At 67.8% G+C, this 57,671-nt stretch carries 42 protein-coding genes (1 of these 42 only partly in view); 23 read left to right on the plus strand and 19 right to left on the minus strand.

Annotated elements, in window-relative coordinates:
• Positions 1 to 108, plus strand: partial view of a UvrD-helicase domain-containing protein gene (locus LQD00_RS18205; RefSeq protein WP_232718542.1) — the 3' portion only. Its footprint begins 3,135 nt before the window's first position; only the last 108 of its 3,243 coding nucleotides appear in the window; the start codon falls outside the window, past its left edge; its stop codon occupies positions 106 to 108.
• Between the two features lie 38 nt (positions 109 to 146).
• Positions 147 to 1,445, plus strand: coding sequence for a hypothetical protein (locus tag LQD00_RS18210; RefSeq protein ID WP_232718544.1), 1,299 nt, complete (start codon positions 147 to 149; stop codon positions 1,443 to 1,445).
• 233 nt (positions 1,446 to 1,678) lie between these two features.
• Here the strand turns inward: LQD00_RS18210 and LQD00_RS18215 are convergent, their stop codons facing one another.
• From LQD00_RS18215 to LQD00_RS18230, 4 genes are all read right to left on the minus strand, one after another.
• A complete protein-coding gene (locus LQD00_RS18215; protein ID WP_232718545.1) occupies positions 1,679 to 3,373 on the minus strand; it encodes an HNH endonuclease signature motif containing protein in 1,695 nt (564 codons plus the stop codon).
• Between the two features lie 94 nt (positions 3,374 to 3,467).
• Positions 3,468 to 4,898 carry a plasmid pRiA4b ORF-3 family protein gene (locus tag LQD00_RS18220; RefSeq protein WP_232718547.1) on the minus strand — a complete coding sequence of 477 codons (1,431 nt, stop codon included), beginning with the start codon at positions 4,896 to 4,898 and terminating at the stop codon, positions 3,468 to 3,470.
• A 119-nt stretch (positions 4,899 to 5,017) separates the two neighbouring features.
• Positions 5,018 to 5,620: a YdcF family protein gene (locus LQD00_RS18225; RefSeq protein WP_232718549.1), complete on the minus strand. Its 603-nt coding sequence runs from the start codon at positions 5,618 to 5,620 to the stop codon at positions 5,018 to 5,020.
• A gap of 126 nt (positions 5,621 to 5,746) precedes the next feature.
• Positions 5,747 to 7,231: an NAD-dependent succinate-semialdehyde dehydrogenase gene (locus LQD00_RS18230; protein ID WP_232718551.1), complete on the minus strand. Its 1,485-nt coding sequence runs from the start codon at positions 7,229 to 7,231 to the stop codon at positions 5,747 to 5,749.
• 116 nt (positions 7,232 to 7,347) lie between these two features.
• Here LQD00_RS18230 and LQD00_RS18235 point away from each other — a divergent pair, with 116 nt between their 5' ends.
• The 7 genes from LQD00_RS18235 to ccsB all read left to right on the plus strand — a co-directional run bounded on the left by LQD00_RS18235 (position 7,348) and on the right by ccsB (position 14,569).
• On the plus strand, positions 7,348 to 8,262 hold the full coding sequence (locus tag LQD00_RS18235; protein WP_232718553.1) for an SGNH/GDSL hydrolase family protein: 915 nt from the start codon (positions 7,348 to 7,350) through the stop codon (positions 8,260 to 8,262).
• Between the two features lie 97 nt (positions 8,263 to 8,359).
• Positions 8,360 to 9,709, plus strand: coding sequence for a glutamate-1-semialdehyde 2,1-aminomutase (hemL, locus tag LQD00_RS18240; protein WP_232718555.1), 1,350 nt, complete (start codon positions 8,360 to 8,362; stop codon positions 9,707 to 9,709).
• Complete coding sequence (locus tag LQD00_RS18245; protein WP_006865272.1) at positions 9,709 to 10,335, plus strand: histidine phosphatase family protein; 627 nt, start codon at positions 9,709 to 9,711, stop codon at positions 10,333 to 10,335. Before hemL ends, LQD00_RS18245 begins: the two co-directional genes overlap by 1 nt.
• Before the next feature lie 19 nt (positions 10,336 to 10,354).
• The gene (locus tag LQD00_RS18250) at positions 10,355 to 10,948 is read left to right on the plus strand and encodes a TlpA family protein disulfide reductase (RefSeq protein ID WP_006865271.1); all 594 of its coding nucleotides are present in this window, start codon (positions 10,355 to 10,357) and stop codon (positions 10,946 to 10,948) included.
• Positions 10,948 to 11,778 carry a cytochrome c biogenesis CcdA family protein gene (locus LQD00_RS18255; protein ID WP_232718556.1) on the plus strand — a complete coding sequence of 277 codons (831 nt, stop codon included), beginning with the start codon at positions 10,948 to 10,950 and terminating at the stop codon, positions 11,776 to 11,778. The genes LQD00_RS18250 and LQD00_RS18255 overlap by 1 nt, the downstream gene beginning before the upstream one ends.
• Positions 11,779 to 11,791: 13 nt before the next feature.
• The gene (gene resB, locus LQD00_RS18260; protein ID WP_232718558.1) at positions 11,792 to 13,522 is read left to right on the plus strand and encodes a cytochrome c biogenesis protein ResB; all 1,731 of its coding nucleotides are present in this window, start codon (positions 11,792 to 11,794) and stop codon (positions 13,520 to 13,522) included.
• A gap of 21 nt (positions 13,523 to 13,543) precedes the next feature.
• Positions 13,544 to 14,569, plus strand: a complete 1,026-nt coding sequence (ccsB, locus tag LQD00_RS18265; protein WP_232718560.1) for a c-type cytochrome biogenesis protein CcsB — start codon at positions 13,544 to 13,546, stop codon at positions 14,567 to 14,569.
• A 12-nt stretch (positions 14,570 to 14,581) separates the two neighbouring features.
• Here the strand turns inward: ccsB and LQD00_RS18270 are convergent, their stop codons facing one another.
• From LQD00_RS18270 to LQD00_RS18280, 3 genes are all read right to left on the minus strand, one after another.
• Entirely contained in the window at positions 14,582 to 15,073 is a 492-nt protein-coding gene (locus tag LQD00_RS18270; protein WP_232718613.1) for a helix-turn-helix domain-containing protein, read from the minus strand.
• Between the two features lie 137 nt (positions 15,074 to 15,210).
• Positions 15,211 to 15,429: a hypothetical protein gene (locus LQD00_RS18275; RefSeq protein ID WP_006865266.1), complete on the minus strand. Its 219-nt coding sequence runs from the start codon at positions 15,427 to 15,429 to the stop codon at positions 15,211 to 15,213.
• A 73-nt stretch (positions 15,430 to 15,502) separates the two neighbouring features.
• On the minus strand, positions 15,503 to 15,724 hold the full coding sequence (locus LQD00_RS18280) for a BldC family transcriptional regulator (protein ID WP_006435233.1): 222 nt from the start codon (positions 15,722 to 15,724) through the stop codon (positions 15,503 to 15,505).
• A 188-nt stretch (positions 15,725 to 15,912) separates the two neighbouring features.
• Here LQD00_RS18280 and LQD00_RS18285 point away from each other — a divergent pair, with 188 nt between their 5' ends.
• From LQD00_RS18285 to LQD00_RS18300, 4 genes are all read left to right on the plus strand, one after another.
• Positions 15,913 to 16,239 (plus strand): DUF4229 domain-containing protein, encoded by a 327-nt coding sequence (locus tag LQD00_RS18285; protein WP_006865265.1) that lies wholly within the window; start codon positions 15,913 to 15,915, stop codon positions 16,237 to 16,239.
• 25 nt (positions 16,240 to 16,264) lie between these two features.
• Positions 16,265 to 17,386 (plus strand): L-cysteine desulfhydrase Cds1, encoded by a 1,122-nt coding sequence (locus LQD00_RS18290; protein ID WP_232718562.1) that lies wholly within the window; start codon positions 16,265 to 16,267, stop codon positions 17,384 to 17,386.
• Between the two features lie 40 nt (positions 17,387 to 17,426).
• Positions 17,427 to 18,119 (plus strand): ABC transporter ATP-binding protein, encoded by a 693-nt coding sequence (locus LQD00_RS18295; RefSeq protein ID WP_232718563.1) that lies wholly within the window; start codon positions 17,427 to 17,429, stop codon positions 18,117 to 18,119.
• A 98-nt stretch (positions 18,120 to 18,217) separates the two neighbouring features.
• Positions 18,218 to 20,740 carry an ABC transporter permease gene (locus LQD00_RS18300; protein ID WP_232718615.1) on the plus strand — a complete coding sequence of 841 codons (2,523 nt, stop codon included), beginning with the start codon at positions 18,218 to 18,220 and terminating at the stop codon, positions 20,738 to 20,740.
• Positions 20,741 to 20,954: 214 nt separating this feature from the next.
• Here LQD00_RS18300 and LQD00_RS18305 read toward each other — a convergent pair whose 3' ends face one another.
• The 3 genes from LQD00_RS18305 to LQD00_RS18315 form a co-directional block, all read right to left on the minus strand.
• Positions 20,955 to 21,227: a hypothetical protein gene (locus tag LQD00_RS18305; protein ID WP_232718565.1), complete on the minus strand. Its 273-nt coding sequence runs from the start codon at positions 21,225 to 21,227 to the stop codon at positions 20,955 to 20,957.
• A gap of 738 nt (positions 21,228 to 21,965) precedes the next feature.
• Positions 21,966 to 24,386, minus strand: a complete 2,421-nt coding sequence (locus LQD00_RS18310; RefSeq protein WP_232718566.1) for a TPR repeat region-containing protein — start codon at positions 24,384 to 24,386, stop codon at positions 21,966 to 21,968.
• The gene (locus LQD00_RS18315; protein ID WP_232718568.1) at positions 24,386 to 24,727 is read right to left on the minus strand and encodes a type VII secretion target; all 342 of its coding nucleotides are present in this window, start codon (positions 24,725 to 24,727) and stop codon (positions 24,386 to 24,388) included. The genes LQD00_RS18310 and LQD00_RS18315 overlap by 1 nt, the downstream gene beginning before the upstream one ends.
• A gap of 123 nt (positions 24,728 to 24,850) precedes the next feature.
• Here LQD00_RS18315 and LQD00_RS18320 point away from each other — a divergent pair, with 123 nt between their 5' ends.
• Together LQD00_RS18320 and LQD00_RS18325 are read left to right on the plus strand one after the other, a co-directional pair.
• On the plus strand, positions 24,851 to 25,132 hold the full coding sequence (locus tag LQD00_RS18320) for a helix-turn-helix domain-containing protein (protein WP_232718570.1): 282 nt from the start codon (positions 24,851 to 24,853) through the stop codon (positions 25,130 to 25,132).
• Entirely contained in the window at positions 25,125 to 25,997 is an 873-nt protein-coding gene (locus LQD00_RS18325; RefSeq protein WP_232718572.1) for a Clp protease N-terminal domain-containing protein, read from the plus strand. The genes LQD00_RS18320 and LQD00_RS18325 overlap by 8 nt, the downstream gene beginning before the upstream one ends.
• 60 nt (positions 25,998 to 26,057) lie before the next feature.
• Here LQD00_RS18325 and LQD00_RS18330 read toward each other — a convergent pair whose 3' ends face one another.
• Positions 26,058 to 26,930: a 1,4-dihydroxy-2-naphthoate polyprenyltransferase gene (locus LQD00_RS18330; RefSeq protein WP_232718574.1), complete on the minus strand. Its 873-nt coding sequence runs from the start codon at positions 26,928 to 26,930 to the stop codon at positions 26,058 to 26,060.
• 145 nt (positions 26,931 to 27,075) lie between these two features.
• On the opposite strand from LQD00_RS18330, the gene LQD00_RS18335 reads away from it, so the two are divergent.
• Complete coding sequence (locus LQD00_RS18335) at positions 27,076 to 27,951, plus strand: type IV toxin-antitoxin system AbiEi family antitoxin domain-containing protein (RefSeq protein WP_232718575.1); 876 nt, start codon at positions 27,076 to 27,078, stop codon at positions 27,949 to 27,951.
• Positions 27,952 to 27,998: 47 nt separating this feature from the next.
• Here LQD00_RS18335 and menE read toward each other — a convergent pair whose 3' ends face one another.
• From menE to LQD00_RS18360, 5 genes are all read right to left on the minus strand, one after another.
• Positions 27,999 to 29,114 carry an o-succinylbenzoate--CoA ligase gene (gene menE, locus LQD00_RS18340; protein WP_232718578.1) on the minus strand — a complete coding sequence of 372 codons (1,116 nt, stop codon included), beginning with the start codon at positions 29,112 to 29,114 and terminating at the stop codon, positions 27,999 to 28,001.
• A gap of 41 nt (positions 29,115 to 29,155) precedes the next feature.
• The gene (locus tag LQD00_RS18345) at positions 29,156 to 29,488 is read right to left on the minus strand and encodes a DUF3349 domain-containing protein (RefSeq protein WP_232718580.1); all 333 of its coding nucleotides are present in this window, start codon (positions 29,486 to 29,488) and stop codon (positions 29,156 to 29,158) included.
• A 130-nt stretch (positions 29,489 to 29,618) separates the two neighbouring features.
• Positions 29,619 to 29,927, minus strand: a complete 309-nt coding sequence (locus tag LQD00_RS18350; RefSeq protein WP_154884238.1) for a DUF3349 domain-containing protein — start codon at positions 29,925 to 29,927, stop codon at positions 29,619 to 29,621.
• A 57-nt stretch (positions 29,928 to 29,984) separates the two neighbouring features.
• Positions 29,985 to 30,263: a hypothetical protein gene (locus LQD00_RS18355; protein WP_232718582.1), complete on the minus strand. Its 279-nt coding sequence runs from the start codon at positions 30,261 to 30,263 to the stop codon at positions 29,985 to 29,987.
• Positions 30,264 to 30,309: 46 nt separating this feature from the next.
• Positions 30,310 to 31,542, minus strand: a complete 1,233-nt coding sequence (locus LQD00_RS18360; RefSeq protein ID WP_232718584.1) for an inorganic phosphate transporter — start codon at positions 31,540 to 31,542, stop codon at positions 30,310 to 30,312.
• Positions 31,543 to 31,737: 195 nt separating this feature from the next.
• Between LQD00_RS18360 and LQD00_RS18365 the strand changes: the two genes are divergently transcribed.
• The 4 genes from LQD00_RS18365 (at position 31,738) to LQD00_RS18380 (ending at position 51,108) form a co-directional block, all read left to right on the plus strand.
• Positions 31,738 to 32,802: an LLM class F420-dependent oxidoreductase gene (locus tag LQD00_RS18365; RefSeq protein ID WP_232718585.1), complete on the plus strand. Its 1,065-nt coding sequence runs from the start codon at positions 31,738 to 31,740 to the stop codon at positions 32,800 to 32,802.
• A 1,160-nt stretch (positions 32,803 to 33,962) separates the two neighbouring features.
• Positions 33,963 to 48,740: a non-ribosomal peptide synthetase gene (locus tag LQD00_RS18370; RefSeq protein WP_232718593.1), complete on the plus strand. Its 14,778-nt coding sequence runs from the start codon at positions 33,963 to 33,965 to the stop codon at positions 48,738 to 48,740.
• A complete protein-coding gene (locus LQD00_RS18375) occupies positions 48,734 to 49,345 on the plus strand; it encodes a low molecular weight protein-tyrosine-phosphatase (RefSeq protein WP_232718595.1) in 612 nt (203 codons plus the stop codon). The genes LQD00_RS18370 and LQD00_RS18375 overlap by 7 nt, the downstream gene beginning before the upstream one ends.
• Positions 49,342 to 51,108, plus strand: a complete 1,767-nt coding sequence (locus LQD00_RS18380; RefSeq protein ID WP_232718597.1) for a DUF4012 domain-containing protein — start codon at positions 49,342 to 49,344, stop codon at positions 51,106 to 51,108. Before LQD00_RS18375 ends, LQD00_RS18380 begins: the two co-directional genes overlap by 4 nt.
• A 51-nt stretch (positions 51,109 to 51,159) precedes the next feature.
• Here the strand turns inward: LQD00_RS18380 and LQD00_RS18385 are convergent, their stop codons facing one another.
• On the minus strand, positions 51,160 to 52,131 hold the full coding sequence (locus tag LQD00_RS18385; protein WP_232718599.1) for a 1,4-dihydroxy-2-naphthoyl-CoA synthase: 972 nt from the start codon (positions 52,129 to 52,131) through the stop codon (positions 51,160 to 51,162).
• 162 nt (positions 52,132 to 52,293) lie between these two features.
• Here LQD00_RS18385 and LQD00_RS18390 point away from each other — a divergent pair, with 162 nt between their 5' ends.
• The gene (locus LQD00_RS18390; protein ID WP_232718600.1) at positions 52,294 to 52,545 is read left to right on the plus strand and encodes a hypothetical protein; all 252 of its coding nucleotides are present in this window, start codon (positions 52,294 to 52,296) and stop codon (positions 52,543 to 52,545) included.
• 25 nt (positions 52,546 to 52,570) lie between these two features.
• Positions 52,571 to 53,221, plus strand: coding sequence for a PaaI family thioesterase (locus LQD00_RS18395; protein WP_232718602.1), 651 nt, complete (start codon positions 52,571 to 52,573; stop codon positions 53,219 to 53,221).
• Positions 53,222 to 53,242: 21 nt separating this feature from the next.
• Here the strand turns inward: LQD00_RS18395 and LQD00_RS18400 are convergent, their stop codons facing one another.
• Positions 53,243 to 55,345: an Rv1355c family protein gene (locus tag LQD00_RS18400; protein ID WP_232718604.1), complete on the minus strand. Its 2,103-nt coding sequence runs from the start codon at positions 55,343 to 55,345 to the stop codon at positions 53,243 to 53,245.
• 172 nt (positions 55,346 to 55,517) lie between these two features.
• On the opposite strand from LQD00_RS18400, the gene LQD00_RS18405 reads away from it, so the two are divergent.
• Entirely contained in the window at positions 55,518 to 56,279 is a 762-nt protein-coding gene (locus LQD00_RS18405; RefSeq protein ID WP_232718606.1) for a hypothetical protein, read from the plus strand.
• Here the strand turns inward: LQD00_RS18405 and LQD00_RS18410 are convergent.
• Positions 56,225 to 57,385 carry a GGDEF domain-containing protein gene (locus LQD00_RS18410; protein WP_232718608.1) on the minus strand — a complete coding sequence of 387 codons (1,161 nt, stop codon included), beginning with the start codon at positions 57,383 to 57,385 and terminating at the stop codon, positions 56,225 to 56,227. The two genes, LQD00_RS18405 and LQD00_RS18410, sit on opposite strands and share 55 nt — an antisense overlap.
• Positions 57,386 to 57,671 lie beyond the last annotated feature (286 nt).

Raw genomic sequence — 57,671 nt, forward strand, 5'->3', positions numbered from 1 at the left:
CTACTGCGAAATGCGACTGGGGAGAGAGTGTCTCGGCTGGAGCTGGTGTTCTGTCGGCCCCGGCAGGCGACCGTCGTCGAACGCGCTGTGCGGAGTACGAAGAGGTAGAGGACGAGGACGAGGCAAGTCCGAAGCAAGGAGACCTGATGGAGAACGACGACTGGGACGCACTTCGAGAGAGTGCGTCAAGTCTGGTCGGCGAGGTGTTGGGCGCGGCCGGATGCGCAGGGAGCGCTTCGGTCGAATGGTTCCAGATCGGCTCGGAATATGAGGCCGCCGGTCCGTACCGAATTGACCAGTCCACGAGAGTAATTGGCCTCAACTGCGACATGGTGATGGAATGGCTCCGCGGCCTGTCCTGGAAGGAGGCTGAAGAACGCTTCGCGGCACTCGCACTGCGCGCGGCCGCTGCCTTGCAGTTCGGCCCGCCGGCATACGAGTGGCGGGAAGCTGCCGAGCTGCACGTCCGTTCCGAACAGGAGCAGGGGCTCGACGAGGATTATGCTCGGGCCTTCGCTGCGGCGAACCAGATCCTCGAAAACCACCGGTTGGATCAGCGTGTCCGCGATCTGGTTCCCGGCGCCGGTACTCGCCTGGCGGAGCTTGTCCAGTTCGACCTCGAGTCGCATCCGACATTCGACCTGTACCCGCGAGCCGCGATCGTCATTGGTCGACCGGACCTTCCGAACGAACTCTCCCAGCCTGCGATCGACGAGTTCGTCGACCGATTCGGCGTTGACGAGGCCCATCAGTTGGCGTCGATTCTCGCCGAGTATGTCGCGCTCGAACCCGATGCAGTGGACGAGATGGTGGACACAACGGCGAGGCTGGTGTTTCAGGCGTTTCCTGAAGCGATGGGCCTCACGATGGCTGACGCGGACGTGGAGTCCGATGACCTCTGGCCTCTTCAAGGCACGCTTTCAGAGGGCGGCGGAATCGACTGGAACGACTTCGAAATGTTCGTTGTGTTGTCACTCGCACGATTCAGCGGCGAGGCCGGACTCGACTACGGGGACGCTCTCCTGATCGGGTTGGACGGGAACCCCTTGATCGGCCGACGCATCGGCGCATGGGCTCGATCCGGTGAGATCGACCTCGACTTCACCCAGACGGGCTTCGATGATGACGCTGTTCGAAAGCTCTTGGCACGCGGCTGGGAACAATTCGAGAACGCGCCCGAAAGCTTCCACAAGACCGTCACAGTTGGCGACGCGGCAAAGGTCGCCGCTGAGTTCAACTGGCTGCTCCGTGACCTTGTCGGGCTTCCGAGTACGAGCGGACTGGAATTGTGGGGACGCGAGTCCGCGTTCGCCGCCGCCGCTACGTTCGGCTGGACGTCCGACACTGACGATCCTGCCCCGGCCCCTGCGTCTCCTGCTGAGCAACGCGACGGGCCGGAGGGCGAGCCTCCTGAACGAGCGCCGCGCGGACGGGAGTTGCCTTAACCTCGACGCCCGCATCAAACGCGACCCGGCGCTGGTGGTTGCACACGGCGGGGAACCCGACGCCGGTGTCATCGATCTGCTCGAACAGCGCTGGTCCGGCGACAACGCCTACAGACTTGACGAAGCCATCCGTGCCAGCGGAGTCGAATACCGCTTCGTGAATTACCCCTGAGCGGATTCATTACTTCGGCGTTCGGAAGCCGGCCTTCAGCCGCCCACTCACTTGTTCTGTGTCAGAACGGTGGTGGGTTGTTGGTGTCCCATTCGGCTTGTTGCCGACGATGGGTGTCGGTGCGGTGTGCGCGCTCGTCGGTGAGTCGTTGCCGCGCCGGATGATCGGGTGGCTGGGTCTTCAGCGACGCGAACAGGTCTCGCCCGGTGTACGGGTTGCCCAGGTAGGTGTGGCCGGTGGGGGCTTCGAACCACACGGCGAGGTACTCGTCCTGGGAGTCGCGCCACCTGCCGAAGGTTTTGATGCGGTGGTGGAACCGGCACAACGGTTTGAGGTTGTGTTGGAGGGTCTTTCCGCCGCGGTCGGGGTGGCGGTGGTCGTATGGGTGGGTGTGGTCGAGGTCGACGGTCCACACCGGTTGGTTGCAGCCGGGGAAGGTGCAGCACAGCTCGCCGGCCCGCACGAGAGCTTGCAGTTTCTTGCTCGGCACGTAGGTGCTGGCGGCTGCCGCGGCCCGGGCGTCGGCGTCTGCCGGGTCTGTGCGCGCCCCGGTGGGGATGAAGGTGTGGACCGCGTCGGCGAAGAGTCGGCGCATGGTGTGGGCGTCGATCAGCCCGTGGCCGTCGAGCATGCCGGGATCGTTGTCGAACCCGACCAGCGTCGTCAGGTTGCCCACGATGTGATAGGTCGGTCGGGGTGCGCGGCAACTGGTGCAGGTGCATGTGCAGTCGCCGGTCGGCTCCGGGACCGGCGCGTTGTCGTCGGGTTCGGTTGCGGTGGTGTCGGTTACGCCCGGTACAGCAACGGGGGTGGGCTGGGGTTCGGGTGTTGCCGCGTCGGCGGGTTCGGGGGTGTCGAGGTTCTGCTCGGCCGGCGGGGGTGCACAGTCGGGGCACTGGCAGTCCAGGGTTTGCTTGCCGTGGGCGAGGGCGAGTAGGGCGTCGGCACGGCGCTGGGGCATGGTGCGCGGGTCGCCGGTGTGCACGCCGGTGGCCATGGCGGTCAGCTGGGCGTTGAGGGCGGCGGCATCGGTGTGGGGGAAGTGTCCGGTGATGCGCGACTGGCCGGGCTGGTGGCGGTCGGGTCGGATGTTGACTCCGCGGTCCCGGGTAGCCTGGTCGTTGCGGCGCTTGACCGCTTCCGGTGCCTGCCTGTGCACGATCTGGTCGACCAGTGCGGTGAACCGGGTGGTGGACATGGGGTCGCGCGCCAGGATTGCCTCGGCCAACGCGGCGTCCACCATGGGCATGGTGGCGTCGTCGACGAAGTCGGTGCGATTGAGTGCGATCATGAACCGGCGCAGATCGATCCGTCCGCATGCCAGGGTGGTGCCGGTCAGCGGAAGCCGGTACCGCATGGCGTCCCCGGTGCGGATGAGGCCGCGGGCTTCCGCAGCGGTGATGGTCAGCGCGGCACCGAGTTCGGCGGTGGCTTGTTCGAACCCGTTGGGCCCGAACTGTTCATACGGGTCCGTACCGGCAACCACCTGGGCTGTCTTGTCGAGGAGGTCGTCGACGGATCGTGCTTGTCCGGAGTGGATCTCACTGCGGCGCAGTAGGTATTCTTCTTCGCGCTGTTCGTGCAGCAGGCTGGCGGCGATCAGCGTGCGGCAGGTGTTGGCGGCGTTCATCGACGCTGAGTACGCAGCCGTGCTGACCAGAGCTTCGGCCGAGAGTCCGTCCAGGGGTTTGAACACGTCGAAGCCCGCGTCGGGGAGATCCCCGCCGGGGTCGATGGTGCCGAACTCGAAAGCCATGAAAACACCATACGAAAGGGGTCTGACAAAACCTGTCGGCACTACTCCCGCGGATCGTCAGGCGCGAGAACTACTTTCGGTAGTAGACGCTGGGTCAGCGATGGTGGATTGCGCGTCGCGCGATCTCGATGGCCGTCGGGCTCATTGTCAACCCTCGGAATCCCCGTTCCGGGGGCGAGACGGCTTCGAAGAACTCGTAGATTCCGTTGTCGAGGTCATAAAGGTCGTACTTCTGGATCGGGCGCCCGTCCGTGCCCTGCCAGCGATACGCGGTGAGCAGCGCGCCGATCGTCTCGAGTGGCATCTCGTCGCCGGGTTCGGAGGCCGCGGCGAAGAAGAGCATCAGCAGGCTCGCGTCCTCGGTGAACCGATCCATCTTCTGGTTCAGCAGCCGATCGGCGAGATGATCGGCCAGTGCCTGCGGATCGTCGGCGAGCCTCTTGCCGACTCGCGTCGGCAAGAGGTGGCCTTTGTGCTTGCGTAACAACCCCATCCGAAGCAGGGACTCACGAAAAAGCAGCACCGGCGCGCTCTGGACTTCTCGATTCTTGGCACCGAAGAAGTACTTCATGGTCGGCAACACCTTCGACGCCGCGACCACGTCGGCCGGCTTCAGGTAGCCGGCGGAGGTGAGCGTGAAGCCTTCATCACGTGCTCGGCGCAGGAACCACAGGTAGGGGAGCAGGTCGGCTTCGAGCTGGTCGCCCGTCGCAATAGTCGATGAGGCCAACCGCGTTGCGCTCGCCGTCAGGGCTCCGGACCCGTCGAGCGGTTGAACCCGGTACAGCAGGTCGCCGAGCCGTGCATCGACTCCGGTATCGACAAGCGAGAGAACGGGATCGCTGAGTGCGGCGTTCACCTCGTCGATGTCGAAATGTGCGGGGTCGTCGACAACCCCGGCGAGTGACTCCGCGTCGGTGATCCCGCCGCAGTCCTCCGGCGGTGCAGCTCGCCGACCGTCGACGCAGCGGGCCCACGGTGTGTCCTCCGACATCTCGTGGACGCTTTCGACCTGCAGGGTCAATTCCCAGCTGTCGCCGTAGTCGTAGACGTAGCGCAGGACGTCGCCTTGATCGTGGAGCGTCTCGTCGAGCCGGACCTCGGCGACCGGTGTGCCCACCTCCTCGCCTTCCTGCGCGTCGAACGGGCAGAGGAACAGTTCACTCCTGCGGTCGAATGGGCTGCCGCCCAGGGCAAACCGATAGAGGTGGTAGTCCAGCCAACCGAACGCCGCTTGAATGATCCGGTGCAGGTCCTCCAGGGAGACATCCGAGCGGACGTCGAGGCGGCGCCAGATGGGAGGTCGCGCCTCGTCGAGATCCACGCGGATGCGGAACACGACGGTCTCGGCGAGCGGTTCCTTGCGATGACGAACCGACGGAGGCCGCTCGAACCTGTCCGCGGCAGTTCTGCTGAGCTGGTTCAGCAGCGCGGGCAGTTCGTTCGGTTGCAGGCCCGAGAGCATCGACTCGAACTGGCGACGCAGTTCGTCGGCATCGGGCGATTCGTGGCCAGGATCGTGCATGCTGCCCAGCGTAGGGCAGACCCCAGTTCCCGCGGTGTCCATTTCCCTCCCGCTTATTGAGCTCAATAAGCGGGAGGGAAACGGGTGGGTGGGAGGGGGACCGCCTCTGAGGGGAAGTGTCATGCGTACGCCGCCCGGAACGTGAGCCGGGCATTCTGGGCCTTGGCGGCGTCGCGGAAGTTCTTCATGGCGCGTTCCATGTGGAAGCCGTTGGTGACGATGAGCGCGCCGGAGGCGCCCATGCCCTTGAGCATCCGCACGGTGTTCTGGGCGTTCTGCACGGTCGAGGTGGAGGCGCCCTCGTTGACCATCTGCCACATGGGGATTCCGCGGCGGATCAGGCCGAGGTTCATGAACTGGGCCTCGGTGATCGGCAGCCAATGGGTGTCGCCCCCGGAGACGATGACGCGGTTGAACGGGTGTTGCTTGGCCAGCTTGGCGGCGACGTTGAGCCGCTGGGTCATGATCTGAGGGGTCTGCCCGAACTGGCCGAACTTCGCACCCAGGACGACGATGTAGCGGGCTGCCGGGTTCTCCCACAGGAACACACTGTTCGGCGTGCCCAATTCGGAGCTGCCGAAGTCGACGCTGCCGAAATCCAAACTGGTGGCGGCTGATTCGATCTTCGCAGTGCTCGTGTCCCCGGTGGTGGTGACGGCGACACCGGCCATCGTCACCGCCGCGGCGACGGCGATCGCGGGCATCATTCTTCTCAGACGCATGCCCTCGGAGTGTACGGATGAGCACGGCCGTGCAGGTTTCAACCCGATAACATCTGCATCACCAGTCACATACGTAACAGAGCAAATCGGCGTCGAACGACCGTTGGACCGCCAGGTCGCTCGGGGTCAGGTGAGCGCGATGTACTTCACCGAGAGGTATTCGTCGATGCCCTCGATGCCGCCTTCGCGGCCGATGCCGGACTGCTTGATCCCGCCGAATGGTGCTGCTGCGTCGGAGATCACGCCGCGGTTCACCCCGACCATGCCCGAGTCGAGGCGGCTCGCGACGCGCATGCAGCGTTCCAGGTCGCGGCTGTAGAAGTATGCGGCCAGGCCGTACTCGGTGGAGTTCGCGGCGGCGATGGCGTCGTCCTCGTCGTCGAAGGTGCTGATCACCGCGACCGGGCCGAAGATCTCCTCGCGCGTGACCGGGGCATACGGGTCGACGTTGTCGAGAACCGTTGCCGGGTAAAAGAATCCACGACCTCCGGGGCGTTCACCGCCGAGTCGCAGTCGCGCGCCGTCGCTCACGGCCTGTTCGACGGCATCTGCGACCTTGTCCCGCTGATCGGCGTTGACCAGCGGCCCGAGGGTCACGCCGTCCTTGTAGCCCGGTCCCATCACGACGTCGGACATCTTCTCCACCAGCTTGGTGGTGAACTCCTCGGCCACACCCGATTGCACGAGGAAACGGTTGGCCGCGGTGCAGGCCTCGCCGCCGTTGCGCATCTTGGCTGCGAAGGCGCCTTCGACCGCGGCGTCGACGTCGGCGTCGTCGAAGACCAGGAACGGTGCGTTGCCGCCGAGTTCCATCGACGTGCGCTGCACGCGTTCGGCGGCCTGACCCAGCAGGTTGCGACCGACCGGGGTCGAGCCGGTGAAGCTGATCTTGCGAATCCGGTCGTCGGTGATCAGCGCAGTCGACACCTCACCGCTCGAACTGGTGGGCAACACCGACAGCACGCCGGGTGGCAGCCCCGCCTCGGCGAAGGCCTCGGCCAGCGCCAACATCGTCAGCGGTGTCTCCCGCGGCGGTTTGACGATCATGACGTTGCCGGCGGCCAGCGCCGGCGCGATCTTGCGCGTACCCATCGCGAGCGGGAAGTTCCACGGCGTGATCGCCAGGCACGGGCCAACGGGTTGATGGGCGACGAGAATTCGTCCGTTGCCCGCGGGGGCCTGGGTGAAGCGGCCGCCGATGCGGACCGCCTCCTCGGCGAACCAGCGCAGGAACTCGTTGCCGTATTTGGTCTCCGCGCGGCTGTCGGGGAGTGCGCGGCCGAGTTCGAGCGTCATCAGCAGGGCGATGTCGTCGGCGCGGTCGGTGAGCAACTCGAAGGTCCGACGCAGGATCTCGCCGCGTTCGCGGGCGGGCGTCGCGGCCCACTCCTCGGACATGGCGACCGCGTGGTCGAGCGCGGAGCGGGCGTCGGCGACCCCCGCGTCGGCAACCGAGGTCAGCGACTCTTCCGTGGCCGGGTCGTACACCTCGAAGGTGGAGCCGTCGGCGGCCGGCGTCGAACGGCCGTTGATCCACAGGCCGGTCGGGACCCCGTCGAGAACCGCCTGGGGGTCGATCACATCCCTGCCACTGACATCGCTGGAGCTCATGCGGTCTCACATCCTCGTCTGTTCGGGTTGCAGCCTCGGCATTCACACGCCGTTTTCAACGCTACCGGCCGGAGAGGTGGTTGCCGACCGCCTTCGCGCGGACGCACGATGACTGTGTGGACGTACAGAACCGATGCCGGTGGCCCAGCGCAGCGCTACGCGGTCTCGGGTTGCTCGCGGTGGCCGCGACCCTCGCGACGGGATGCTCGACCGACGACGCCGCGGGCAGCACCACCACCGCGTCGACCCCAGCCGCCACGCAGGACGAGGACCGCACCGAGTACGTCAACCTCGGCGACAGCTTCAGCGCGGGGACCGGCGTCCAACCGCTGGTGGAGGACTCGCCGATCCTGTGTCTGCGCTCGTCGAAGAACTTCGCGCACATCGTCGCCGCGGAGGAGGGCTTCGCGCTCACCGATGTCAGCTGCGGTGGGGCCGAGACCGCGGATTTCCGGAAGGCGCAGCACCAGGGGGTGCCGCCGCAGCTCGACGCCGTGACCACGGACGCCGACGTCGTGACCGTGATGATCGGCGGCAACGACAAGGAGACCTACGGGCGGACCATCGAGTTGTGCAGTCGCGCCGCGGACACCGATCCGCTCGGCTCGCCGTGCACCGACCGGTACGGACGGTCCCTGATCGAGCCGGTGGCCACCGATATCTACCCGGCGATCCGTGAGGCGTTGCGCGATGTGAAGGCCAAGGCGCCGGACGCGAAGGTGCTGCTCGTCGGCTATCCATGGCTGATGCCGCCGACCGTCGGCTGCTACCCCGAGATGAAGCTCGCCGTCGGCGACGTCCCGATGATCCGTGACCTCCAGACGTCGCTCAACGACTACGGCCGACGCGCCGCCGAAGACGAAGGGGTCCGGTTCGTCGACATGCTGCCGGCCTCGGTCGGGCATGACGCCTGCGCCGGACCACAGCGATGGATCGAACCGATGACCGCGCAGGGGCCCGCCCGCGTCCACCCGAACGAACGGGGCCAGGAGGCCATCGCCGAACAGGTCCGCAAGGCGCTCGCGAACTGATCGCCTTCGCGCCCGTCTGACACCCTCGGGTGACCCGGAGCACCCTCTCACCAGCGGCGATTTGGGTCACTCGGTGCCATTTGGAACACTGTAGGCCGTGACCCCTTCCGTTGACGGCCCCATCGTCGAGCATTCCGACAACTCCGCCGCGCTGTTCGCCCGCGCCGCTCAGGCCATCCCGGGTGGCGTCAACTCTCCGGTCCGCGCGTTCTCCGCGGTCGGCGGGACCCCGCGCTTCATCACCAGCGCCCAGGGCTGCCGCCTGACCGACGCCGACGGCAACACCTACGTCGACCTCGTCAGCTCGTGGGGCCCGATGATCCTCGGCCACGCGCATCCGGCCGTCGTCGACGCCGTGCAGCGTGCAGCCTCCGGCGGCCTGTCGTTCGGTGCGCCGACCGAGCCGGAGATCGAACTGGCCGAGGAGATCATCGGCCGCGTCGACCCGGTTCAGCGTGTGCGCCTGGTGAATTCGGGTACCGAGGCCACCATGTCGGCGATCCGGCTCGCCCGCGGCTTCACCGGCCGTTCCAAGGTCATCAAGTTCGCCGGCTGTTACCACGGTCACGTCGATGCCTTGCTTGCCGCCGCCGGTTCGGGTTTGGCGACGCTCGGTCTGCCGACGAGCCCCGGCGTCACCGGTGCGTCGGCCCACGACACCCTGGTCCTCCCGTACAACGACCTCGAGGCAGTCGGGAAGGCGTTCGCCGAGCACGGCGACGACATAGCCGCGGTCATCACCGAGGCCGCCGCCGGCAACATGGGCGCCATCGCCCCGGTCGACGGCTTCAACGCCGGTCTCCGCGAGATCACCCGCCGTCACGGCGCGCTGCTGATCATGGACGAGGTCATGACGGGTTTCCGCGTGAGCCCGAGCGGCTGGTACGGCCTCGAAGGTGTCGCGGGCGACCTCTACACCTTCGGCAAGGTCATGAGCGGCGGCCTGCCCGCCGCGGCCTTCGGTGGTCGCGCCGACGTCATGGAACGCCTCGCACCGACCGGCCCGGTCTACCAGGCGGGCACCCTGTCGGGGAACCCCGTCGCGGTGGCCGCCGGCCTGGCGACCCTGCGCAACGCCGACCACGAGGTCTACAACAAGCTCGACGCCAACGCCGACCGTCTCGCCGGCCTGCTCACCGAGGCGCTCACCGCCGCCGGTGTCGGCCATCGGGTGCAGAAGGCGGGCAACCTGCTCAGTGTGTTCTTCACTACCGCCCCGGAGATCCCGGTCTTCGACTACGCGGGAGTGAACGCCACCGAGACCTGGCGATTCGCCCCGTTCTTCCACGCTCTGCTCGAACGTGGCGTGTACGCCCCGCCGAGTGCCTTCGAGGCGTGGTTTGTGTCCGCCGCACTCGACGAGGATGCTTTCTCGCAGATCGCCGACGCGCTGCCCGCGGCAGCGCAGGCAGCCGCTACCGCAGCCACCCCGGGGGACAACGCCTGATGCACACGATCGTCCATATGATGCGCCACGGAGAGGTCGACAACCCGGAGGGCATCCTCTACGGTCGCCTCCCCGGTTTCCGGCTCTCCGGCACCGGCCGTTCGCAGGCGCAGACGGTCGCCGACGCCCTCGCCGACCACGACGTCAAGGCCGTCTTCGCCTCGCCGCTGCAGCGCGCGCAGGAGACCGCGACCCCGATCGCGGCGGCCCACGGCCTGTCCATCCAGACCAACGACGACCTCATCGAGGCCGACAACGTCTTCGAGGGCCTCAAGGTCTCCGTCGGCGACGGCGCGCTGAGCAAGCCGCGGCACTGGCCCAAGCTGCGTGACCCGTTCACCCCGTCGTGGGGCGAACCGTACATCCAGCTGGCGCATCGCATGCTGGCCGCGGCCAACAAGGCCCGCGACGCCGCCCGCGGCCACGAGGCCGTGTGCGTCAGCCACCAGCTGCCCGTCTACACGCTGCGTCGTTTCCTCGAAGGCCAGCGCCTCTGGCACGACCCGCGTCGGCGGCAGTGCTCGCTGGCCTCGCTGACCAGCCTCATCTACGACGACGACGCCCTCGTCGACATCATCTACTCCGAGCCGGCCGGTGCCTCCGACCCGCTGGCCACCGGTGCGTGAAGCCAGAGGTAGAGAAGTAGTGCGCAAGTTCCTCCTGCCGGCAGTGCTGTCGGCCCTGATCCTGCTGATCAGCGGCTGCAGCACCGGTGACGACGCGGTCGCGCAGGGGAACACCTTCCAGTTCGTCTCGCCCGGCGGGCAGACGGTCATCACCTACCAGCCGGCCGATCGCAAGCCGATCGCCGGCCTCGAGGGCGAGGACCTCGTCAGCGGTCAGCCGCTGTCGCTGTCCGATCCCCGGTTCGCCGACAAGGTCGTGGTCATCAACGTCTGGGGTTCGTGGTGCGGACCCTGCCGCGGTGAGGCCGACGACCTCGAGCGCGTCTACGAGGCCAACCGCGACGACGGCGTCGAGTTCCTGGGTATCAACCTGCGCGATGACCGGAATTCCGCGAAGGACTTCGTGATCGACCGCAACGTCGGGTTCCCGTCCATCTACGACTTCCCGGGCCTGTCCCTGGCGGCGCTGACCACCCCGACGTCGGTGGTCCCGACGACGATCGTCCTCGACCGTCAGCACCGGCCGGCCGCGGTCTTCCTGAAGGCCGTGTCCGACAAGGAACTCGACGAGGTCGTCAAGCGGGTCGCCGCGGAACCCACGGGCGCCGCCTGATGTCCGAACCCACCACGTCCGACCTGACGACGACGGTCCTCGCCTCGTCGATCGGCGACACCTTCGCCGAGACGGTGACCTCCGGACCGCTTCTGCTCGCCCTCGCGGCATGTCTGCTGGCCGGTCTGGTCTCGTTCGCGTCGCCGTGCGTGGTTCCGCTCGTCCCCGGTTATCTCTCGTATCTCGCGGGCCTCGTCGGCGCCGAGGCGCCCGCGGTGAAGGTGGGGGAGGGCGCCAAGAGCGGCCGGTCGCGTGTCGCCCTCGCCGCCGGTCTCTTCGTCCTCGGTTTCACCGTCGTCTTCGTCGCGGCCACCGCGACGGTCCTCGGCGTCACCAGCACCTTCGTCCTGAATCGGGAACTGCTGCAACGCATCGGCGGCGTGGTCACCATCGCGATGGGCCTGGTGTTCATCGGTCTGATCCCGGCTCTGCAGCGTGAGGTCCGCTTCGAGCCGGTGCGCGTCTCCAACATCGTCGGCGCCCCGCTCCTCGGCGCGGTCTTCGCACTCGGCTGGACGCCGTGCCTCGGGCCGACCCTGGCCTCGGTGATCGCGACCGTCAGCGGCACCGAGGGGGCGACCGCGGCCAAGGGCGTGACCCTGATCGTCGCCTACTGCCTGGGCCTCGGCCTGCCGTTCGTCGTGCTGGCGTTCTCCTCGGCGTGGGCGCTGCGCAGCCTCGGCTGGTTGCGACGGAACGCCCGCACCATCCAGGTCATCGGCGGCATCCTCCTCATCGGGGTGGGCGTCGCACTGCTGACCGGCTGGTGGGACCAGTTCATCGTGTGGGTCCAGGTCCACTTCGTCACCGACACCGAACTACCGATCTGAGCGTGTTGCCCTCATGACCGATGTCACCGACCGTCCCCAGGTGGACACCCCCGAACCCGGGACGCCCAAGGCGCACTGGGCCCGACGCCGGGTCCTCTGGCCGCTGCGCAACCTGTGGCGGTCCCTGACCTCGATGCGCACCGCGCTGCTGCTGCTCTTCCTGCTGGCGCTCGCCGCGATCCCCGGCGCGCTCCTGCCGCAGCGCGACCTCAACGAGACCAAGACGCTCGAATACATCTCCGAGCGCGGAACGCTCGGCACCTGGATGGACCGCCTGCAGCTGTTCGACGTCTTCTCCAGCGTCTGGTTCACCGCCATCTACGTGCTGCTGTTCGTCTCGCTCGTCGGCTGCCTGACGCCGCGCATGATCGAGCACTTCCACAGCCTGCGCGCCAAACCCGTTGCCACGCCACGCAATCTTTCGCGCCTGCCCCGGCACGTCACGCACACCGTCGACGGCACCCCCGACGAGATCGCCGACCGCATCAACGGCCGGCTGCGCGGCTGGCGGCGCGAGGTCGTCGTCCGCGAACCGTCCAAGACCTACCCCGACGGCTGCGTCGAGGTATCCGCGGAGAAGGGTTACCTGCGCGAGTTCGGCAACCTGGTCTTCCACTTCGCGCTGCTCGCGCTGCTGGTGTCGATCGCGGCGGGCAAGATGTTCGGCTACGAGGGCACGCGAATCCTCGTCGCCGACGGTGAGCAGGGCATGTGCAACACCTCGACCGCCGTCTACGACTCCTTCCGCGCCGGCAACCTCGTCGACGGCACCGACCTGTCGCCGTTCTGCTTCCGCGTCGACGACTTCTCGGCGACCTTCCTGCCCAGCGGCCAGCCGGACATGTACGACGCGACGATCCGCTACGCGGAGGGAACCAAGGTCGGCTCCCCGGACACCTGGAAGAGCACCTCGGTGCGCGTGAACGAACCGCTGCGCGTCGCCGGTGACCGCGTCTACGTGCTGGGCAACGGTTTCGCCCCGACGTTCACCGTCACCTTCCCGAACGGGGAGAAGCGCACCCAGACCACCCCGTTCGTCCCCGACGAACTGCAGACGATGTTGTCGTCGGGTGCGGTGCGCTACGACACCCCGGCCGGGCTGTACCCCGACGCCGACGAGCGCCGGAAGAACCAGATCGCACTCGAGGGCCTGTTCGCGCCGACCGCGCTCTACCACGGGACCCTGCTGACGTCGCTGTCGCCGGAACCCGACGACCCGGCCGTCGCGATCCGGGTCTACAAGGGCGACACCGGTCTCGACACCGGTAAACCGCAGAACGTCTACTCCCTTGACCAGGACCTCGTCGAGCAGGGCCGACTCCAGCGGCAGGCGCAGGTGAACCTGAGCGTCGGCCAGAGCCACACCATCGCCGACGGCACCACCGTCACCTTCGACGGCTACAAGCGGTGGGTGTCGGTGCAGGTCTCCCACGACCCGGCGCAGATCTGGGTGCTGGTCAGCGCGGTCGTGATGCTCGGCGGCCTGCTGGTCTCGCTGCTGATCCGCCGCCGTCGGATCTGGGCGCGGCTCGTCCCGGCGCCCGTCACGACGGGGCATGACGGCAGCCGGGACCCGGCCGGCCCGGAACCGCTCGATGGAAAACGACGTACTGTAGTAGAGATTGCCGGTCTGGCCCGTACCGATCAGGCCGGCTGGGGTGAAGGGTTCGAGGACCAGGCGGCGGCACTCGTCGCCGACGACCCGGACGCATCCACCTCGCGGCGCACGACCCGGCGACTCTAGACGCCGGCGAAAGGAACTCTGATGAACAACGGCACCGTCCAGGTGGACGAGACGCTGGCTCGCTACTCCGACCTGCTGTTCGGCACCGCGATGGCCGTGTACGTGGTCGCCGCGTTCCTGTTCTTCGGTGCGCTCGCGGCGGTCCGCGGCCGCAAGCTCGAGGAGCGCGAACTCGTCGCCGCCGGTGCCACGTCGGCCTCGGCCGGTTCCGACGATGTCCGCGTGCCGGGGCGCGTCGCAGGCCCGCAGAAGCGGACATTCGGGGACAAGCTCGGCAACATGGGCCTGCCGGTCGTGGTGGTCGGGCTCGTCGCGCACCTCGCGTCGATCGTGCTGCGCGCCATGGCGACCGACCGTGTGCCGTGGGGCAACATGTACGAGTTCGTCTCGATGACCTGTGCCGCCGGCGTGATCGCCGCGTTGGTCATCCTGCGCAAGCCCGAGCATCGTCCGCTGCTCTCGTTCGTGCTGCTGCCGGTCGTCCTGCTGATGTTCATCGCCGGCCGCTGGCTCTACACCCAGGCCGCTCCCGTTGTACCCGCCCTCAAGTCGTACTGGCTGGCCGTGCACGTCTCGATCATCTCGGTGTCGTCGGGCATCCTCATGGTCTCCGGCGTTGCCAGCATCCTGTACCTGATGAAGATGCGCTGGGCGTCGAACCCCGACGACGACGCGACCTCCACCGCTCGCCCGGGGATGGGTGGCGCACTGCGTCGCATCCTCGACCACATCCCGGCCGCCGAGAACCTGGACCGCCTCGCCTACAAGACCGTCGTCGTCGGCTTCCCGCTCTTCGGTCTCGGCGTGATCTGCGGTGCCATCTGGGCCGAGGCCGCGTGGGGCCGATTCTGGGGCTGGGACCCCAAGGAGACGGTGTCGTTCATCGCCTGGGTGATCTACGCGGCATACCTGCACGCCCGCGCCACCGCCGGATGGCGCAACACCGCCGCCGCCTGGATCAACGTCGCCGGCTTCGTGGCGATGCTGTTCAACCTGTTCATCATCAACCTGGTCGTCTCGGGCCTGCACTCGTACGCGGGTCTCTGACGCCGGTCCGGCTCAGAAGCCGGTCTCCGGGGCGTCTTCCCGACCGGGTGAGGGCTCCTCGGACCGCTTCGCCTGCGCCTGTGCCTTGACCAGCTTCAGCAGGTCGATGAGGGCGTCGATCGTCTCCGGGCAGAGGGCGCCGAGGTCGATGCCGGCCAGGTGGCTGCCGGTGACCTCGAGCATCTCGACATAGTTCTGCTGCTGTTTGACGCGCTCGAGATCCTCGTCGGGGTTGGAGAGGAAATAGGTGACGCTGACGTCGAAGGCTCGGGAGATGGCCTCGACGGTGCGGAACGAGGGTGTACGCGCCTTGCCGGTGCGGAGCTGCGAGATGTACGCGTCCGACAGCGAGTACCCCAACCGGTTCGCCTTCTCGGCGATCTTCTTACCGGTGTAGCGGACCCCGTTCTCGTCACGGCTGTGCTCGAAGAGGTGGCCGATCTTGTCGGCGAAACTCAGGTCGTCATCGGTCGACGCCCCGTGCGGAGATCGTCCCGGGTTCAACGGCGCCTTCTCTCGGATCTTCCAACGTGGAGTCGATGATGAGAAGGACATTACCCTACCCTCGGGTATGTTCCGGTGTGACTTCTGAACCGAGTCTCAGGTTTTCGTATACGACACGACCCGGGACTGGCGGAACCTCAGAGTTCGTCGGCCTCGCCACCCTTGGGCCCACGGGTGCGGTTGTCCAGGTCACGGAGGAAATCGGGGTCGTCATCGGGGCCCACCGGACCGCGTGAGCGGCGGCGACGGCCGCCGGGCGAGGGGGCGTCGCCGCCGCCGTCCGATTGCGGTCCGAATGCACGCCACATCAGGAAACCGATGGCGAGCAGACCGAGAACGGCGAACAGATAAGTCATGGCAACCTCCCGTCAACCAGCGTACGTCAGTTCGTCTGGCAGCCGGTTGAGGTCGCTCGATGGGCCGACCCGCCTAGTGGGTACGACGGTTCAGCAGCGCGACCACGTCTTCTTCGCGGAAGCGTCGATGGCCGCCCGGGGTGCGGATCGACCCGAGGATGCCGGAGCTGGCCCAGCGGGCGACGGTCTTGGGATTCACGTTGAACATTGCCGCCACCTGACCGGGGGTCAGGGTGTGCTGGCTGGCGAGTCCCGGGGTGATGTAGGTGGACGCGGTGGTTTCGATACTGGTCACGTTTCCCCCTGAAACGATGGTGCCCTGTCGGTGCGCCGCGGTTTGGCGAATCGGCCCGGCACTTGATGGACGCGTTCTACATGAATACACGCAAATCGCCCAGGTACTCGAACCTTCAGCGGCAGGTAAAGAGCGGGCAAAGGCCCACGACCTGCAGGTCCTTCGAAGGAGGCAAGTACCCTGAGAGGGTGAGTGAAGCGCATGACCCTGCCCCCGGTACACCTCCGCCCAGCGGCCGCCCCGCGACCCTGGCGCTCGCCTTGTTCGGCTACACCGTCGCGCGCATGCTGCTCGTCGTCGTCATCGCCGCCGTCATCCTGTTCGGCGGCAAGCTCGTGGGCGTCGACGTGCCGTTCCTCGTCGCCGCCGTCTTCGGCGTGCTGATCGCGCTCCCGCTGGGCATGTACCTGTTCAAGTCGCTCCGGCTGAAGGTCAACGGCGAGATCGCCGCGATCGAGGCCGATCGTCGGGCCCGCCACGACGACCTCCAGTCGCGCCTGCGCGGGGACAAGTGAGGTCGTTCCGGATGGGACGTCCCGCATGAGGCCGACGCGGGTCGTCGACCATCGGGAAGACCGTGCCTGGGCGCAGAACGCGGTACGTCTGATCGAGGCCGACGCCCGACGCAGTGCCGATACGCACCTGCTGCGCGTTCCGCTGCCCGCGTGGTCGCGGTGGTCCGGTCCCGACGGTGACGCCGGCGTCGACCTGTACCTGAAAGACGAGTCGACGCATCCGACCGGATCGCTCAAGCACCGCCTGGCGCGGTCGTTGTTCCTCTACGCGATCTGCAACGGCTGGGTCACCGAGGGAACGCCCGTCATCGAGGCGTCGTCGGGTTCGACGGCCGTCAGCGAGGCCTACTTCGCCGAGCTCATCGGCGTGCCGTTCATCGCCGTGATGACGTCGAGTACGTCGCCGGCGAAGACCGCGCTGATCGAACGCCATGGCGGCCGTTGCCATTTCGTCGAACATCCCGGAGAGGTCTACACCGAGGCGTTGCGCCTCGAGGCCGAGTTGGGTGGCCACTTCATCGACCAGTTCACGATGGCCGAGCGGGCCACCGACTGGCGTGGCAACAACAACATCGCCGAGTCGATCTTCGCGCAGATGGCCGACGAGGAGCATCCGATCCCGACGTGGATCGTGGTGGGCGCAGGCACCGGTGGCACGTCGGCGACGCTCGGTCGTTACGTGCGGTACCGGCGGCACGACACCTGGCTCGCCGTCGTCGACCCGGAGAACTCGGTGTTCCTGCCGGCCTACGAGACCGCCGACGGAACGCTCACCGGTGAGGTCGGTTCGCGCATCGAGGGAATCGGCCGGCCGCGGGTCGAGCCGTCGTTCATCTCCCAGGTGATCGACCGGATGATCGGCGTTCCCGACGAGGCCTCGATCGCCACCACGCACCGGGTGTCGGAGATGCTGGGGCGCCGCGTCGGCGGGTCGACCGGCACCAACATGTGGGGTGCGTTCTCACTCGTCGCGGAAATGGTCGCCGATCGCCGGGCGGGCAGCATCGTGACGCTCCTGTGCGATCCGGGTGATCGCTACGCCGGCACCTACTTCGACGAGAAGTGGATCGGCGCACAGTCTTTCGATCTGGCCCCGGCGAACGCGATCCTCGACGAGTTCCTCGCGTCGGGACGCTGGACGGCTTGAGCTCCGGGTGGCGCCTACCCGGTGGGCTACCATCCGGGGGGTGCCGACCGAAACCGTGCGTCCACTCGTCGAGGCCGTCGACCTGGTGCGTGAGTACCAGATGGGTGAGGAGCGCGTCCGCGCCCTCGACGGACTGAACCTGAACATCGACGGGGGACAGTTCGCGTCGATCGTCGGGCCCTCCGGCGCCGGAAAGTCCACGCTGCTGCACATCCTCGGCGCCCTCGACACCCCGACATCCGGCCGGATCTCCATCGACGGAGTCGATCTCGGCGCGCTCGACGACGCTGCTGCGTCCGCCTTCCGGCGTCATCGCGTCGGCTTCGTCTTCCAGTTCTTCAATCTCGTCCCGACCATGTCGGCATGGGAGAACGTCGCGCTGCCACGGTTGCTCGACAACCAATCACTGCGCAAGGCCAAGCCACGCGCCGTCGAACTCCTCGAACAGGTCGGGCTCGGCGACCGCGTCGACCACCGGCCGTCGGAACTGTCCGGCGGACAGATGCAGCGCGTCGCCATCGCGCGTTCGCTCATCATGAACCCGACGATCCTGCTCGCCGACGAACCCACCGGCAACCTCGACTCCAGGACCGGGGAATCCGTGCTGGAGTTGCTTGCCGACGTCGCGCACGCCGCGCCGGATCGGCTGGTGGTGATGGTGACCCACGATCCGAAGGCGGCGGCGTTCGCCGACACCACGATCACAGTGCGCGACGGGAAGATCGCGGAGTGAGCGACACCCCGCCGGCTGAGCAGCCGACGAGCGGAGCGGGACGTGTCCCCCCGCCGGTTGAGCAGCCGACGAGCGGAGCGAGGAGGCGTGTCGAAGCCCTGTTCGCCGGCTTCACCCGCATCCGGCTGCTCAACATCCGGGAGATCCGCACCCACCGGCTGCGTCTGTTCACCTCGCTGGCGGTGGTGATCGTCTCGTCGGCGCTGCTCATCGCGGTCCTGGGAACCTTCGGTTCGACGTCGGAGTCGGTGCGCGCGTTCAACAATGCGATCTCCGGTTCGGCCGATTTGGAGGTCGCGGCGATCGCCGACAGCGGCGTCGATCAGTCGTTGGCCGGGCAGATCCGCCGCGACGTCGACGGTGCGAAAGCCGTGGTGCCGATGATCCGCGGGTCGGTCGTCGTCGACGGGTCGGCGATCCCGCTCATCGGCTCGGACCAACGTGTCACCTCCCTGTCGGGGAGTCTGCGATCCGCGGTCCAATCGGAGAGCTCCGGGTCGATCGACTTCGACCGACTGCGCAACGGTGTCTTCGTAGGTCCGGGCCTCGGCCTCGACGTGGGGCAGAAGCTGACGGTCAACGGCATCGACGTCGAAGTGCTGGAGGTCGTCGACAACGAGCAGGCCGCCGGACTCAACAACGGCCGCTTCCTGTTCGCCTACCTCGATCTCGCGCAGCGACTCGTCGGGTTGGAAGGGCGGCTCGATTCGATCCTCATCGTCACCGAACCCGGCGTCGACGTCGGGTCGGTGCGCAAGCAGATCGAAGGGATCGTCGACGGTCGTGCGGTGGTCGTCGACCCGGACTTCCGCGCCAAACAGGCCGAGGTCGCGAGTTCGGTGACGCGTGATGCGACGCTGCTCGTCTCGCTGGTGTCCCTGGTGATCGCGGCGTTCCTGGTCTTCAACACGATGAACATGGCGGTGGCGTCGCGGCGCGGTTCCCTCGCCATGATCCGGGCGTTGGGCGCCAGACGATCCCACCTCGTCGGCGACATGCTGGGCGAGGCCGCACTGATGGGTCTGGTCGGCGGCGTGATCGGAATCCCGCTCGGAATCCTCGCCGGCCGGGCGGTGATCGCGAGTCTGCCCGACCCGCCGCCCGACACGGTGGGCACGGTCATCAACTATCACCTGCCGGGGTACGCGCCGGTGGTCGCGGTGCTCGCGTGTGTGATCGCCTGTGTCGCCGCGACGTCGTTGGCCGCGCGGTCGGTGTTCTCGGTGTCGCCGGTGGAGGCGATGGCTCCCGTCGAGGTGTCCGACGCGTCGAAGCGCCGCGGGCCGGTTGTCGTGATCGCCGGGATCGTGGGGGCCGCCGGGTTGATCGCGTCGTGGGTGATCGTCGCGACGGTGCCCGGTCGACCCGCGATCCTGGCCGGCGTCGTCTATCTCGTGGGCGCCCTGCTGGTGTGCTTCGCGTTGTCGAACCCGTTGACGTGGCTGGTCGTTCGGGTTGCCCGCTGGTTCCGCGGACCGGGTCAGCTCGCGTCGGTCAACACCGAGCGCGCGCCGCGTCGGGCGTGGGCGACACTCATGACCGTGGCCGTCGCGATCGCGGTGGGCATGGGAACGTCGGGCGCGCTGGACAACCTGGTGTCGTCGATGTCGAAGTCGCTGGACGGACTGGGCGACCCGGACTTCTACGTTTCGTCGTCCTCGGCGGCGAGCCTGCCGCTGGGCCCGATCCTGCCGCCGTCGATCCGCGGCGAGGCCGCGAAGGTGCCCGGCGTGACCGAGGTCGTCGGCGGTCAGTGGGCCGCGGTCAACATCGGCGAGAGCCGGGCGAATGTGCAGGGCCTGGAACCGGGTTCGCGCGCACCGTTCATGCGGAAGGCGACGCCGGAGTCGGTCGAGCAGGTGCTCGCCGGGAACGGCATCCTGTTGTCGAATGTGCTTGCGCGCGTGCTCGATGTGGGTGTCGGGGACACGGTGACGCTGGCGACGCCGACCGGCCCGCACGACGTCGTCGTCCGCGACACCGTCGACTACGTGTCCGTGGACTCCGGTGTCGCCGCGTTGTCGCAGAAGCAGTTGGGGGAGTGGTTCGGACGTGAGGGTGACACCTACCTGCAGGTGATCACCGCCCCCGACGCCGATCCCGAACTGGTGCAGCAGGCACTCGAGACCCTGGTCGCGGATGTCCCGACCACCGGCAACAAACCCATCAGCGTCTACACCGGTGCAGACGCGCTGGCCGCCACGCAGGCAACCGTCCAGCAGGCGGGTTCGTTCACGGTGGCCATCCAGTGGATCGTGGCCGGCGCCGCGGCCATCGCGCTGCTGAACACCCTGCTGCTCTCGGTGATCGAGCGCCGTCGTGAGTTGGGTGTGCTCCGTGCGATGGGAGCGTCCCGAAAGTTCATCTCTCGCATGGTGCTTGCCGAGGCCGCCGCGGTCGCCGTCGTCGGCGCCCTGGTCGGGGTGACCCTCGGCGCGATGATGCACCTGCTGAGCGACCGAATCCTGAGCGTCACAACCTCGTTGACCGTGATCTACTCGCCACGGCCGTCCGCGGCGATGTTCGTCGCGATCGCGGTGGCGTTGTGCCTGGTGGGCGCGTTCCTGCCGGCTGTGCGCGCCGCGCGGATGAACATCAGTGAGTCGATCCTGAACGAGTAGGACTGCTTGCTTCAGTATGACGTTGTGCCCGGATCCCGGGCACAACGTCATACAGATCAATTTGTCACGCTCCGATCAGGACTCGGGCCGTGAAGAGCATGGCAGTCCGTCGCCGAAGACCGCTGTCCACGACGGCAGGTTGCTCATCGAGCTCCGCGCCGACGGACAAGGAACTGACCGCCGTGGACCATTCGCGTTGGACGCGTGTCAGGGGTTACGAGAGCCGTCCCGAGCGGATTTGGTACTCCATCTCGTGCCGGATCTGCTCGGCGATTTCCTGCGCCACCTCGTAGGGAGCCTGCTTCCACCCGTTGGAGTGCTGCCAGTCGAAGATCGCGTCGTTATAGCGATTTCGAAACTCCTCTTCGAACCGTTCCTCGCGGTCGAGTTCGGGGAAGAGACCGGCTAGGTCCTCCAGCGTCGTGCCGGGTGGCGACTTGAGAGCGGCGACGATGCGCGGTTTCAACCGTTTGAGTTCGTCAGTCATTTTGCCTCAGTTATCCTCGCCGCTACTGCGACGCGTTCGGCCAACCGGGATTCGGTTTCGTTCCGGCCTTGCTACTCGGTCGAGGTATTCCAGCCGCGGCGCACGCTTCACTCTGTTCCTTGGTGGGGATGATGTAGTCGGTTAGTCGCCAATCGCCGAATACGTCGATAGCGGGTTGGTTCAGTGGCCCGCGTTGATTCGTAGGCGGCGTTTTGCCTGATTTCTCGTACTGGAAAAACGCGCGTGGCTCAAATCCGAACCTGGCGGGGTTTACTGAGTAACAGATTGCCGCGCGGCCTATTTCTGAGGAAGCTCGTGGTGCGGAAGACGCTGAATTCTTCGTGAAGGACTCTGGGAACGGAACCGCCACAAGATAGATTGGTTTTGGTGAGACTTCAGGCTGTCTATCGTTGCTGTATATCTTGAAGACTGGGCGGACATCATTTACTGCTTTCAGATATCCAGGCGGAATGATGCTGTGATTATGCGTGGCGAGGAGGAGATCGTCGGTTTCTGCGATGCCTCGGACGAAGGTGCCGTCGGTGCTATCGAGGTCTATCACGCCCGAATCAACCCATTGAATAGGGCGGTCCTCCGGACGTAAACCGGTGGCCGAACTATCAGACGTAGACTGGTGGGTGGTTGCAGGTTCCCGATCACCAGAACCTTGTGAGCAGGCAGTCCCGGCGAGAAAGAGGGACACTACGAGCAACAGGAGATGAACGCTCCGAACTCGTTTCACGAGGGTCCTCCTTGACCGGGGATAGAAAGGATGGGGCTGTCATCGAGCGCCCCTTCGGGAGGCTGGCCGGGTTCGTCGGGCTCGTTGACTCCGCTGTCGTGGTGGCGGTCCCAGTCACTGTAATGGCCGGAACTTTCCATGAAACTCCGCCATGCTGCGAGTAGGCTCTCTCGGTCTTCGGACTGGCGCTCGTACTCTTCCCGTTCAGCGGGCGTCATCGAAGAGCGCTCGCTCAATGTGCGTTCGTTCTCCGAATGCCCATGAATCGCTTCCCAACTCGGGTTGCCGTCCTCGTCGAACCATTCGGGGTGTTCATTGCGGATCTCCGGGTCGGAGGCAGCCATTCCCGCGAACATGGCGAACTTTGTAACGTCCGGGTCGGTGAGCGTTTCCGACCGCAACGCAACAAGGCGATCGATCTCTTCGGTCGTCATAGAGTCGTAGTCGGGTGCCGGGCCGTACAGAAGATCCTCCACGGTTCCGACTGGCAACATCGCGTTGAGTGGAGCGCCAACTTGGGGGATCGCGGCAAGTATGTTGCGTCCGGCGGCCGCTGCTCGCATCTTCTCCGAATAGTCGTCGATTCCCTCCTTCTTGAGGTAGTCGATCTCTGCGTCCAATCCGTCCTTCATTGCGTCTTGGAGAACGCCGGCGGCGTGACCGAGTGAAGCTGCTCCTGGGTCCATGCCTGCCATCTGTGCCATATAGAACTGCCATTCAGCTCCGGCGCGATTGATGACACCGGCGGCTGTCGGGTCGGAATCGAGAGTTGTCAGAAGATTCTTCAGTTCGCCCGGAGTGAGTTTCTCTGCGCCGAACAAGGGAAATTCATGATCCGATCCAGGTTGGTGGGCTCCGGCGAAATCGGCCAAGAACGGTGCGAGCGAGTGTGCCAGAGTCTGGGTGAGCTGTGGACTCGTCCGGCCGAGATCGCGGCCGATTTCAAGGTTTGAGGTGTCTCCGAAGTATTGGCCGAGGGCGCTCGCGGTGTCCGCTGCTTTATAGGCTGCAAAGGGATTGCCAGAATCTCCCGCGTTGTCTTTGAGCCACTTGTACATGTCGCTGATTCCATCATCAGAGCCACGCCACTGGTAGTCGAAGAGGGCGTCAAGGTGACGGTCAGCGTTGTAAGGGCGACCGTCCGCATATGTGACGTTCATTGTGTCGGCGCCGACGGTGAAGTCCCGGACCGCCGTGGTGTCGTCTGATGTCAGCGCGAGCGCACGGTTGAGCAGGCCATGGGTGTCGAGCAACTCTTCTCCGGGACCGGCGATCCTGCCGGAACGCGAGGCTTCGGCGATTTCGCTTGCCTGCTTGAGTATTCCCCTGTCGATGTCGGTGCCCATGCGTAGCTGGGAGTCGCCTGTCTCGAGGAGGCGCACGAGGTTATCGAACTCGTCGACACGAGGAACGTGGGGATACTCAATAGTGGAATGGTTGTCGAAGTCTCGCTTCTTGGTCGTCCCCGTGGTCAGCTTCTCCGTGAGGAGAGTTCGAACATTTGCGGGGAGGGTGGCCATCCCGCCCTTGTCCCCGGCGCCGGTGGATACCGACGGGTTGCTCATGATCTGCATCCCGTTGGACAAAAGGTTGCGAACCGCTGCGCCGTTTTCCCCGGTTCCTCCAAGCTTTGTGATCTCGTCGATAGACTCGTCGTCCAAGCCCTCGAAGAGAGTTCGGAGGAAGTCGTACTGTCCCTGCGGGATGTTCACGGGCAGTCCCGCGTGTAGCGCTTGAATCTGTTCTGGACTCAGGTTTCCTGCGGCCGCCAGGGCGTACATCTGCTCGGTCGTCAGTCCGCGGCCCGCATCCCAGTTGTCCTCGATGGCTTTCGCGCTCCCTGCACTTAAACCAGCTGCGGGAGGAGCCAATTGATCGAGCGCGCCGTTCGCACTACGAATCGCAGACGCGGTGTCGGTGTCAGCCGTGTCGAAATCCCTTGCGACACGCTCCATCCACAGTGTCGCATTCTCGGCTATACGGGCACGCGTGTTCTTCAGCGTCGCCAGTTCCGCGAGCTGGTGGTCGTCGCCGGCAGCGGCGGACTCCGCCAATGCATAGTTGTATGCGTCGGTGACCTTCCAGGCGTCGGACACTGCGTAGTTGTTGTCCTCGTACGCTGTAGCAGTCGATTTAAGGCTGTTCGCCAGGGACGACATATCGGCGTGCCCGCTGGTGATGGCGTTGGCGAGCGAGGCGAAGGTTTGTGAGACGCGCATCAACTGGTCGTACTCGCTGTTGGCGCGACCGACTGCAGCGTCCTTTGCGACTCCAGACCAGTCAAGGCCAGTGATCGTGTCTCGAGTGGTTCGGGCGTCGGCAGCGGTGTACTCGGCGTAGTCGATCAGGTCGTCTGCCAGTTTCGGCATGTTGTCGAAGTTGAGCTTTTCGACGACCGTGCGGGTGGGGTAGACCATCAGCGGCGATTACCGGGGAGTGGCTGATTCAGGTCACCGAGTCCTTCGAGACGTCTTGCTGCCGTGAGATCAGTGTTCTCGTAGTCATCGGCCGATGTCGTGAGGATGGACTCCCACGCCGCCTTCCGCCCGGCGAGCGTTGCCAGCGCCGAGGATAAGGACTTTGTCGTCTCAGTGAGAGCGCCGGAGGTTTCGAGCCCGTCCAATCCGCTCGCTGCAAGACTTACGGCCATTCCGACCGCTCCGGAGGCGGGTGGCCAGACGGGTTGCATTGCCACGACAGGCTTGAAGTTGGAGGACGCCTCCCGCAACTCGTTCGGATCGACCTTTGCCGTCGCCATCGCAAACTCCCCCCGTCGTTTGTCGAATGCTAACCCGTCCTGCAGGAGCGGGCCGCACCCTGTTCCACAGATCGTCTGTCAACGATTCTTGACAACATGCAAACGTCAACATAACCTGACAACATGCACGACGACCAGAAGACCGAAACGCCGGACGACGCCCAGGGTGCTGACCTCGCAGGAGATGCCGCGAGCAGCGACCCAGCGAAGGGCCTGGCAGCGGTTCGGGCGCTGCGCACGCTGGCCGACCGACTCGAAGAAGTACAGGTCGCCAACGCTCGCGCCAATGGCTGGAGCTGGCAATCGATCGCAGAAGTACTGCAGATCAGCCGGCAGGCCGTGCATCAGAAGCACTCACAACGTGAGGTCCGCGAGGGCGGATCCGAAGGAGACAAAGATGTTTGAACGAATCACTCGTGATGACAAGATGCTGCTGGCCTTCGCCACGCAGGAGGCCGCCGACCTCGGACATTGGCAACTGGGAAACGATCATCTGATCCTGGGCATGCTCTGCAACGCCCGGAGCCCGCTGTTCTCGATCCTGGCCGATCAGGGGCTGACCCTCGCCACGGCGCGAGAAGTGGTGCGCAAGTACCACGACGAGCATGCCGACCAGGCCGACGCGGCCGACACCGACGACGAGTCGGCAGCCCGGCGTTACGAGGAGGACCGAGAAGCTCTGCGGGGCATCGGGATCGACCTCGACAAGGTGCGGGAAGCCGTTCGCGGGCGCTTCGGTGAGGACCTGTCCGACGGCTGGGGCGAACGCCCCGGACGTGGGCCGGGCCGACGCGGAGGTCCCGACGGGGGTCGTGGACGCGGCCGAGGACGTCGGCACGGACACGGTCACGGACCGCACCGCGCCCGCGGACCCCGCCCCGACTGCGGGCCGGAAGGTTTCGGCCCGGGATTCGGTCCCGAGGGCCCGGGTGGCTTCGGCCCCGGCGGTTTCGGGCCCGGACCGTTCGGTCCCGGCGGACCCTTCGGCCCCGGTGGCGAGGGCCCCTGGGAGCCGGGTCGTGGTCGTCGGGGTCCGCGCGGACGGGGTAACCGTCCTCGGTTCGCCCCGGACACCCGCGCGGTGTTCGCCCGAGCAGTCGAGATCGCACGCGAACGGGGCGACCGGCGGCTACGCGCCGAGTACCTGCTGCTCGGCATCCTCGACGCCGCCGACGACGCGTCGAAGACCCTGATCGAATCGGCCACCACCGCAGATGAACTCAAGGCCGCCGTCTGGGCGAGCCTGCCCGAGGTCGACGCCGAGGTGTGAACCCACAAATGACGACCCCGCCCCCGGAATCCGATTCCGGGGGCGGGGTTGTCGTCATTTCTAAGAGGTCAGCGTCAACGCGACCGCGGTGACGACCGCCCATGCGAGCATCGCCTTGCCGGTCGTCCCGATCGACGGGACCAACGCCGGCCCCTGCGCCCCGGTGCGGACCGGCGTGTACGCCTGCCACAGCAGCGGGAAGGTCAACAGCCCGACGAGTGCCCACGGGGTCGCGAAGGCCAGCGCCACGCTCATCACGAGCGGGGTCATGAGCAGGACAGCGAACAGGATTCGGGTGCGGGCGTCGCCGAGTCGAACGGCGAGGGTGATCTTGCCGCTCTCGGTATCGGTGGGGATGTCGCGCAGGTTGTTGACGACCAGCACGCTGCACGAGACGGCGCCCACGCCCACGGCACAGGCGAGGCCGACCAGGTCGATGCGGTCCGACACCACGAACTGGGTACCGAGTACCGCGACCAGTCCGAAGAACACGAACACCGCGACCTCGCCCCAGCCCGCATAACCGTAGGGCCGCTTGCCGCCGGTGTAGAACCAGGCACCCGCGATGCAGACCGCGCCCACCACGACCAGCCACCAGGCGGTGGCGATCGCCAGCACGAGACCGCACACCGCGCCGATGCCGAAGCAGATGAATGCTGCCGCCTTCACCGAACCCGGCGACGCCACGCCCGAGCCGACGAGGCGCAGCGGGCCGACACGGTCATCGTCGGTGCCGCGCACACCGTCGGAGTAGTCGTTCGCGAAGTTCACGCCGATGATGAATGCCATCGCCACGGCCAGCGCGAGCACGGCCTTCCACCACGAGATCCCGCCGTGATGAAGCGCCGCTCCGACGCCGGCCACGACGGGCGCCACGGCGTTGGGGAGAGTCCTCGGGCGTGCGCCCTGAATCCACTGCGATGCGGTTGCCACGGATCGATCCTGCCACGCCGCCGGATAGCGGCCGACCGCCCCTGCAGATGTCGCGCATCGTTGCGCCGTGCGGCACGATCCGCGACATCTACACGCGGACACAATCGGCCGGAACCGCATCGACCTGCGATTACGTCTAATCGAAGTGCGTACCCCACCCAAACTGCGAGCCCTCGCCCTCGAACACGACGGTGTCATCACCGCCGCCGACGCACGAGAGCACGGACTGGATCGCTCGGCGGTGCGGCGACGCGTGGCCGCAGGTGAATGGGTCGCGGTCCGCCCTCGGCTGTATCGGCTGGCGGATCACCCCGTCACCGACCGCACCACCGACCGCATCGCAACACTGTCGGTCGGGCCGTCGGCGATCCTGTCGGGACTGGCGGCGGCCTGGTGGCACGGCATCGTCGACGACCCGCCCGAGACGATCACCGTCACCGCTCCCCGCGGACGGCACGGCCCAGCGATCAAGGGCGTGCAGATACTCAACCGGTCCCTCGACGACGCAGATGTCCTCATCCGAGGAGATCTGCGGGTCACCGGGATTGCGTTGTCCGCGCTCGAAGGAGCCGTCGAACAGGGGGCCGGGGTGATTGACTCGGCGCTGCAACAGCGTCGGATCAGCGTCGAACGACTGGAAGAGGCGTACCGGCGCAGGCACCGCTGTGTCGGCGCGGCGGAGATGGGTCCGATGATCGAGTTGCTGGAGTCGGGTGCACGGTCGGCCGCGGAGCGTCTCGCGGTGACGATCCTCGACGACGCGGCGATCGGCGGCTGGGTCGCCAACCATCCCAGTTGCGGGTACGAGATCGACCTCGCGTTCACCGCGCAGATGGTGGCGGTGGAACTCGACGGCTTCGCCTTCCATCGGGACGCCGACACGTTCCAGAGCGACCGCACCCGACGGAACGCATTGATCGCGGCCGGCTGGACGGTTCTCAACTTCACCTGGACCGACCTGACGGAGAGGGCCGGCTACGTCACGTCGACGATCCGTCAAGCGATCAGCGTCGCCGCCTGAAACCAGATGTCGCGAAACGTGTTGTGGTCCGACACGATCCGCGACATCTACGAAGAGAAGCGTCGACGCAGCTCGCGGCGGTCGGGCTTACCCGGACCCCGCAGCGGCAGTTCGTCGATCTCGAGAACCTCGCGCGGCGCCGCATACCGGCCGAGGCGCTCGGCGACCGAACCCCGAATCCGGTTGGCGTCGAGCTGTTTTCCGCGTCGTGCGACGACCACCGCGACAATCTTCTCGCCGAGCCGGTCGTCGGGAAGTCCGACGACGACACATTCGGCGACCGCCGGGTCCTCGACGACAACCGCCTCGACCACCTGCGGCACGACGGTGAGCCCGCCGGTGGAGATCGCCTCGTCGGCGCGGCCGACGATCGACAGCACACCGTTGGCGTCGAGGCGGCCGAGATCGTCGGTGCGGAACCAGCCGGCCTCGGCGAAAGCGGGATGATCGGGAAGGTTGCGGTACCCGTGCGCCACCATCGGGCCGCCGAGGACGACGCGTCCCACACCGTCCGGCGACGGCTCGTCGATGCGGATGGAGACGCCGTCGAGCGGGATACCGTCGTAGACACAACCGCCGGCGGTCTCGCTCATCCCGTAGGTGCGGACGATGGGGAGCCCCTCGTTGACGGCCCGGCGCAACAGGGGAGCAGGGGTCGCCGCACCGCCGACGAGGAGTCCGTCGGCGGCTCGCAACGCGGTGGTCGCGCGCGGGGAGTCGAGGACCTTGATCAGCTGCGTCGGTACGAGTGACGTGTAGCGCCGGGGCCCGTCCAGCCGGTCGAGCGCGTCGGCGAACTCGTCGGCGTCGAAGCCGGCGGCCAGATCGAGGACGGTGGGGGTGTGTCCGGATGCGAAGGCCCGCAACAGGACCTGGAGGCCGGCGATGTGATGCGGAGCGAGAGCCAGGAGCCAGTTACCGGGTCCGCCGAGGCGTTTCGCGGTGGCCTGCGCCGACGCGGCCAGCGTCGTCGGGGTGTGTTGCGCCCCTTTCGGTACGCCGGTCGACCCCGACGTGGAGACCACGAGCGAGACATCGTCGGCGATCGGCTTACCCACCGACAGCGCGTCGCTCAGAAGCGCTGTCTCACGGGCGTCCTCGGGGGTGGGGACGATCGCGACCGAACCGTCGAGCACGGCGAGCAGCTCGTCGCGTCGGTCCACGACCTCCGGTCGAGCGGGAAGCGACAGGGCACGCAGGGTTCTCAGGACTCGTCCCGATTCGTGTCGGCCGGATCGGGGCCGTCGAACGGCCAGCCCGACGATTCCAGGTGTCGGCGCACCCGGGCGATGTCGTCCTCGTGTGGCAGCTCGCGGGTGACCTTGGTGATGGCCACGGCCGCGTCGATCTGGGAGATCGGCTCGGGCGGCGGCGGCGACTGCCGGATCAGCCGCGACGACACCTCCTGCACCTCGTCCTCACTGAGCTGCCGGCGCAGGAGGGCGACGAGTGGGATGTAGTCGCCCTGGGGCACGCCGTCGGGATATCCGGTGCGCAGCCATTCGATGATGCGGTAGAGCAACTGTGGGCGGTCCACTCCTCACCCCCTTTCTTCGACGGGACGCAGGTGCGTCCGGTGCGGTGCGGTGACGCTCATGCGTCCCACTCAGCGTGATTGTAGGTTTCGATGTGCTGCTGTCGGTCCTCGGTGTCGGCGCAGCGCTGTGTCAGGGGCGGCTGGGCAGCAGTGGCCAGCCGACGGCGGCCAGACGTCCGGCGACCTGGTTGACCTCTTCGGGTGTCGGGGGTGCGCTGGTGACCCGCTTGATGGCGTCGTGGATCTGCTGCTCGCTCACCGGTTCCCGGGGGCCGTACTCCTTGACCAATTGCATCGCGACGGCGGTGACCTGCTCGTCGGTCAGCACGCGCGTGAGAAGCGCCATCAGGGGCGGGAAGTCGGTGCGCGAGACACCTTGGGGATAGCCCTTGCGAATCCAATTGATCACGGATTCGAAGAGCGGGGTTTCACTGCTCATGGCTGATCGCGTCTCCGGCTCTTGCCTATCTGGGACAGGTGTGTACCCGGGTGGGGGTCACTTGTAACCAAACGGGAAGAGCTTGATGCCGGTGTGGAAGTAGAGGGTCTGCCGGGTGATCCACAGGATCGCGGTGATGATGACCAGTGCGACGACGGCGAAGATCGCGTAGCTCAGCACGCGCATCATCGGGTTGCCCTTGACGACCGAACCCTCGACGACCTCGTCGGACCCCTGCTCGTGCACCCGGAGACCGACCGCGAAGAGTGCGGGAAGCCCGGCGCCGAAGATCAGGCCGACGACCAGCACCTTGGCGATCGCCTCGACGATGTCCATCTCAGCTGGATCCTCTCGTGGTCGTGTTGTGGTCGGCTCGTGACGATCAGACGGACCGTGCGGTGTCCGGGGTGGCCCCGGCATCGGTCGGCAGCACCGAGCCGGTGGTGTCGTCCCAATCGGCGTTGACGTTGCCGGCGTCGATCTTGTTCTGCTGGGCGCGCCGGTACATGTAGGCAGACGCCGCGACGAGGAGGCCGAAGATCGCCACTGCGCCTGCGACGTTGCCGAGCAGATTGGCGATGTAGAAGGACGCCGCGCCGACGAGTCCGGCGGCGGGAAGAGTGGTGATCCATGCCACGGCCATCCGGCCGGCGACACCCCAGCGGACCTGTGCGCCGCGCCTGCCGACCCCGGAGCCGAGGATCGAACCGGTGGCGACCTGCGTGGTGGACAGTGCCATCCCGGCTGCGCTGGAGGTCAGGATGATGGCCGCAGACGAGGCCTCGGCGGCCATGCCCTGCGGGGAGCTGATCTCCACCAAGCCTTTTCCGAGGGTGCGGATGATGCGCCAGCCGCCCAGATAGGTGCCGACCGCGATCGCGGCGGCACAGCTCGCGACGATCCACAGGGGGAGTCCGTGGCTGACGGTCGAGGCGTCGAGATGTCCGGTGACGATCAGGGCCATCGCGATGACGCCCATGGTCTTCTGTGCGTCGCCGGTGCCGTGGGCGAGCGAGACCAGTGAGGCGCTGGCGATCTGGCCGTATCGGAAGCCCTGTTCCTTGCGGCTCTCGGCGAGGTGACGGGTGATCGTGAACACGAGCCAGGTTCCGCATGCGGCGACGACGCAGGCGATCACCGGGGCGAGGAGTGCCGGCACGATGATCTTGCCGAACACTCCGTGCCAGTTCACTCCGGAGAGTCCGATGGCGGCGATCCCGGAACCGATGAGCCCACCGAACAAGGCGTGTGAGGAACTCGACGGCAGGCCGAAGAGCCAGGTGAAGAGGTTCCAGAGGATGCCGCCGATGAGTCCGGCGAAGATGATCAGCAGCGCGGTCGTCGGGGTGATACCTGCGACGATCTCGCCGGCGTCGGCGCCGGAGGTCTGCTGGATGTTGAGGACTTCTTTGGTGATGGTGGCGGCGACCTCGACCGAGAGGAAGGCGCCTACGAGGTTGAGGATGGCGGAGAGCCCGACCGCGACTTTCGGTTTCAGAGCGCCGGTGGCGATCGACGTTGCCATGGCGTTGCCGGTGTCGTGGAAGCCGTTGGTGAAATCGAAGCCGAGGGCCGTGATCACCAACAGCACCAGGATCAGCATTTCGCCGCTCATGGTTTTCATGATGAGGGCTGGGCTTCGAATTTCCTAAACGTCTCGGCACGGTTTCGTGGGATTTGCTCGTCTCTTCGGCGTGTCGCACACGTTTTCGCAGTTCAGGGCCGGTGTGTCATCCGTCGCTTTCCGGGGCGATCGAACGCTCGGCCAACCATGGTGAAACCGACGGTCGCTGTGGAAGAATCCGACGCCATGACATCGATGAAGCTGGGCATGCCGATCAACTACGCGGGCGACTTCCGCGAGACCATCAACAACCTCGCCGACTTCGAGGCTGCGGGTGTCGAGCGGATCGCGGTGCCGGAGGCCTACAGCTTCGACGCGGTCTCCCAGCTCGGCTTCATCGCCGCGAAGACCGAGAAGATGGAACTGCAGACCGCGATCCTGCCCATGTACTCGCGCACCCCCACCAACCTCGCGATGACCGCCGCCGGTCTGGACTACATCAGCGGCGGCCGTGCGGTGCTCGGCATCGGGGCTTCGGGACCGCAGGTCATCGAGGGCTTCCACGGCGTCAAGTACGACTACCCGCTGGGCCGCGCCCGTGAGCACGCGGAGATCTGCCGCATGGTCTGGCGCCGCGAGAAGCTGAACTACCAGGGCAAGCACTACACCCTCCCGCTCGACGAGGAGCACGGCGGTTCGGGACTCGGCAAGTCGCTGAAGATCATCAACCACCCGGTCCGCGACAACATCCCGCTGCTGCTAGCCGCCATCGGCCCCAAGAACATCGAGCTGGCCGCGGAGATGTTCGACGAGCTGCAGCCGATCCTGTTCCACCCGGAGCAGATCGACGCCGCCTTCGGTGAGTCCCTGGCCGCCGGTAAGGCCAAGCGCGACCCGTCGCTCGGCGAGCTGGGCATCGTGGTGCAGGCGACCGCGCGGGTCTCCGACGACGCCGAGCAGATCAACAACGCCAAAGAACTCGTCCGTCACCACGCCGCGCTGTACATCGGCGGCATGGGTGCCCGCGGCAAGAACTTCTACAACCAGCTCGCCATCCGGTACGGCTACGTCGAGGAGGCGAAGCTCATCCAGGACCTCTACCTCGACGGCAAGAAGGTCGAGGCCGCCGCGGCGATCCCCGAGGACCTCGTGAATGCCATGTCGCTGATCGGTTCCAAGTCGGAGGTCGCCGAGCGCGTCGCCGCGTTCCGTGCGGCAGGCGTCACCTGCATCTTGGCCTCGCCCACCGCGCCGACCCACTCCGAGCGGGTGGCCGAGGTCGAGGCGCTGCGCGACATCTTCAACGGCTGATCGCCTCTTCCCGCGGGGGATCTCAGTCAACCCGGTACGGCGGCCTTTCCGAGGCCGCCGTACCGGTATGCATGGACCGCACCCCGGCGACAGGGGTGACGGGTTGCGCGGGTATCCGCAGAGTCTCCGGTGGGGGTCTCCAATTCTGTTGCGCGCCAGGCTGATACGTCCACACCGTCGGCGTGGTCGTCACAAACCCTGCGTCCGAGCGCAATTGGCGTCGCATATCGCGATCGGGTGCATCCGCAGATGGTGAATCAGTCGAACGAGCGAGCTTTTTCTGCTCGACGCCGACCTGGTGCGAAAAGAGGGTGCCCCTATTCTCGAGGCGAATGCGAATCGCCGGGGCGGCGCATTCCGCACCGCGCGGTGGAATCGCTCTCGAGTCGGGGGCCCGTTCCGGTCGACCATTGAGACATCGACCAGGTCGGTGTCCTTCGAGCGGATGACAGGCTTATGCCCGAGTTTCGCATCAGTTCGCGGCGAATCCGAGAAAGTGAATTTGAGGAAGCCGTGAATTCCCTTCCCGTTACCCCTCTGATTGCCGGCTGGGCGATTCGAGGGCATTCACGGGCCGCCCATTCGATAACCGGTGCCCCCGAGTTGTGGGGCTCCGACCCGTCCCATAGTCTCTTGGTATCCGCGCGGCGCTGAACGGTATTCGCGCAGCACACGCCGGTGTGACAGTCGTCATAAAAGGCGGTCGTACGCTCGGACGATGCCACTGGCGGCAGCGATCGGCGACGATGTCCCGGGGTCAGCGGCTGCTGGAGAAAACGGTGCCGACGGAATCCGATGTGCCGCGTGGATGCGGCCGGTTCTGGCGTACAGGTGACAGCAGTCGGACGTGACGAGGACGGCGCATGGTGAGTGGTGAGGCAGGGCGTTGAATTCCACCGTGTCGAATTCCGGCAAGTCGAATCCGCCGGCGGAGAATCCGATGTCGGCGGGAGTTCATCCCGAAGAATCCAATCACGCCGCGTCTTTCTCGCGCCTCGCCTCCCCTTTCGGGAAATCGGGATCCGCTGATTTGTTGTCGCGGATTCGTGAGTGCGGAAATTCGGTGGCGGGGACGCACCGTCGGTCGGGGGGATCAGACGGTCGGCACGCCACATGAGCTCATGGTCCCACGGACCGGGTGAGCGCCTGGCGGGCCGACCATGAGTCACCCGACCCCGCCTCCCGGGACTCCCGCTGCCGGAATCGCTCGACGGTTCCGGCTCAACGCCGCGCAGCGCGCCCTGTGGTTCACGCAGCAGGCAGCGCCCGAGGTGCCGATCAACATCGCGCAGTACGTCGAGATCGACGGGCCGATCGACGTTGAACTCTTCCTCCGGGTGACGAGCGAGGTGGTGCGTCGGGCCCAGTTCACGCAGATCCGTTTCGAGGACACCGACGACGGACTGGTGGGCATCTACGATCCCTCGCTGCATTACTGGGCCGATGTCATCGATCTCCGAGATCGCCCCGACCCACACGCGGCCGCCGAGGCGATCATGCGCGAGGACTGCGCCCGGCCACTGGATCCGCGCGTCGACCGCACCGCGCGCGGCTGCCTGTTCCGGCTCGGGGACGAGAAGTTCTACGTCTACAACCGCGGGCATCACATGCTCTCCGACGGTGTGGGTGGCAAGGACCGCATGGTCGAGGCCCTCGCGGCGTACCACGCCGCGGTCACCGGGAACGCGCTCCCGCCCGCCAAACCGGTGGATCTCGATCTGCCCGCACGTGCCGACGACGAGTATCGCGCGTCGCGACGTTTCGAGACAGACCGTGCCCACTGGCGACAGGCCATGGCCGGGGTGGGAATCCCCGCGTCCCTAGCGCATCGGCGCGGAGAACCCGAAGCCGTCTCGCGGCGAGTCGTCGCACCGGTGGACACCGGCACGATGGACCTTCTCCGGCGCGCGGCCGAAGAGCGTTCGACGATCCTGCCGAACATCATCGTCGCCGCGTTCTCGGCCTACCTGGCCCGGGCCGCCGCAGACGGCGACGAGGTGATCTTCCAGTTCCCGGTCGCCGCCCGAACCACCGCGGCGCTCCGCTCGACCCCGATGCCGGTCGCCAACGTCGTTCCTCTGCGCACCGGCGTGGCGGGAGGGGCGTCGGTCACCGAGGCGCTGACCACCACGCAGACGGCGCTTCTCGGCGCGCTGCGACACCAGCGCTACCGCGGCGAGGACATCTGGGCCGACGTCGCCGCCGACGAGACCAGCGGGCGAGTGCGCCGGACCGCGGCACAGGAACGTTCGGGACCGATGCTCAATCTGATGCTCTTCCAACGGGAATTCCCCTGCGGCGAGGCGCGCGGCACCTTCCACGTCGTCACGGTCGGTCCGGCCGAGGACCTGTCGGTCAACATCTTCCCGGTCGCCGGCGAGCAGCGGGACTCGGTGCTCATGGTCGGGGTCGAGGCCAACCCGAACCGATACGACGACGCCGAGGTCGCCGAGCACCATCGACAGTTCCTCGCGATGCTGCGGACGTTCGCCGACGCGCTGCTACACGCTCCGGACACCCGCATCGACGATCTCCCACTGGCGAATCCGGTTGCCGTGGTCAACGGCCCGGCCGTGACGTCCCGTCCCGGGACGGTCCCCGAGGCGCTCGCGTCCGCGGTTGCGCGCCATGCACATTCGCCGGTCATCGACGGGACGCGTGTCCCTGAACTCACGTTCGGGCAGTTGCACCGGCGCGCCCTCGACCTCGCCGCGCGACTCCGTACCGCCGGTGCGGTTCCCGGCACGACGGTGGCCGTGTCGCTCCCACCGGGCGCAGACCGGCTCACCGCGTGGTGGGCGGTCGCGGTGAGCGGGGCGGCCATCTTGCTGCTCGACCCGCACACTCCGGGAGACGGCTTATCGGACCTGATGGAGACCACGCGTCCCGTCCTCGTCATCGCCGGGCCCGAGGGCGTGGCCGCGTCGATTCCCGGTCCGCGTGTTCTGACCCTCGCCGAACTGGACCGCCTGGAGGCGTCCGCGGTGCCGGCGCCCCGTCCCGCACCGGGTGACATCGCCTGCCGTCTCGCGATCACCGACAACGGCTCCGGCCTGGGCACACTCGCGGTGCCCCAGCGCGCGTTCGCCGCTCTGCTCGCGAACGGCGTGTTCGACGCCGCGGCAACCGATCTCGAGTACGGCCGGTTGTTCTTCGGTGCGCCCGCGGCGTCCTCGGCGGCCCATCTGGAGATCATCGCCGCGGCCGCGCACGGCCTCCGACTCGTGGTGCCCGGCCCCGACACCGCAGCCGTCACGCATGTGATCGCCACACCGGGAGACGTACCCGGACTCGGAGCGCAGGGGCCGATGACCTCGCTCCTGGTCGCCGGCGGGGACATCGCACCGGCGGCGCTGGTCCGTCTCGCCTTCGGTCGCGAGGTGTCCGCGCCGTACTGTCCGCGCGGTGCGTTCGGCCCGGTGACGTCGAGCCGCCGGATCGGCCGCGACGCAGCCGTCGATCACCGACTGCCCAGTGGCGCTCCGCGTCCGGCCACCGGGATCGCGATCCTCGACCGGCTGCTACGGCCGGTCCCGGTGGGGGTCACGGGTGACGTCTACGTCAGCGGGCCGCAGGTGGCGACGTCCATCGCCGGCGACCCGGTCCGTACCGCATCGGCCTTCGTGGCGTGTCCCTGGGAGCCGGGCGTCACCATGCTCCACACCGGGGATCGCGGCCACTTCGACCCGGGCACGGGCATGCTGGTCGTCGACCACCACGCCGAGGATGTCGTCACCCTCGACGGTGTCCGAATCGATCTCGCGGCGCTCGACCGGGCGGCGGGGCAAATTCCAGGCGTCGGGTACGCGGTGTCGGTGGTGGCCGAGAACGCCCTCGACATCGGGATCGTGTGCGACGCCGCCGATCCGGACCGCTCACGGGTTCGGGCCGCGGTCCGCCGGCGCGTCGACGAGGAGGTGCCGGCCTCGACCCGGCCCCGCCGCGTCGTGATCCTCGACGAGTTGCCCACGGACGCAACCGGAAACCTCGACCGGCGGGCGGCGGCGCGGCTGATCGCCGCGACTCCCGAGGTGGAGACCCGCCACCGGGCGCCGGCCAACCCTACCGAGGTGGCGGTTGCCGAGGCGGTGACCGAGATACTCGGGGTCGGGAATCCGTCGATGGACGACGAGCTCGTCCGATTGGGCGCCACCTCACTGGGATTCATGCAACTCGCGACCCACCTCGGGAGCACTCTGCGCGTAGTCGTCGACATGCGCGAACTGGCGACGGTGACGACGCTCGCCGAACTCGCGTCGGTCATCAAGGCCGCCTCTCCGAGACGGATGACGTCCACCGACGGTGCCGTCTCCTATCGCCCGACCCGCCCCCAGCAGGAGATCTGGCTGCTGAACCGGGCCGCCCCACGTGCGACCGTCTATCACCTGCCGGTGCGGCTCACACTCGCCGAGCAGATCACCGCCGACGCGGCGCGGAAGGCGTTGATCGACGTGGCCATCCGGCACGAGGCACTGCGGACGGTCTACCCGGAGGTCGACGGGGGACCCGTCGCGCAGGTACGCGGTACGGCCGAATCAGCCGCTGCCGCACCGATCACCAGTGCCACCCTGGACACCGCGGGTGTCGATCTCGCGGTGTCCGCTCCGTTCGACCTGCGCACCGAGGTCCCGTGGCGGGCGGTGCTCGACGAGACGCGGGAGGCCGTCGAACTGGTCCTCGTCGCCCACCACATCGCCGTCGACGAGTGGTCGTTGCACATCGTGCTGGAAGATTTCGCGCGCGCGGTGCGCTCACGGGCAGCCGGCGCGGAGCCCGCCTGGGAGACCGAGTCGGTCGCCTTCAGTGCGGTCCTGGACGCGCGAGCCGCCGGTACCTCGACGACAACCGCTGCGGCAGAGGTCTTCTGGACCCGGTACCTGAGAGACGCGCCCGAGCGTCTCGCTCTACCTGAACCCGCGGTGAGCGATCCGGCGGGCCCCGGACTCACCGCCGGGCTGGCGGTCCACGAGTGTCGACGGATCGACCGGGCGGCCACGGCAGCCGCGTCCGCGCAGGCTCGAGAGTCCGGCACCACCGTCAACACGCTGCTGTGCGTGGCACTCTCGGCGGTGCTCGCCGAGTACACCGACTCCGACGACGTCGTGATGTCGATGCCGGTGTCGGGCCGATTCACCAGCGAGGAACTCCGCCCGGTCGGCATGTTCGTCGAGACGGTGCCGGTGCGCGTGACCGGTGTCCGCGAGGCGGCTGTCGCCGACGCGCTCACGGTCGCCGGGAGAGACCTCGGCACCGCTGTCTCGCTGGCGGACTCCGGTCCGACCGGTCTGTCGGACGTCATCTTCGCCTACCACGCGTCGGCGCCCGATCTCATCGCGTCGACGGTGTTCGCCGGCGGCGAGACGCTGCGGACCCCCGACGCGCGAACCGCGTTGGAATTCACCGTGATCGACGACGGGAACGGGTTGTCGGTCACCTTGACGGTCGCCGAGCGGCGCGTGGACGTGGTGGCGGCCCGTCGAATCCTCGACCGGTTCGTCGAGGCCGTGGCAGCCCTGGGGTACGCGGCGCCGGAACAGACCGTCGCCGACTGCCTGTCGCCGGGAACGGTCGCCGACCCGGGCACTCGCCGGACCGACTGCATCGATCCCATACCGGCGCTCCTGAAGCACGCCGACGCGCATCCCGAGGCGCCCGCGGTCCACGACGGCGACATGACACTCGACTACCGAACCCTCGTCGACCGTGCCCGCGCACTCGCCACGCGTCTGGAGGACTCCGGCGTGCGCCCCGGCGACCGAGTGGCCCTACTCATGGACCGTCGCGCCGACACCGTGGTCGCGATCGTCGCGACCCTCCTGGCCGACGCGGTCTACGTCCCGATCGACCCGGACCTCCCACCGGCGCGTATCGACCTGATCATGGAAGGGACCGCCCCGGCCGCGATCGTCGACAATCGGCTCGAGGTGTCGGACGGCCCCGGTCGTCAACGCGCACAGCCGATCCCGGGTGCCGCCTACGTCATCCACACCTCCGGCTCCACCGGGATGCCGAAGGCCGTGGTGGTGACCCGGCAGAACCTGGCCGCACTGATGGGGGCGGGACTCGACGTCATCGACGCCTCCCCGCGAGACGTCTGGGCCTGGGTGCACTCGTACGCCTTCGACTTTTCGGTGTGGGAGATCCTCGGTGCGTTCGCCTCCGGCGGCAGCGTCGTCGTGGTGGACCGGCCGACGGTCCGGGACCCGCGGGCACTCGCCGAGACGATCGACCGGTACGGGATCACGATCCTCTCGCAGACCCCGACCGCGTTCAGCGGGATCGTCGATCTCGCAGGTGCTCCCGTGCCACCGGCACTTCCGTCCCTGCGGGCCGTCGTCTTCGGGGGTGAGACCCTCGCGCCGAACACGTTGCGCGCCTGGGCCACCGATCATCCCGCCACCCGGCTGGTCAACATGTACGGCATCACCGAGACGACCGTCGTCCTGACCGCTGCCGACGTCGACCCCGATGACGAACGCAGCATCATCGGCACACCGTTCGACGGCGTCGGGTGGATGGTCCTGGACCGGCGGCTACGACCGGTGCCGACCGGTGCGGCCGGCGAGCTGTACCTCGTCGGAGAACAGGTCGCACCCGGCTACCTCAACGCTCCCGGCCTCACCGCGACGCGATTCGTCGCCGACCCCTCGGGGAGCGGCCGTCGGATGTACCGCACCGGCGACCGCGTCCGCGAGGTCGCACCCGGCCGCCTGGCCTACCTCGGTCGCAACGACGACCAGGTCCAGATCCGCGGTCACCGGGTCGAACTCGGCGAGATCGTCTCGACCCTGCGTGCTGTTCCCGGCGTGGGCGACGCACGCGTCCTGGTACGACCGGGTCGCCGGGCGGGCGATGAACAGGTGCTGGCCTTCGTGACCGAGGACGGCCTCGCCGACTTCGACGTCCTCGACGACCTCGACGAGGCGACGATCCTGGCCGCCTGCGCCGCCCGTCTACCGGGGCACGCCGTGCCCGCCCGCGTCGCGATCGTCGACGGCTGGCCGATGACCCGGACCGGAAAGATCGACCGCGACAAACTCGTCGCGACCATCACCGACACCGCCCCACCGGTCGGACGGGTCCTCGGTCCGGTCGAGGAGACCGTGGCGTCGGCGATCCGCGCGGTCGTCGGAGAGGACGCCGGTCATCTCGGCGCCGACACGAACTTCTTCGCAGCAGGAGGCACCTCGCTCTCGGCCGCACGCCTGGCCGCCACCCTCGCCGGGACGGGTTACCGGGTGGAGGTGTCCGACGTCTTCGAGAATCCGACCGTCACCGAACTGGCGGCGCGGATCGCCGCTCCGCGAACCCCACCCCTTCCGTCGTGGGCGCCCCTCCTCGCCGACGACATCGACATCCCCGCCGATCTGCCGCTCACACCGGAACAGATGGACGTGTGGTTGCGGTGGCGGACCGAGCCCGAGTTCACCGGTTACCTCCTGCCGGTGGCCCTGCCGATCGACGCGAGCCCCGTCGATGTGCGACGCGCCCTGGCCGCGATCGTGATCCGACACGACGCTCTGAGTACCGGATTCCCTCTGCGAGAAGGGGTCCCGGTGCAACATCGATGGGACGACACCGACGTCCTCGACCACCTGGAACGGGAACTCGGTCTCGGAGTCGACCCGACACCGGACGTGACTTCCGTCCTCGCCTCGATGGCCACGCCGATCGACCTCGCCGCCTCGCTTCCCTGGCGGGTCCGGATCGTCGAGATCGATGGCACGACCTGGCTTCTCGGGGTGATCCACCACATCGCCGCCGACGGAGAATCTTTCGCGATCCTGGCCGGTGAACTCGACACGGCCCTCGCCGGTGCGACCCTGCCCACGAGCGGAACCGACTATCGGCGGTACTCCATGTGGCGTGCCGAGACGCTCGATGCGAGGCGCGCGGAACTCACCGCGTTCTGGCGGGACGCGTTCACCCAACCGGTCGAGCAGCTCCGCCTACCCGAGATGAACCTGCAGGCGGAATCGGTTGCCCCGGCGGGGGAGACGATCGTGCACCGCGCGCAGGGCCGCCTGGATGCGGCCGTCACCGCATCGCTCGACGCACTGACCGTGGCGCGGTCGACGACCCCGTTCATCGCCACCCACACCGCGCTGGCCGCGGTCCTGGCGAGGCAGTCGGGTGCCGGGGTGGTGACCGTCGGCACCGCGCTGTCCGGCCGCCTCGACCCCGGCCTCGTCGGCGTGCCCGGCTTGTTCGCGCGTGCGGTGCCGCTGCACACGCCGATCGACCCGGAACTCTCCTTCGCCGACCTGCTGGCACGGGTGACCTCGGTGGACCTGGGCGCCTTCGCCCACGCCGACCTGCCCCTCACCGAGATCGCCGAGATCGCCGACCCCGGTCGCGCCGGCGCCGGAACCCCGCTGTTCGAGGTGTCCTTCGGCGCGGTGCCGGATGCGATCGTCGAATGGGCGAAAACCGAGTTCCCGTCCGGTGCGTCCGGTGACGCGGCGTCGGGCGTCCTGGGGATGCCGCTGTTCGGCATCGACGTCTCGATGTACCGGCACGACGGGGCACTGCACGTGACGATGTCCTGCACCGAGACGGTCGCCACCGCGGACCGCCTGAAAGCGCTGTGCGACCTCGTCGTCGACACCCTGCGACGCGGCGTGCTGGCCCCCGACGAGCCGGTTCTCACCCTGATGAGCCCGGCGGACGAAGAGGCGATCAGCCCGGAGTTCGGACCGGAGACCTTCGACGCGCTGTTCACCTCATATGACGCCGCAACCTCGTCTGATGTTGCGATCGTCGATTCTCACCACCGCGTACCGGGATTCGGGACCGAGATCGCCGCTCACGACGTAGATCGATTGTCGACTCATCTGGCGCGCGTACTGATCGCACGGGGTGTCGGTGCGGGCGACGTCGTCGTCGAACTGCTCCCGAGGTCGGTGTTCGGGGTGATCGCGACCGCCGCGATCGCCCGCGCGGGTGCGGCTTTCGTCAACATCGATCCCGCCGACCCGGCCGAACGCCGGAACCTCGTCCTCGACCGATGCCGACCGGCCCTGATGCTCTCTCTCGGTGACACCGACACCGCGAACATCGGCACAGGGGGAATCGGCACAGGGGGAACCGATGTCGAGGTGCTCGCCCTCGACGAGGTGCTCGCCGAACTGCCTGAGGTGGTACCGCCTTTCGACGACGCGGAACGAGTACGGGCGGTGACGCCGGACGACGTCGCCTACATCACCTTCACCTCCGGGACGACCGGCGTGCCGAAGGGCGTCGCGGTCACCCATCGTGGTCTCTCCGGGTGGGCCCGCGACACCGCCCGGCGCCTGGACCTGACGTCCGGCGACCGTGTCCTGCACACGTACGCAACCGGTTTCGACGCCCACCTGATGGGTGTTCTGCCGCCGCGGATCGCCGGCGCGACGCTGATCATGTGCCCGCCGGATGTCATCGCGGCCGACGATCTCGCCCACCTCGTCGCAGACACCGGGGTGACCGTTCTGCTCACCACCCCGTCGGTGCTGGCCACCCTGCGACCCGACGACCTGCCGCACGTCCGGCACGTCGCCGTGGGCGGCGAACCGCTCGGTGCGGGTCTCGTCCGCGAGTGGACCCGCACCGCGACGCTCAGCAACGAATACGGCCCGACCGAGGCGACCGTCGCGGTCAGCAGTGCGCGCTACACCGGTCCCATCAGAGGTGCGGTGCACATCGGGCGCCCGCTCGACGGTGTGACCATGCACGTCCTCGATGCGAGGCTGCGTCCTGTTCCGGACCACACCGTGGGGGAACTCTATCTCTCCGGGAACTGTCTGGCGCGTGGATATCTCGGCGACCCGCGCACAACCGCGACCGCCTTCGTCGCCGGTCCGCACGGCGAGCGCATGTACCGCACCGGGGATCTGGTCCACCGGCGCGGCGACGGCACCTTCGTGATCCACGGCCGGACCGACGACCAGGTGAAGATCCGCGGTGTGCGCCTCGAACCCGGCGAGATCGATGCGGCGCTGTCCCGGCTGCCCGGCATCGCCACCTCCGTCACCGCGGCCCGCACCACCGCAGCGGGCGAGAAGGTACTGGTCTCGTGGGTGGTCGGCGAGCCCGGTGTCGAGATACGTACCGACGACCTTGCACCACAACTGGCACATGTGCTGCCGCGCACCATGATCCCCGGTGCGTTCGTCGAGGTCGACGACCTGCCGATCGGACGCAACGGCAAGATCGACGTGACCTCCCTGCCCGAACCGGACTTCGGCGCGACCGGAGTCCGTGGTCCGGCGACGACCGGTCGCGCCCCGGCGGGGGAGACGGAACTGCTCATCGCATCGGTGTGGGCGGAGGTGCTCGACCGCCCCGTCGAGAGCTTCGACGCCGATTCGGACTTCTTCGCCGACGGCGGCACCTCCCTGTCGGCGACACAGGTCACCTCGAGGCTCTCCGCGTCCACCGGCGCCGACATCGCGGCGCGTGTGCTGTTCGAGGCGCGGACGATGGCCGAACTCGCCCGCCGCGTCAACGACCTGGTCTCACCGACCTCCGGACCCGTCGCGGCCCCGCTGCCGGCGCCGGCGCGACTTCCCGTTCCCGATCCGTTGCCACTGGCATACCCGCAGCGGCGCATGTGGATTCACCATCACGTCGATCCGACATCGACCGCGTACCACGTTCCCGTGTTGATGCGGATCCGCGGTCGCGTCGACCTCGCCCGACTGCGCAAGGCCGTCGACGAGGTCGTGGGCGCGCACCCCGTGCTCCGCACGGTGTACCCGGATTCGCCGGCCGGGCCGATCCAGCGACGGATCGAACACCGAAGCCCCGTGCTGGCACACCATCTCGTGGAGGTCGGCGACGAGGACGTCGAGATCGCGGTCCGTCGGCAGGTGACGGAGTACCTGCGCACACCGTTCGACCTCGAGAACGAGCCCGGATTCCGCGCGGCCGTCTTTGAGGTGGAGACGTCTGACGACGCCATCGACGACACCGACCTCTACCTCGCGGCGGTCCTCCACCACATCACCATCGACGGCTGGTCCATCCGTGTGCTGCTCGCCGACCTGATGCGGGCCTACGAGGGTGAGCGACTGGCGGTGGCGGCCGACGAGGCGTTCACCTACGCCGACTTCACCCAGTGGCAGATCGCACGCCTCGGTGACGCCGCCGATGGCGACAGCCTTTTCGCGCACCAGATCCGTTACTGGACAGATACTCTCGCCGATGCGCCGGAACCGCTCCGGTTGCCCGGTCATCGCGACCCCGATGCCGCGGGCGTCACCGGTCGTATCGGTGCCTCCGTGCCGGCCCCCGCGATCCACCAGACCGCGAAGGCGCTGTCGGCCACGGTCTTCCAGGTCGCGCACGCAGCTCTCTCGGCGACTCTCGGCCAGCTGACCGGACAGTGGGATGTCCTGGTCGGCGTGCCGGTGCACGGGCGCTCGGCCCCCGAATGGGAGTCGGTCGTGGGCATGTTCGTCAACACGGTCGCGCTGCGCACCCGACTCCGGCCGGACACCCCGGTTCGCGAAGCGGTGGAACAGGTCCGCGACGTCGCACTCGCGGCGCTGGCGCACGGCGACGTCCCCTACGAGGATGTTGTGCAGGCGGTCCGGCCCGCGGCTCGGCACGGCGGCGATCCGCTGATCTCGGTGCTGCTCGTCAGCCAGGAGGTCGTGCCGCAGGCTTCCGGAGTGGTCCCACTGGCAGGCGCGGTGGCCTCGCTGGTCACCGAGGCGACGTCGACCGTCGACGCGAAGTACGACATCGAGGTGGTCCTCGCCGAGAGCGACGACGAACTGCATGTCACGCTGGTGCACTCCGGCCAGATCCCGGACGAGGTGGCTCGGCTGCTGCTCGACGACTACACCACCCTGCTGCGCGGTGTGGGCGACGTCGGGCAGCCGTTCCCGGTCGTGGCCTCGACCGTGGGCGCACCCGAGATCCCCACGCGCGATTCCGGCGAATCCTCCTCGTATGAGCGTGAACCCGCCGATCCGGAGCTCGTCGCGCAGGTCCGCACGATCATGGCCGAGGTGCTCGAGGTCCCGGTGGACGCGATTCCGGAATCCGCCGACTTCTTCGCTCTCGGCGGCACCTCGCTGTCGGCCACCCGGGTGACCTCGGCCCTGGGCCGCCACCTCGGTGTCCGGGTGCCGACGCGGGTGCTGTTCGAGCACCCGACACCTGCCGGCCTCGCCGTCGCGGTTCCCACGCCGGCCGTCGACGCCGTGCAAGACCTCGCCGATTCTCGTGCGGTCGACGATCCGGACGACCGGGTCACGGAGATCCCACTCGCACCGACGCAACGCCGCATGTGGGTGGGCGCGCAGATGTTGGGCCAGGTCCCGATCTACTCGGTTCCCGTCGTCGTCGGTGTCCCGCCCGGACTCACGACGGCCGAGGTGATCGCCGCACTGGACGCCCTCGTCGACCGGCACACCGCGCTGCGCACCCGCTACCTGGCCACGCCCGACGGTCCGCGGCAGCGAGTCGTCGACGGATGGCGGCCGCCGGTACGGCACCTCGACTCGACCGCGCTCACCGGCACGGCCATCGCCGATCAGTTCTCCACTCCCTTCGATCTCGCCGGGGAACCGCCCGTGCGGACCTGGCTGCTGACGGAGAACGGCGTCGACACCGCCCCGGTCGCGGTGGTCCTCGTCGCCCACCACATCGCGATGGACGGCGAATCCGCAGCCATCGTCGAACGGGAACTCGCCGCGCTCCTGGCCGGCGAGTCCCTGGACCGGGAACCGGTCGGCTTCGACGTCCTCGCGCGCCGGATGGTCGCCGAGGAGCAGAGCTCACACGCCGAACTGCACGACTACTGGCGGCAGGCCCTCGATGGTTACAGCGGGGAACTCGACCTCGCCGACCACCGTCCGCCCGACCGCGATCTCCGTACCTCGGTGATCGAGTTCCCGATCGACGAGGCTGTCGCCCGGTCCATCTCGACGGCCGCGCGACGCGCGCAGGCCAGCGACTTCCATCTCCTGCACGCCGCGACCGCACTAGCCCTCGCGACGCAGGCCGGCGTCGACGACATCGCCGTGGCGACCCCGGCCTCGATGCGCCGCGACGCGGACAGTGCGGGCACGGTCGGCATGCTGATCTCGACGGTGGTCCTTCGTACGCGGTTGACCGCCGGGATGACGGTCGGCGGCCTCATCGAGACCGTCCGTGACACGGACCTCGCCGCTCTCGACCACGCGGCCATCGCCTTCGACGACGTCGTCGCACTCGTCGATCCGCCGCGCATCCCCGGACGTCACCCGCTCGTCCAGGTCGCCTTCTCGGTGGTCGACTCCACCGGCGGAGCGCCGGGTCCCGTCACCGCGGACGCACCGCATACCGCGATGGATTCGCACAGCGAGTTCGACGTGCACATCGTCGCGGTCCGTTCCGAGGGCAACTGGCGGTTGCAGCTCCATCACGCGCGGGATCTGTTCGAGGAGGGCGTGATCCGCGGACTGGGTGAGCGTCTGGTGGCGGCCGTCGCCGCGGTGACCGACGACCCCGCACGTCGGATCGCCGCCGTCGAACCTCTCACCGCGGCCGAACGCGAATTCCTCACCGGCCGTGCACATGCCGCCGCGCCGACCGGGACCGAACCACTGCTCGCCGACCTGTTCACCGGGACGGTGGCCACGCACGGCGATCGTCCGGCGATCACCGACGGCACGCGATCCCTCACCTACCGCGAACTCGACGCCTGGGTGTCGAAGACGGCGCGTGCCCTGCGTGCGCGCGGCCTCGACGCGGGCGACGCGGTTGCGGTGGTCGTCCCGCGCTCCATCGAATCGGTGGTCGCCATCTGGGCGGTGAGCCGCATCGGCGGGGTGTGCGTCCCCGTCGACGTCACCTACCCGGCGGCGCGTATCGAGCACGTCGTCGCCGGAGCACGGGCGACGGCCATCGGTCCGGAGGACATCCCCCCGCGACCGGCCGAACCCGTTGCCTCGGAACCGGTCGCGCGTGTCTCACCGGACTCCCTGGCGTATGTCATCACGACCTCGGGCACCACCGGCACCCCCAACATCGTCGGCGTCACCCATCGCGGCGTGCATCGTGTCGCCGGGCTCGGCGACGTGGAATCCGGCGACCGGGTGGGAATGGCGATCAGCCCCGGCTTCGACGCGACGTTCCACGACATGCTGCTGCCACTGGCCTCGGGTGCGACGCTCGTCGTCGTGCCGCCCGAGGTCGTCGGGGGACGCGAACTCGCCGACTTCCTCGACCGCACCGGTGTCAGCGTGTTCACCGCGACCCCGTCGGTGATGCGGACCATGCAGCCGGAATCCATCACCTCGTTGCGACTGGTCTACATCGGCGGCGAGGCGCTGCCGGCCGATCTCGCGTCGGAATGGTCGGAGCGGGCGCAGGTCCGCAACATCTACGGCCCCACCGAGACGACGGTGACGGTGTCCACCAGCGCCTACCGTCCGGGCGAGCCCGTGCGGCTGGGGCATCCGCGGCCCGGGATCGGGGCCGAGGTCCTCGACACCCGACTGCGGCACGTACCGCCCGGCGTGGTGGGCGAACTCTACGTCAGCGGGACCGGCGTCGCCCGTGGCTATCTCGGCGACCGGTCACTGACCGCCGCGACCTTCGTGGCCGGGAGTGACGGGCGTCGACGCTACCGGACGGGCGACCTCGTGCGATGGGATCGCGAGACCGGCGAACTGGTCTTCGTAGGCCGCGCCGACCGCCAGATGAAGATCCGCGGCCAACGCGTCGAACCCGCCGAGATCGACTCCGTCCTCCTGCGCGCCGGGGCCGATCGGTCGGTGACCGTGCTGCGGCCCGGACCGGCCGGACCGGCACTCGTCTCCTACGTGGTCTCACCGGTGCCCGCGGACCGCCTGACCGACGCCTGCCGCGCCCTGCTGCCGCGACACATGGTGCCCGCCCGGATCGTCGAACTGGCCGAACTGCCGCTGAGTGGCGCGGGCAAGATCGACCAGCGACGCCTCCCCGAGCCGGCCTGGTCGGAATCGACCCGCGAACCCGAGACGCGCACGGAGACAACCGTCCGCGACGCCTTCCGGACGGTCCTCGACGAACACGGCGTCGGCATGGACGACGACTTCTTCGCCCTGGGTGGCAACTCCCTGGCCCTGGTGCAGTTGCGCGACGAACTCACCCGACGCACCTCCGTCACCGTGGACGTCGCAGACCTCTTCACCCACCGCACGCCGGCCGAGGTGGCCCGCGTCGTCGACGCCACGTCCGCGGGGGAGGGAACCGGCGTCGACCACCGCGTCGTGCCGCTGTCGCGGACGGATGGCACCGGACCCGGCGTTCCGGAGTCCGGGGCCCCGACGATCTGGTGCGTGCACACCGCCACCGGGATCGTCGAACCGTTCCGGGCCTTCGGCGCGTCGCTGGATTCGACTGTCGCTTATGGTCTTCAGCTGCCCGAACTCGTCGTCGCCGACCGTGACCTGCCCGGAAGCCTCCCCGAGATCGCGGCCCTGCACGTCGCGGCGGTTCGCAGCCGCCAGCAGTCCGGGCCGTACCGCCTCGTCGGCTGGTCGCTCGGTGGTGTCATCGCACACGAGATGAGCCGACAACTCATCGAGGCCGGCGAGCAGGTCGACGTGCTGATGGTGCTCGACTCGCGGCCGCCCGGCGACCTGCACGAGGGGGCCGACGCGGAACTGCTCGGCGCGGATCATCCGCTCCGAGCCGCGGCCGAGCGACACGACCCGCAGGCGTTGCGGCGCTTCGAGGATCGTTCCCGGGCCCTCGCCGCCGCGGTGCGGTCCTATGAGTTGGGCCCGGTGCCCGTGGATAAGGTCATCTATGTTGCCGCCGATGACAATCCGGATATCGAGAGCTGGGCACGGGCCGTCCGGCCCGGTGCCGGAACGCAGACTCCGGCGGTGGAAGTGATCCCTGCCGGAGTGCCACACGCGCAATTGGGCAATCCCGGCGTGATGCGTCGGCTGGCCAGGAGAATCGAGGAGGAATGGTGACCGGATCCGACCGGGATGCGGGATCGACGGGACTGTCGATTCTGTTCGTCTGCACCGGCAACATCTGCCGCTCGCCGATCGGCGAACGCGTGCTGACCGGGTTGGCCGACCGCATGCGGGCCGACGGGACCGATCTCGTCGTCACCTCGAGCAGTGCCGGCACCGGCGCGCTCAACGGTCAGCCGATCCACCCGCACTCCGCCGCGATTCTCGCCGAACACGGCTACGACGCATCGGGTTTCGAGTCCCGATACCTGCGTCCGCCCATGCTGACGCAGGCCGACATCGTGTTGTGTATGAGCCGCGAGCACCGGGCGGCCGCCCAGCAGATGGCGCCCGCCCGCTGGAAGCGGGTGTTCACCCTCACCGAGTTCGTCTCCCTCGCGGAGACCGGTACCCCGGCGGAGAACGGCACCCTCGCCGCGATCATGGGCGGGCGGGGACGCATCGACCCCAACTCGTCGCTCCTCGACATCGTCGACCCGATGGGCCGTCCGCGTGAGGACTTCGACCGCGTGTTCGGCGAGATCGAGCCGAAGGTCGAGGCCGTGGCCGAGTGGCTGGCGGCACAGCACATCACCGAGACGACAGGGGAGACCCGATGATCCGCCGCATCGCCGGAAACCGGGCGGTCCAGATTCTCGCCCTGATCGTGGTGCTCGTCGCCGCGGTCGCTGCCTGGCTCGCGTACTCGGCACTGAAGGTGAAGGGCGACCTCGAGTCGGTCCGATCCGACGCCTCGCGGGCCCGGACCCTGATGCTCGACGGTGATCAGGCCGGCGCCTCGCAGGCTGCCGCCGCGGCCGCCGACAGCGCTCGGGCCGCCTCCGACCGGTCCCACGGCATCGTGTGGTCGGCCGCGGCCGCCATCCCGGGGATCGGATCGCCGTTGAAGTCGGTGCAGCAGATGAGCGACGCCGTCGAGGCGCTGTCCGCCGACGTGCTCCTCCCGGCCGCGGACCTCGCCGGCGTACTGAACCCGGATCAGCTCCGGACCGGGAACACGGTGAATCTCAAGCTGTTACGTGAGGCGCAGCCCGACCTCGCCAAGGTCGCCGAACGCTCCACCGAGGTGGCCGACGAGGTCGCGTCGATCAACCCGAGTTGGCTCGGCGTCGTCGCCGATGCGAGAACCCAGCTCGCCGAGCAGGTGGACGCGGCCGAGTCCACCCTGGTCGCCACCGACATCGCCGCCCAGCTCATCCCGCCGATGCTGGGCTCCTCGGGGCCGCGCAACTACTTCATGGCCTTCCAGACACCGTCGGAGTCCCGCGGAACCGGCGGACTCGTCGGCGGTTTCGGGTTGCTCAACGCGACCGGCGGACGGGTGACGGTTCCCGAACTGGGTGCCAACTCGGAGTTCCGGGACCCGGCGACACCGAAGATCAACCTGGGCCCCGAGTACGACGCGATCTACTCGTATTACAAGCCCTACACCGACTTCCGGAACGGAAACCTCAGCGCGCACTTCCCCGATGCGGCGAAGATCTGGCTGGCCAACTGGCGGGCCCAGACCGGCCAGAAGCTGGACGGTGCCATCGCCCTCGACCCGATCGCGCTGAAGTACATCCTCGAGGTCGTCGGATCGGTGACGTTGCCCGGCGGGGAGAAGATCACCGCCGACAACGTCGTACCCATCACGCTGTCGACCTCGTACCAGCGGTTCGCCGACGACAACGAGGCCCGAAAGGCATACCTGCAGTCCATCTCCCAGGCGGTGGTCAAGAAACTGATCGCCTCGGGTGGGAGCACCCGAGATCTGCTCGAGGCGCTCGGACGCGGCGTCCACGAGCGTCGGATCATGGTCTACAGCACCACGCCGGCCGAACAGGAGATCCTCGAGACCACCAAGCTCGGGCATCAGATCTCCGACACCGACTCGCCGTATCTGCAGGTGGCGATCGGCAATGCGTCGGGCAGCAAGCTCGACTACTACCTCCGTCGCGAGATCGACTACACCTCAGGCGATTGCAGCGGCGACACCCGCGAGAGCACGATCACGGTAACGCTGACCAACACCCTCGACGAGACCTCCGGGCTCACCGACTACGTCGCCGGCGGTCTGGGCACCGAACTGGCCGTGGACAAGGGCACGAACCTCGCCAACGTGGAGTTCCTCGCCACCAAGGGTGCGGTCCTCAAGGAGATGACCCTCGGCGACGCCGGCGCCTTCTACGTCGAACAGACCCTGCACGGGCGGCCGTACTACTCGACTCGGGTCGGCATCGCGCCGGGACAGAGCGCCACGATCACGCTGAAGATCGACGAGCCGACCGCAGCGGCGGGCGAGGCCGAGGTCCCGGTGCAGCCGTTGGTCGACGACCCGACCGTCACGGTCGACGTGCCCGCGTGCGGGCCGCGAAAGTGACCGTGCCCGCGTGCGGGCCGCGGGAGTGACCGTGCCCGCGTGCGTGCCGCGTCAGTAGTAGTACGGGAAGTCGTCCCAGCGCGGATCGCGCTTCTCCAGGAATGCATCCCGGCCCTCGACGGCCTCGTCGGTCATGTAGGCCAGGCGGGTCGCCTCACCGGCGAACACCTGCTGACCCATGAGGCCGTCGTCGGTGAGGTTGAAGGCGAACTTCAGCATGCGCTGCGCGGTGGGCGATTTGCCGTTGATCTTGCGGGCCCACTCGATGGCGGTGTTCTCCAGCTCGGCGTGCGGGGCGACGCGGTTGACCGCGCCCATGCGGTGCATGGTATCCGCGTCGTAGGCCTCGCCGAGGAAGAAGATCTCGCGGGCGAACTTCTGGCCGACCTGCTTGGCGAGGTAGGCGCTGCCGTAGCCGGCGTCGAAGGAGCCCACGTCGGCGTCGGTCTGCTTGAACCGGGCGTGCTCGGCGGAGGCCAGGGTCAGGTCGCACACCACGTGCAGTGAGTGGCCGCCGCCGGCCGCCCACCCGTTGACCACCGCGATGACCACCTTGGGCATGGTGCGGATGAGTCGCTGGACCTCGAGGATGTGGAGTCGTCCGCCCTCGGCCTTGACCCGGGCCTCGTCGACGGAGTCGGCGCCCGCTGCCACGACGTCGGTGTCGTGGCTGGTCGCGTACTGGTACCCGGAACGGCCGCGGATGCGCTGGTCGCCGCCACTACAGAAGGCCCACCCGCCGTCCTTGGGGCTCGGGCCGTTGCCGGTCAGGAGGATCGTGCCGACATCGGGGGAGCGGCGGGCGTGGTCGAGCACCCGGTAGAGCTCGTCGACGGTGTGCGGGCGGAAGGCGTTGCGGACCTCCGGCCGGTCGAAGGCCACCCGCACGATGCCGTTCTCGCGACCCTCACCCGCGTGACGGTGGTAGGTGATGTCGGTGAGGTCGGTGAACCCGGGCGCCGGGGTCCACTGGGCCGGGTCGAACGGCTGGTCGGCGGTCTTGGTGTCGTCGGTCGCGCTCATGCGCTCAGAGTAGTGATCGCAGACGGGCCGGGCTCACGGCGGTCTGACGGTGCGCGGGCGTCCGCAGTGGATCAAAGGTCCTGATGAGTTCGGTTTCCCCGCGAACCGTATACGATGCGGGGTTTTCAGCAGATTCCCAGTTCGCAGTGCTTACATGTACCCATGGACACCTGGGGGTGGATTGTCGTCGGAGTAGCCGGCTGGTGCGTACTCGCCGCGGTGGTCGCGGTGATCGTGGGGCGGGCGGTACGGCTTCGAGACGAGAAGGAGCGCGGGCCGCGTGGTGTCCCCGACTTCGTCCCCGGTACGTCACAGGGGTTCGCGCGCCACGGTGTGTGCGTCGACCTCGACTCGCACCGTTGTTCCGACCGGCGCCGTCCGGGTGGCCAGGGGGAGCACCAGTCCGGCTCGTGAATCGGTCTTCTTATACGGTTGACCGGTGAGTGAAGCGAACGACCGTGCTGTAGAGATCGTCGAGGAAGACCCGCACGAGGGTGGTTTCCGGCCCCATGCGGCCATCACCACCGAGCGCGGTGGCCCGCGGTACGGCGAGTTCAGCGAACAGGTCCGTCTGCTGATGGACAATGCGCGCTACGCCTGCCCCGACGACGAGCTCGTCGACGAACTCATCGAGCACCTCACCGCCGTCAACGAGCGACTCGCCAAGGTCCGCATCGACGAATGGCATTCGCCTGCCGGCACCCGCGTCGACCTGCCGTCCCGCGGCAACATCACCCTCCCGCCCTACGAGGTCGTCGAGGCCTCCGAGGACGGAGTCGTCGCTGAACTGGTCTTCCGCGACTTCCATCTCGGCGGTAACGCCGCCGCACACGGCGGGCATGTCGCTGTCGCCTTCGACGACCTCGGTGGTTACGCCTCGGCCGTGGCGATCCAGCACGTCAGCCGCACCGCCTACCTGAACGTGCAGTATCGCTCCATCACCCCGCTGAACACGAAGCTGCGCGTGCGCGCCTGGGCGGACAGGATCGAGGGCCGCAAGGTCTTCATCAAGGGCACCATGCATGACGGTGACCGGTTGTGCGCCGAGATGGACGCGCTGTTCATCAAGCTCAAGCCCGGCCAGGCCTAGCCAGGTCTTGCACCCGGCCCGTCAGCCGGGGAGCCGACGGCTGCGCACCGTCGGCGACGCCGACCGCGACACACGCAGTGCGATGGTGACGGACTCGTCGTCGGCGACCGGACACAGCTCATGCATCTCACGACGCAGACCGGCGAGAACGTCGCCGTGGTTGCTCGACAGCGAGCGAGCCGTCGCGTCGTCGAAGGCGTAGAGGAACGCGGGGGTCATGGGGTGAACTGCGTAGCCGAGTTGTTCGGCGGTCGCCCACAGTTGCTCGACGACGAGGCCGGCCCGTAGGTAGTCCGCCGATGTCCGTCCCCGCTGGACCAGGAGCAGGATTCCCGACGCCGAGGTGACCCGTGCCGCCGCGTCGGCGCCCAGTGCGGCACCACCGCCCCACTCGTCGAGCAGCGACATCACGTCGGCGCGGCGGAGCACGTCGAGCATCCCGGCCATGGCCGGCGGCAGGTCGAGGGAGGCGATGTCGATGCCGGCGCCGTCCGTGGGGTCGGCGGTGAGTTCGGCGAACATCTCGCGGTGCAGCTGCGGGGTCAGGAAGCGCACCCGGTCGGAGCGATCGGCGATCGATGCGAAGGTCGTGATCCGCGCACGGTCGGCAAGCGGTACGAGCCGGGTGACCTCGGTGTCGGCCACGTCGGCGAGACGGATCAGGTCGGTGTCGTCCAGCGGTGAACCGTCTCCGGGTCCGCGCCGGGTGCTCCGCGCCAGCAGAGAGCGGAGTTCGCGCTCGTGCTCGGGGGCGTGCACGCCCGCACCGAGGCCCTTGAGCCGCACCCGTCCGAGGATCGTCCGATCGTCCGCGACGACCTCGATGTCGTCGAGTACGCCGCGACTCGCCGCGGCGACGCGGGCGTTGTGCAGGGCGGCACCCACCGCAACCGCGGAGGCCCGGTGCTCTATGTCGAGCGTCGACGTGCGGCACCGGTCCAGGGCGATGGTCACGGAGTCGTCGTCGGCGATGATCTGCCACGGCTGCTGGTTGCCCGCCGACGGGGCCCGGCTCGCTGCGTACGTGATCAGTTCGAGGTCGGACATCTCCTCGACCGGGAGCTCGCGGTCTGCCGACTCGTCGGCCGTGCCGACGTTGCCGAGAACACGGTCGAGGGGATCGGTGAGGCCGTCGAGCCAGGTGTCGCGATCGAAGCGCACGCGTCCCGACGGCAGCGGCCTGCCCTGGACGAGGCGGCGGACCGCGGCGGCGACCGTCGCGCCACCGAGGAGGACGTCGCCGGCCAGCTGGGGCCAGGCGGTGACCGAGTGACCGAGCTCGATCGCCGACGCGGCCATCGGTGCGGTCACCATCGCCGGCTCGAGCACCTTGACGGCCAGCGGTGTCAGACGCGCGCGGTCCAGCCCCACGAGGTCCTCGATGTGGAGGTCGCCCGCGAGGCCGTGGAACAACGGACGATCCGGCTCGAGGTCGAAGCGCTCCACGTCCAGCGTCCCGCCGTCACTGGTCTCCATCAGCACCGGGATGCCCAGCTGCCGGCAACGGTGCCGGACCAGCACCTTCACGTCGAAGGAATCGCATTCCTCGACGACGAGATCGAGCCCGTCGAGGAATTCGTCGATGTTCGCCGCGGTGATGCCGTTCGAGAAGACCGAAGTCGTCAAATAGGGATCTATTTCGGAAAGCCGACGAGAAGCGACCACGGCTTTGTTGGTGTCTATATCCAGCAATGTTGCCGGAATTCGATTCATATTGGTCAGTTCGAGGTCGTCGAAATCGGCCAGGCGTAATTCGCCGGCCAATCCCTCGAGCGTCAGGGTGAGGGCGATGGCGTGACCCACGCTCAATCCCACGACACCGATGCGTAGCTTCGCCGCGGCATCGAGATCCGCGGCGGTCAGCTTATGTCGGTTGCGGTCCAGGCGAAGACGACGAAAAGACAGTGGACCGGGGATTTTCACCAGGGATTTTCGCCAGGGAAAGTATGCGAAACGGGGTTCTTCGGCCAGGAGTGCCGGGTCGACCGGTGGCAGGATCTCGTCGAGTGCGCGGGTGGTCTGCACCGTCAGGTCGGTCACGTCGATCGAGTCGTCGTCGAACAGGGAATCGGGGACTTCGGACTGGGAGTACAGGACGGCGGTGGTGGCCGGCGCGGAGGGCATACCTCATCGTGACCTACTCGACCGGGCGTCGCCAACCGGGTCGACAGGTGCCGAATCCGGAAGGAAACGGCACTTGTGAGCCTGCACAAAAACGCTCTTGTGGCAACATTACACGCGGGGTCAGGGGAGATCTCGCAATGAATTCCTCCATTTCGGAAGGCGTAATCCTGCGATGAAAGCGATGAGAACCGCCGGTGAGGTGGTGCGAACGGGGGTTCTGCGTGGCACCGCCGAGGAAGCAGGGTCGGAGTACACGGTCGTCGCGGCCGCACCCGGCCGTGAGGGCGCATTGTGGGATCGGTATCTGAACGGGGCCGCCGCCGCGTACGAACGGCACGGTTGTGCGGCCGCTCTCGACTACGACGAGGTCGCCTCGGGTGCGGGAACAGCCCTGTTCTTCGCGGTCCTCGACGACACCGACCAGGTCCGGGGTGGCTTGCGCGTCCAGCCGAGGTTCGGTGCGGCGGCCCAGTCGCATGCGCTGGTCGAGTGGGCCGGCCAGCCTGGTCAGGTGCAGCTGGTGAACGCGATCGAGTCGCGCCTCGCCGGTGGGATCGTCGAGGTCAAGACCGCTTGGGTGGATGAGCGTTCCCCGATCGCGAGATCGGTGGCCGGGCAGCTCTCGCGGTTGGGGCTGGTGATCATGGAGATGTCGGGGACCGACCACATGATGGCGACCGCGGCCGACCACGTGCTGCGGCGCTGGCAGTCCGGCGGCGGGCGCGTCGACGAATCCGTGCCGCCGACCCCGTTCCCCGACGAGCGGTACCGCACGCGCCTCATGTGGTGGGATCGTGCCCGCATCCGCGAACACACCACTCTCGAGACGTGGCGACAGATGCGCATGGAAGCCGACATCCTGCAGACATCGGGCGCGGCTCAGCTCCTGCCCGGACGCGTCTCCATCTCGACGAAGTCCGCGGGTCGCTGGTAGAAGACCTCGTACAGGCTCGCCGACGGAGGTGATGCCGGGGGGTCCTCCGCGGCGTGGGCGCTCAGCGTGCCGTCGTTCCACACGATCGGGTCGATCGTGTCGATGACCGTGGTGTCGCGGCCGCTCTCCTTGGCCCGGTAGACGCATTCGTCGGCGCGGCCGAGCAGGTTGCCGATGACGTCGTCGGTCGAGTGGGCACTGCCGTCCCGCGAGGACACCAGCGGTGCGCAGACGCCCCCGACACTGACCGTCACCGGCGCGGTCGCGGCCACGGCGGCACGCAGACGCTCGGCGCAGCGGAAGAGCTCTTCCTGGTCACGGACGACGTGGAAGAGGAGGAACTCCTCGCCGCCGTAACGGCAGACCTCGGATCCGACCGGTGCGTGTTCGCGGATGGCGGCCGCGGCCGAGAGCAGCACGCCGTCGCCGGCGAGGTGCCCGTACTCGTCGTTTATCCGCTTGAAGTGGTCGACGTCGAGCAGCAGGATGCCGATCCATCCGGTCGAGGATCGCGCGGCCGACAACAACTGGGACGCCCGGATGAGGAAGCCGCGACGGTTGAGCAGGCCGGTCAGCGGGTCGATCCCGCACAGGCGGGTCTGCTGGTCGAGAACGGCCTCCATCGATTTCCGGAGAGCCACGACGAGGAAGACCGGCACGACGATGACGCCGAACATCGCGCCGAAACCGATCAGGAAGGTGGGCACGGAGTTCGCGAGGATGGCCAGGACCAGCGCGGCGCAGGCGCTGGCGACCGCCAGGTGGGACAGGATGAGCCGCGGCGAGGCGGTGATCGCGCCGATCGCCGGGATGACCGCCACGATGGTCAGCACCAGGGCTGCGGTGAGGGGATCGGCGAGGATCAACGACGTGCCGCCGATGCCCGCGATACCGAATCCGCCGAGGGCCGCGAATTCCGGGTCGGTCAGGCGGCGACGGAGAGCGGTGAAGGCGAAGATCAGGGCGATGAACGACCAGATGGCCATCAGCACGATCATCTTGCCGGGCTTGATCGTGTGGGGAGCGAGCAGCGCGATGAGAGGCAGCGGCAGAACGCCACCGGTGCTGATCAGCGTTGCCATGGAGCGCGCGTCGTAGCGCCGCATCACATTCCTGATCAAGGCCATACGCCGGGACCGCTTTCCGTTGCTATGACCGCGCATGCGGTCACGGATACTCCGAACATGGGATTTACGAATACAAAATCGTAACCGGAACGAACGAGTCCTGAGTGGCGTCGCACCCAGGACTTGCCGCCACCTTAGCAGTCGTTTTGTAGCCTTTCTAATTGTTTGCCGAGATCTGCAGAAAGGGTGAGCGTCGACGAACAGCGCGGTCGGATACCGAGACCCGGAATTCTACGGCCGGGCTGTCGGGCGTGCGCGCCGACGT

The organism is Gordonia metallireducens (assembly GCF_021245825.1).
GTDB lineage: Bacteria > Actinomycetota > Actinomycetes > Mycobacteriales > Mycobacteriaceae > Gordonia > Gordonia namibiensis.

What these genes read in the sequence shown, in the direction of transcription:
- LQD00_RS18405 (WP_232718606.1), top strand. Translation starts at nt 55,518, where the DNA reads ATGAAAGCGATGAGAACCGCCGGTGAGGTGGTGCGAACGGGGGTTCTG.
- LQD00_RS18320 (WP_232718570.1), top strand. Translation starts at nt 24,851, where the DNA reads ATGCACGACGACCAGAAGACCGAAACGCCGGACGACGCCCAGGGTGCT.
- LQD00_RS18305 (WP_232718565.1), bottom strand. Translation starts at nt 21,227, where the DNA reads ATGACTGACGAACTCAAACGGTTGAAACCGCGCATCGTCGCCGCTCTC.
- LQD00_RS18290 (WP_232718562.1), top strand. Translation starts at nt 16,265, where the DNA reads ATGAGGCCGACGCGGGTCGTCGACCATCGGGAAGACCGTGCCTGGGCG.
- LQD00_RS18370 (WP_232718593.1), top strand. Translation starts at nt 33,963, where the DNA reads ATGAGTCACCCGACCCCGCCTCCCGGGACTCCCGCTGCCGGAATCGCT.
- LQD00_RS18360 (WP_232718584.1), bottom strand. Translation starts at nt 31,542, where the DNA reads ATGAGCGGCGAAATGCTGATCCTGGTGCTGTTGGTGATCACGGCCCTC.
- LQD00_RS18390 (WP_232718600.1), top strand. Translation starts at nt 52,294, where the DNA reads ATGGACACCTGGGGGTGGATTGTCGTCGGAGTAGCCGGCTGGTGCGTA.
- resB (WP_232718558.1), top strand. Translation starts at nt 11,792, where the DNA reads ATGACCGATGTCACCGACCGTCCCCAGGTGGACACCCCCGAACCCGGG.
- LQD00_RS18355 (WP_232718582.1), bottom strand. Translation starts at nt 30,263, where the DNA reads ATGGACATCGTCGAGGCGATCGCCAAGGTGCTGGTCGTCGGCCTGATC.
- LQD00_RS18310 (WP_232718566.1), bottom strand. Translation starts at nt 24,386, where the DNA reads ATGGTCTACCCCACCCGCACGGTCGTCGAAAAGCTCAACTTCGACAAC.
- LQD00_RS18380 (WP_232718597.1), top strand. Translation starts at nt 49,342, where the DNA reads ATGATCCGCCGCATCGCCGGAAACCGGGCGGTCCAGATTCTCGCCCTG.
- LQD00_RS18210 (WP_232718544.1), top strand. Translation starts at nt 147, where the DNA reads ATGGAGAACGACGACTGGGACGCACTTCGAGAGAGTGCGTCAAGTCTG.
- LQD00_RS18350 (WP_154884238.1), bottom strand. Translation starts at nt 29,927, where the DNA reads ATGAGCAGTGAAACCCCGCTCTTCGAATCCGTGATCAATTGGATTCGC.
- LQD00_RS18325 (WP_232718572.1), top strand. Translation starts at nt 25,125, where the DNA reads ATGTTTGAACGAATCACTCGTGATGACAAGATGCTGCTGGCCTTCGCC.
- LQD00_RS18400 (WP_232718604.1), bottom strand. Translation starts at nt 55,345, where the DNA reads ATGCCCTCCGCGCCGGCCACCACCGCCGTCCTGTACTCCCAGTCCGAA.
- LQD00_RS18410 (WP_232718608.1), bottom strand. Translation starts at nt 57,385, where the DNA reads ATGCGGCGCTACGACGCGCGCTCCATGGCAACGCTGATCAGCACCGGT.
- LQD00_RS18215 (WP_232718545.1), bottom strand. Translation starts at nt 3,373, where the DNA reads ATGGCTTTCGAGTTCGGCACCATCGACCCCGGCGGGGATCTCCCCGAC.
- LQD00_RS18385 (WP_232718599.1), bottom strand. Translation starts at nt 52,131, where the DNA reads ATGAGCGCGACCGACGACACCAAGACCGCCGACCAGCCGTTCGACCCG.
- LQD00_RS18375 (WP_232718595.1), top strand. Translation starts at nt 48,734, where the DNA reads ATGGTGACCGGATCCGACCGGGATGCGGGATCGACGGGACTGTCGATT.
- LQD00_RS18365 (WP_232718585.1), top strand. Translation starts at nt 31,738, where the DNA reads ATGACATCGATGAAGCTGGGCATGCCGATCAACTACGCGGGCGACTTC.
- LQD00_RS18315 (WP_232718568.1), bottom strand. Translation starts at nt 24,727, where the DNA reads ATGGCGACGGCAAAGGTCGATCCGAACGAGTTGCGGGAGGCGTCCTCC.
- LQD00_RS18225 (WP_232718549.1), bottom strand. Translation starts at nt 5,620, where the DNA reads ATGCGTCTGAGAAGAATGATGCCCGCGATCGCCGTCGCCGCGGCGGTG.
- LQD00_RS18220 (WP_232718547.1), bottom strand. Translation starts at nt 4,898, where the DNA reads ATGCACGATCCTGGCCACGAATCGCCCGATGCCGACGAACTGCGTCGC.
- LQD00_RS18245 (WP_006865272.1), top strand. Translation starts at nt 9,709, where the DNA reads ATGCACACGATCGTCCATATGATGCGCCACGGAGAGGTCGACAACCCG.
- LQD00_RS18275 (WP_006865266.1), bottom strand. Translation starts at nt 15,429, where the DNA reads ATGACTTATCTGTTCGCCGTTCTCGGTCTGCTCGCCATCGGTTTCCTG.
- ccsB (WP_232718560.1), top strand. Translation starts at nt 13,544, where the DNA reads ATGAACAACGGCACCGTCCAGGTGGACGAGACGCTGGCTCGCTACTCC.
- LQD00_RS18255 (WP_232718556.1), top strand. Translation starts at nt 10,948, where the DNA reads ATGTCCGAACCCACCACGTCCGACCTGACGACGACGGTCCTCGCCTCG.
- LQD00_RS18230 (WP_232718551.1), bottom strand. Translation starts at nt 7,231, where the DNA reads ATGAGCTCCAGCGATGTCAGTGGCAGGGATGTGATCGACCCCCAGGCG.